The sequence below is a fragment of the Yoonia sp. genome, assembly GCF_036007805.1.
In the GTDB taxonomy this organism is placed as follows: Bacteria; Pseudomonadota; Alphaproteobacteria; order Rhodobacterales; family Rhodobacteraceae; genus Yoonia.
Window position 1 is genome coordinate 1 of record NZ_DASYOK010000058.1, and the last position, 56,464, is coordinate 56,464.

A 56,464-nucleotide genomic window follows, 5' to 3' on the forward strand; every position below is an offset into this window, starting at 1 on the left:
GTCGCATCGGTCTTTTGGTGTTCTGCGCCGAACAGGGCTTTGCCGGGGCCTTCAGTGAACGCGTTCTGGACAGCATCGAGGACGACTTGTCGGCCACCAGCTTGTTTCTGATCGGCACCCGTGGCCTATCGATTGCTGCGGCGCGGGATCTCGCTCCGGACTGGTCCGCACCCATGTCTTCGCACACGCCAGCCATTCCGAAATTGGCCGACAAGATTACCAAAGCGATCTACCGCGCCCTCGGCGAGGGTCGTTTTGGGCGTATGGATATGATCCATGCCGGATGGGCGTCCGGGCGACCTCAAGTCCTCCGGCAGGTTCTGTTGCCGGTCGACCTGTCGGCCCTGCCGCCGCCCGGGGCGACACGTCCGCTGACCCAGCTTCCAACGGACGCCCTGATCAATAGTCTCAGCGGTGACTATCTCCATGCCCTGGTGTGCAAGGCGGCGCTTCATGCCTTTGCCGCAGAGAACGAGGCGCGGATGGAGGCCATGTCCGCCGCGGGCAGCCAGATCACGCGCGAGCTGGGCGAATTCGAGGCGACTCTGCGTCAGGTACGACAGGAAGCGATCACAGCCGAAATCATCGAACTGGGGACCGGCACAGCGTCCGCGCGCGGCGCAAGGTGAGCGCTACGGGGCTATCGCAGGCTCCTATTGATCTGCGTCAGCACAAGATGGCGCGGTTTGGGTCATGTTGGTCGTGACCAAAGGTGTGGCACCCGCCCGCTTTGGGTCTACCGGCGCCATGACATCGACCAATCCGGCTCATGCAAACGGCGCCAGCAAGGATCCCGCAATGGCATACGCCCCGACACAACTCGGACAAGACCCGCAATTTGAACCGTTTCTGTACGCGCCCTTGGGTGAAGATCGACGCGGCAGCAGCGTCACCGTTCTGTCGATGCTCGCCCGGCTCGGCGTCGATCCTTGGGGCGAGGCATCAGATCTCGCCAAGTTGCCCGAGGGCGCGGCGCGGCAAAGGTTGGAGGCGCTGATGACACGTTTCCATGACGTACCGACCCCTGTTCCGGATCTGAGCAGGATCGTCTCGGGTCTTCTTGCCCTGCTGCCGAGGCGGCCGACAACGGCAAGTTCACCACAGGACGGCGCTTCGGCCAAGCTTGTGCTGCCGCCGCAGGGATCCGCATTCTACTGGATCATCGCAGCAGGCCTGTTTCTTGGCTGGCTCGCGATGTTGGCACAAGGCCAGTGAGATGCGCCCCTGCGCGAAACAGCCATGACCCAGCACAACCCCCAATCCTTAAAGGAGCCCTGAATGACTGCAGATAACACCCTTTGGGACTTGGAAGAACGCTTCTGGACACAAGGCGCCGACAGTGCACGTCACGCCACGGCAAAAGGCGCCGTTTTCGTTTTGCCCTTTCCAGCAGGTATTATTCAGGGCGATGCGCTCTGGAGAGAAAAAGACGTCGCCCAACGATGGCGTTCGGTGGTGATGAGCGAGCGTTACCTCTCACACCAGAAAGACATTGCGGTGTTGGCCTATCGCGTCTCTGCCGAACGTAGAGGCGAGCCGATCTATCAGGCGCTGTGCACCTCGACCTACCTGAACGACGACGGCAAGTGGCAGAGACTGGCGCACCAGCAGACGCCGCTGGGTTGATCGCAAGAGTTACCAGGCGCGGGATCTTATGGGCGGCAATGTTCAGGCGAAGCATCGAGGGCACGGTTCGCGTTCTGATCCATAAGCCTCTGTGATGCGCACAGCCTAACCTCAGTCAGTCCGCCATCTGCGATTCTGGATCATGATGAGGGTGGCCGCCAGTTCTTTTTCATTACTGGACGGTGAAAGGATCCATCATGCCCGCTACCAAAACGACATCTGCCGAACGCAGCCCCCGTTTCCACTTCCCCTCTGCCTATACCATTCTTTTCGCGCTGATCATCATCATCGCTGGACTGACATGGGTGATCCCAGCCGGCCAGTACGAGCGCGCGGCGTCCGAGGCGCTTGGCAAGGACGTTCCGGTCGCCGGAACCTACGCGCCCACCGACGCCAATCCGCAAGGTTTGTTCGACGTCATCCTCGCGCCCATCGCGGGCTTCTACGATCCGGGCAGCTACAGCGCCAATGCCATCGACGTCGCGCTCTTCGTCCTGATGATCGGCGGGTTCATCGGTGTTGTGACGGCCACGGGGGCCATCGATGCGGGCATCAAGCGGGCGATGGCACGGCTCGAAGGGCGGGAAAAGTGGATGATACCGATCCTGATGGCACTCTTTGCGGCGGGCGGCTCGACCTATGGCATGGCCGAAGAGACGTTGGCCTTTTACGTCATCCTGACGCCGGTGATGATCGCGGCCGGCTATGACGCGCTGACGGCTGTTGCGGTGATCCTGCTGGGTGCGGGGGTCGGTGTGCTCGGCTCGACGGTAAACGCCTTTTCGACCGTGATCGCGTCGGACGCCGCCGGCGTGCCCTTCACCGAAGGGCTGATGCTGCGGCTGGTCCTGCTTGCGCTGACCTTTGCAGTGACAGTGGCCTATGTCATGCGCTACGCCGCACGGGTCAAAGCCGATCCGTCACGGTCTCTGGTCTTTGACAGAAAGGTCGAGAACGAAACGCATTTCCTGAGCGCGTCCGAGGCCGAGACAGGCGATTTCACAGGTCTGCACAAGATCGTCCTGATGCTTTTCGGCGCGACCTTTGCGGTGATGATCTGGGGCGTGTCCTTGGGCGGGTGGTGGATGGCCGAAATGAGCGGGCTGTTTTTGTTCGCTGGTATCGCCATAGGGATCATAGGACGGTTAGGAGAGAAGGGACTGGTCGACGCCTTCGTCGGCGGTGCGCGCGACCTGCTTGGCGTGGCGCTGATCATCGGGCTTGCGCGCGGCATTGTCGTGATCATGGACGCGGGGCACATCACCGACACGATCCTGCACTGGGCCGAAGGCACCGTCGCGGGCCTCAATGAGGTCGTCTTCATCAACGTGATGTACTGGATTCAGGTCGTCCTGTCGTTCTTCGTGCCTTCGACCTCGGGCCTTGCCGTCCTGTCCATGCCGATCCTTGCCCCCGTCGGCGACTTTGCCGGGGTATCGCGCAGCCTCGTGGTGACCGCGTTCCAGTCGGCAGAAGGCGTGGTCAATCTGGTCACCCCCACCTCTGCCGTTGTCATGGGCGGGCTCGCCATAGGGCGGGTGCCCTATGAACGCTGGCTGCGCTTTGTCTGGCCAGTTCTCCTGGGTCTCACGATCATTGTCATGGCCACCCTCAGCCTTGGCGTAGTTTTGCAAGGAACACCGACATGACCATCACATACGGCGTCCATTCCGAGGCGGGCAAGCTGCGCCGCGTTCTGGTTCACAAACCCGGGGCTGCTATGGCACGGCTGACGCCTGCCAACTGTGCCGAGCTGCTGTTCGATGACGTGATGTGGGTCAAGCAAGCGCGGATTGACCACATGACCTTTACCGATGCCATGCGCAATCGCGGGGTCGAGGTGGTGTTCCTGCGCCAGTTGTTGATGGAAACGCTCAAAGACCCGGAGGCGCGGCGCTGGTTGCTTGCGGCCCGGATCAGTGACAACACGGTGGGCGTGGGGCTGGCCAATGACCTTATGGCCCACCTGATGGAGATCGACGCCGATCTGCTGTCGACGATCCTGATCGGCGGCATGAGCAAGGCCGAATTACCGATTACGGACCGCGGTGTGCTGGCCCCCATGCTGGAGCCCGCTGATTTCATCCTGCCGCCCCTGCCAAACCACATCTTCACCCGCGACACGACGGCATGGGTCTATGGCGGTGTCACGCTGAACCCGATGCACTGGCCCGCAAGGCGGCTTGAGACGCTGAACCTTGCCGCGATTTACCGCTTTCATCCTGATTTCAAAGACGCGGGCTTTCCCGTCTGGTGGGGCGACCCGATGCAGGATCACGGACCTGCGACGATCGAAGGCGGGGACGTCATGCCCATTGGAAACGGCACTGTGCTGATCGGCATGGGTGAACGCACCACCCCACAGGCGGTCGGACAGGTCGCGCGCGGCCTGTTCGCAGGGGGTGGCGCGACCCGTGTCATCGCCTGCCAGTTTCCCCGTGCGCGCGGCTCCATGCACCTTGATACGGTCTTCACCTTCTGCGACCGCGATCTGGTCACGGTCTTTGCCGAGGTGACCGATGCTATCCGTTGCTACAGCCTGCGCCCCGGCAAGGGCGAGGACGTCGTCGTGGAGGCCGAAACAAAACCGTTTCTGGAGGTGGTAGCCGACGCCCTTAGCCTCAAGAAACTGCGCACCGTGCCCACGGGCGGCGATGCCTACGAATCCGCCCGTGAACAATGGGACGATGCCAACAACCTGCTGTGCTTGGAACCCGGTGTCGTCGTTGGATACGAACGCAACGTCTACTCCAACACCCTTTTGCGCAAGGCGGGTGTCGAGGTCATCACAATCCCCGGATCAGAACTTGGACGCGGGCGTGGTGGATCACACTGCATGACCTGCCCCCTGGTTCGCGACCCCATTTAAGGAATATCCCATGCCACAGAACCTGCGCGGACGCAGTTTTATCAAACTGCTTGATTTTACACCGGAAGAAATCCGGCACCTGTTGCAACTCGCTGCCAGCCTCAAGTTGGCGAAAGCAGGCGGATATGAACAGCAAATGCTTCAAGGCAAGAACATCGCCCTGATCTTTGAAAAGGACAGCACACGCACCCGCAGCGGGTTCGAGGTCGCAGCCTACGATCAAGGCGCGCATGTCACTTATCTGGGGCCATCGGGAAGCCATATCGGCCACAAGGAAACCATGAAGGACACCGCCCGCGTGTTGGGCCGGTTCTACGATGGTATCGAATACCGTGGCTTTGGCCAAAAGGATGCCGAGGTGTTGGCCGAATTTTCAGGCGTGCCCGTGTTCAACGGGCTGACGGATGATTTCCACCCGACACAAATCCTCGCCGATCTGATGACCATGCGCGAGTTCACCCACAAACACCTGTCTGATATCGCCTTTTGCTTCATGGGGGATGCCGGCAACAACATGGGCTCAAGCCTGATGGTTGGTGCCGCCCTGATCGGCATGGATATCCGCCTGTGTGGTCCCCAAAGCTGCTGGCCCGACGATGACCTTGTCGCTCAATGTCGCACCATCACCGAGACCACGGGTGCCCGCATCACCTTGACCGAGAAGCACGCCGAAGGCCTTGAAGGGGCGGATTTCGTCTATACGGATGTCTGGGTCTCGATGGGTGAACCTGATGAGGTCTGGGAAGAGCGGATCGCCCTTTTGTCACCCTATCGCGTCACCACGCAAGTGATGGAAAAGACCAAGAACCCTTACGCCAAATTCCTGCACTGTTTGCCCGCTTTCCACAACCGCGACACCGAAGTAGGCGAGGCGACGTTCCAGAAATTCGGGATCGACTGCATGGAGGTGACAGAAGAGGTATTCGAAAGCGCAGCCTCGGTCGTGTTCGATCAGGCCGAGAACCGGATGCACACGATCAAGGCGGTTCTTGTCGCCACGATGGGGGCCTGAAATGCGGGTGGTGGTGGCCCTTGGCGGCAATGCGCTTTTGCAGCGAGGCGAGCCGATGACGGCCGAGGCGCAACACACGAACGTGCGGATCGCGGCAACTGCTCTGGCGGACCTGGCCCGCGATCATCAGATCGTGGTGGCGCATGGCAACGGGCCACAGGTCGGCCTGCTCGCCTTGCAGGGTGCGGCGTACGATCCGGCAAAGCCCTGGCCGCTGGATGTGCTGGGCGCCGAAACCGAGGGCATGATCGGATATCTGATCGAGCAGGAGCTCATGAACGCGCTGCCCGAGGGCGCGCAATGCGCCACCCTGCTGAGCCGGGTAGAAGTGAACCCAAAGGACCCTGCCTTTGAGACCCCAAGCAAGCCCATTGGACCCGTGTACACCGAGGCCGAGGCAGAGCAGGCGGCGAAAGATCATGGCTGGGCCATGGTGACCGAGGCGTCGGGCGGCCAGCGCCGTGTCGTTGCCTCGCCCCTACCCATCAGGATCGTGGGGCTGGACGCCATCAAGGTCCTTCTGGGCGCGGGGCACACTGTCATCTGCGCCGGGGGCGGTGGCATTCCCGTCATGCGGAACGCGAATGGAGAGATGATGGGCGCGGAAGCGGTTATCGACAAGGACCGAACGTCAGCCCTTCTCGCCCTTGGCCTCGGCGCAGACGCGCTTCTGCTTCTGACTGACGTGCCAGCCGTCTACCGGGATTTTGGCGCTCCAAATCAGAGCGCTATAAGCACAACAACACCGTCTGAACTTGGGAAACTTGACCTTCCACCCGGATCGATGGGTCCCAAAGTCGCCGCTGCGGTGGCCTTTGCCACCGCCAGTGGCAAACTCGCTGGAATAGGACAGCTGACGGATGCCCGTGCCATTTTGGAGGGTCGTGCCGGAACGCGCGTGCTTACAGACCATCCCAATGCTGGGCAACGCGCGACAGATGAGACCTCAGCACAACAACCGGCCAAATTTGCCATTCGAGGCACGCGGTGAAACTCACCCCCTTTTCAACAACCCTCAAAAACGGCGTATCCGCTCTCGTAAGAGAAGTGACACCGACAGATCGCCATCTGTTGGAGATTGGTTTCGCGCATTTGTCCGGTCGTGCAAGATATTTCCGGTTTCTGGGGACGCGCAAAAACCTCACCGAGAAAGAACTGGACAGTTTCACAGCCACAAACAGCCCAGACCACGTCGCGGTCGGCGCTTTGCTCAGGGGTGGACCAACACCAGAACCGATTGGTATCGCGCGATTTATACGTCTGCCGGGTCAAAAGCATGTCGCTGAGATCGCCATCACCATTGCCGATCAATATCAGCATCAAAGGTTGGGCAGTGTTCTCCTTGGCGTTCTGGCGAAGTTCGCGAAGCGCAGCGGAATTACCGAGTTCATTGCTCTGGTCCACAGCGAGAATACAGCAATGCTGGGGCTTCTGCATAAATTCGGCGGCGTCCAAACAGTACTTAGCGGTGAAGAAATTGAGGTTACATTTCCCGTTTCTGCCATTTCTGCGCAAATTCCCAAGTCAACGGCAGACAAATGCGAAACACGGTTGCAGCCGCCCGGGCAATCATCAACCGGACGTCAGCTAGACTCCGCCGGTTTGTGAACTTCCATCCGGAACTACCGAAAATAGCGGTTCCAGACCAACCTACATCAGTGTGGGAGAACGAGGGCTGCGCGATAGTCCCTGAGGTTCACCGAACTTAGGTGAACGTGTAACCAGTCCGAGTGAGCCTGAGACACGTGGGGCAATCTGTCCCCTCGTCCCCATGTCCCGCGTGTTTCACGTTTCCGGACCGTCCACGAAAGGACAATCCAATGACACCCGATACCAATAAATCGACGAAAGTTGCCGACAAGATGAAAACCGTGAAGGCTGCGTGGGACAAGGCGCCCTCCGGCCCGAAGAAGGACGCGGCGCTAAAGCATTACCAAGCTGCGGAAAAGGCCCACACGGCCAAGAACGACGCCGACACGAACAAGGAACTGGACGCCGCGACCCACGCTCTGGCGTAACGTGACGGTACGTCTGCCCGGCAATTGCAGCGGGGCAGACGCACACGGGGCATCAATTCAGGATTTCCCGCTCGAATTTTTTGCAGTCATTTCATAAAGACCTGAATTTCAACGTCACGGGTGGCCAGTCATTACTGTGCCACCCGTCATTCTATTGGGCGGCTCTCATGGGCAGTCGGGGTCACCAAGCACCATTTTACCGCAGCCACGCATTGCACAGCGGCGTAATTTTCTCGAATGGGTTCGGCTATGCAACAACATTTTTTTCCATAGGCTGATCAGGGTTAGTGCGGCTTTTGGGACAACAGGCGAAAAAGACTCAATCGCCGATTTCGGAACATGGCACTGCGTCATCTTCTGGAAAGGCTCGCTCCAAAAGGACAAGTCCCATGAACAAGATGACTGGAATTCTCTCTGCCGCAACCATTATTGCCCTGACCGGCTGCACCTACAACGCTGGTACGCCAAGCAAACCTGCGACGGGTGCAGTTATCGGCGGTGTAACAGGGGCGGCGATCGGCAATGCGATTGGGGATGACACACGATCCACCATCATTGGCGGAGTGATCGGCGCTGCCGTGGGCGGTGCCATCGGCACCGATATGGCCCGACAGGAGCGCGAATTGAACCAGCAGCTCGCTGGCACTGGCGCAGTCATCACCAACACCGGCAGTCAGCTACGTGTCATCCTGCCTGAAGGCGTGACCTTCCCGACAGGGTCCTCCACGGTCGCGTCCAGTTTCCTGCCCGCCCTGAGCGAGGTCGCTCGCTCGCTGAACATGCATCCGAATTCGACTGTCCGTGTTGTAGGTCATACCGACACCGTGGGCTCTGCTGACTATAACCAACAGCTGAGCCGAGATCGGGCATTGGCCGTTGCGCGTATCCTGATCATGGAGGGCGTGTCCTCTTCGCGGATTACCTATTCCGGACGGGGCTTTGACGAGCCGATCACGACGAACGCCACTGCTTCAGGCCGGGCACAGAACCGCCGCGTCGAAATCGTGATCACGCCGACGCGCTGACCGGCATCAGCGCGAAAGCGTCGCACAGCCAGCAGTATAAATCGTGGTCGCAACGGATGAGGCGACCACCTACCTTCGGAAAGGAAAGCGCAATGGACAAGGATCGGATGATCGGCTCTGCCAAGGTGGTCAAGGGCAAGGCCAAAGTAGCCGTCGGCAAAGCGGTTGGCGACGCAAAGCTCGAGGCAAAAGGCCAGGCCGACAAGGTCGAGGGCAAGGTCCAGAATGCTGTTGGCCACATCAAGGATACCATCCGTGACGTCTAGAACCCCCGTGTTTCGCGCCCTCGCCCATTCGCAGGCAATGGCCCGGGCAGCGTGGTCTCCTGACGGCCACGGTTGCGGCATGCGAGAGAGTGCTACCTGCCCGCGAGGACATGTCCGATGAGCCGCAATTCTCTTCTCGTCTTGATCGGGGTCCTCGCCGTTTGCGCGGTGGTGGCAGGCTATCTCTACTATCAGGAACGCCAAAGCGGGATTGATATCGAGATCAACGAGCATGGCGTGACTATCGACGGAAACTGAATTGGCCCGCCAAGCGCCAACAATCTGAAATCCGGGATCGTCCTTTAACGCGGGGCGGCCCGTCAAAGGAGCATTCACCATGTCAATCGGCACGATCCTCGTCATTATTCTTATCGTCTTCCTGCTCGGCGGATTCAGCGGGCGCTTCGGTGGCTATGGCTACGGCTTCGGTCATGCCGGGACCGGTGTTCTTGGCACGATCCTGATCATCGTGGTCATCCTGATGCTGCTAGGTCGCATCTGACGGCAGGCCAACGCGGCACAACCTCAACGGAGTAGTGGCTCTTTATGATCCATGTAAGACGCATCAAACTGCGCGAACCTGGCCAGTTGATCATAGTCATCGAACGCGACGAACCCGTCCCGAAACGTGACCATTCCTGCTTCGCGCAGCTGCCTCAGCACCCGGTTGACGTGGACGGCGCTTAGCCCGAGAGCATCGGCCAGAAGGTACTGCGTCAGCGGACAGGCATAGCCGTCCTTGCTCCCCAGTCCGACCAAGGCAAGCCTGGCACCAAGCTCCAGCAGGAAATGCGCCATGCGTGCGGCCGCATCGCGGCGTCCCAAATCGACTAGATGTTCGACCACCATCGCCTCGTCGCGGGACGCGGCCCACAGAACCGCGGTGGCCAGCCGGGGCGTTTGCGCAAATGCATCCAGAAGGTCGGCGACATGAACTTCCGTCACCTCGATATCCGTCACAGGCTCGATGCTGTGATCCGATACGTTCAATAGAACGCTGCGAAGCCCCAGGAAATCGCCGGGGATCTGGAAATCAACGATCTGCCGCTGACCATCCTCAAGAAGCTTGTAAGAACAGGCCCAGCCAGAGGCGAGGATATAGGCAGACTGATCCGATTGCCCCTGTTGCACAAGATCACGCCCCGCCATGAAGGCGCGGCGGCGCTTGTGCAAGGATGCAAGCACCGACAATTCGGGGTCCGACAGGGCGACGAATGCGCCAAGCTTGCGGACGAGCGGTGTGTTTTCGATCATTTGTCCCTCATCGGTATTCAGCGAAGTCATAGCAAAAGAAATCGCACCTGGGACTGATGTCCATCAGCACAGCATAGCAGATTCCTTGCAAGTCTGCTCCGTAAGTAGCAGGCGCGTCCCCCGCGTCGCACTTGTCGGAGAGGTGAATACCCCATGACGGACGACCAAATGCATTCAGGAATGGCCGCGCTAACCATCTGCGAAGCCCTGCTTCTTGCGTTGAATGACGCGCAAATTTTACCTGAGAAAGAAATCATGGGTGTTCTCACGGATGCAGCTGCAACCCATGAGAACGCTGTCGCATCCGAGGCTGATACCGTAAAGCACCGTGCCGCTGCAGCACTGATCCGGCGGATCATCGCCGGAGGGAATTCAGTCCGCAGACCCTGACTATGCGCATGCCCTCATTCTGTTGCCCTCCGTGTCAGAAGCACGGCCCTGCACGATAGGAGAAAGACATGAAACTTAATGCAAATTCGGCCACTTCATCTTCGCCCAAATCGCAAAAAGTGACAGAAGATTTCAACAAGCAGACCACGAAAGATCCCGCACAAGACGTCCCCCAAGCAGTAGACGACAGCAGGAAAAAGATCGACCGTCCCGGCTTTGATCTGGGCGGATCTTCTGGCGATACACATGCCGGGACAGGCTTGGGCCTTGGCAATGATTCATCCGACACGCCGGGTGACAGACGGCTTCCGGGGCGCCGGCTTGACAACAAACTGACAATCCCCCGCTGGGGTGGGCCCGAGCCAGATGGCAGGACCAAACCTGACAGGAAATCGACGGACAGCAAAACCTAGGTCCCGATGGACGCTCTCCAAATTGGCACGCTGCTGACCGTCTTCTCGATCATCGTGCAAGGGCGCACCATCACGCCTCTGGCCACGCGGCTTCGGTGAGGAAGCGGACCCACACCAGATCTCCGCTGTCATGCAGGGGCCGGTTGAGTGGCCTTCGTTGCGTCTCCAAACTTCAAACCAGAGCCTTCCACCATGAACGCATCATGGAGGCGCATGATGCTCTCGCGATCCGAAAGGGGCGCGCCGCGACTGCATCTTTCCATGACATCCAGCAATCGTGCGACAAGATCGTCATCGCTGATCCCGTACCGGGCAATCGCCGCGAACGCCGAACAGGCCAATTCCTCAAAGGTGACCGGTTCGAAGATGACCCGCAGTTTCATGTGTTCATCCATGATACGGCCCGAAGGAAACTGCCGACCTGCCAAAAGCCCTAGCACCTCGCCCAGACGATCCAGGCAATAAAGCGCGGTTGTCGGGTCGTTGACGCCCGGCGACAAGGCACGTTGCGCAATTTCCACAATCCGCCTGAGCGAGAACTCGATATCGTGATCGGGCGTGCGCTCGGCGCCAATCGAGAAGGCATTGGACAGGTCGTCGGCAACCGCATCGGAGACCCGGCCATAGGGCGATGCAATGACAAGTGACCCGGTCTTGGGAACAAAATTACCAATCCAGCGCTCTACCCGGACAACAAGATCGTTGTCGCTGGCGATCTGCCAAAGCCTGTCCAGATCAATCGACTGTATGTAGCCGCTGTCCGTCGCGACTACAGATCGGCTGTCATTTTCATAACCCTGCGGCAGAGCCTCCGCCATCAGTTTCCCGGGAAAAGGCGCTGACTTATGGTCGTGGGCCGGGAATACGCGCTCGACAGTCTTGCAGGCCTCGACCGAAAGACTGGCCAGTATGTTCTCGATGCGGATTGACGTCGCGATGTGGTGGATGAAGTAGATAAGCGTCGCGAGGCTTGCGACGGCTAGGATCATACCAAAGGACACGGCGATCACCGGCACAAAGTAGGAGGCGCCGCTTCCCCGAACGGAGGCAAGGACCAACAGGCAATAGACGAAGGTAGACAGGAATGTGCCCAGCACGATCTGGTTGCCGCGGTCGCGCATAAAATTGCGCAGCATTCGGGGGCCAAACTGTGAAGATGCAAGTTGCAGGGTCAACATTGTCATCGAAAATGTGACGCCGGCAACCGTGATCATGGATCCAGCGATAGCTGACAGGATCGCGCGAGCGCTCTCCGGGCCGAAGGCATAGGCCCATTCGTCGACCCATGCGAGCCATGCAGCCTCCAAGGAGCCCAGCAGAATCAGCAAAATGGCCGTTACCATGGCACAAATTGCCATGAGCGACGGCATAAACCAGAAACTGCTGTGCAGTCGGTCCCATATCCTTGGAATGAACTTGAAATAGCTGCGCATCATCTCCCGCACCCCAGCCAAGATCCTCTCATGGGCCCATTTGACCTTCTCGTGGGCACGACATGCCAGCTCAAAACGCGGTGATTAGACGCTCCGTGAGGGCTCAAGGGTATCCCAGCTATTTGTCTTTTTCATCGGATTTGGTGACCCGGGTTTTGCCAGCGGGGCGTTCGTTGGCCCGCTTCAGTTCATCCTGCGTGCCGATGTCACGCGGCAAACGCCCACCTGAGCGCCCTGCCTGAGATATGGTGCCTTTGGCACCAAGGCCGTGGTCGGCGCCGTCGGACTTTGGGGTTTTATCGCGGGTCATGGTTTAACCTCCAGTTGTTTGGGTACGGGAATGTCTGCACTTACCGAAAACCGAAAAAGCCGAGAATGAACACGACAATGACCACGAGGCCGACGATGTATATGATCCGATTCATTATATCCCTATCCGTTCTGAGAATGGCCAATAGCGACCTGCATCGCCAAGCTTGGCACATCGGAGTTCCTGCCAGATTGACATGCGTCAGTCCGCCAGCAATTTCTTGCGCTCTCCAAACTCCTGCGTGTCGATTTCACCCTTTGCGTAGCGCTCCTTGAGCAACATCAGCGCCCGATCATGTGCAGGCCCGCCACTGCCAGCCACGCCGAACAATCGCAGGACGTAGATGGCACCAACAACGATCCCGACCAGGATCAGGATCATGAAGATCGGACCAAGGACCATTCCGAACCCTCCCCATTGATCACCACCCCACATCATATCATGCCCGTGATAGGAGGGTGCATCACGGTTGGGCATCTCACCGACTTGCGCCAAGGCCATGTTCGCCGTCAGTGCGGCTGTCGTAGCCAAGGTCGCCGAACGTGCTGCAATCCTGTGTCTCATATGACATCTCCATGAATATAGAGCCAAAAGACGCTCTGCCTTCATCAAATCGGAAATGACCGGAACGCACACTGATCTGCATCACCCTGTGTGCTGCAATCAGGGATAACATGGCGGCGATGCAAAGAACTCCGAAGCGTGGGGCTTGTGCCCGATACGGCTGCCCGGACACGCGCCTCGGTAGGGGCGAGACCATGCGGCCCAAAATCTCTGAGGAAAGGATGGCGCAATGAGCTATACGATCAACCGCACCTTCAAGGGGGTATCCTTCAAAGACATTGATGCCCGAACACGCACAGCGCTGGCCGACAATGGCTTTGGCGTTCTGACCGAGATCGACGTGCAAGCGACGATGAAGAAGAAGCTCGATGTCGAGATGCGGCCCTACCGGATCCTCGGTGCCTGCAACCCGAAGATGGCCTATGAAGCCATTGGGATCGAGCCGCGCGTCGGTGCCATGTTGCCCTGCAATGTGATCCTGCGCGAGGTAGATGGCGGGGTCGAGGTCAGCGCGATCGACCCGGTGGCCTCGATGCAGGCGATCGAAAACGCTGAACTGACGGCCGTGGCGGGCCAGGTGCGCAATCTGCTAGCCAAGGCCGTCGCTGCGATCTGAACTGCTTATGAACGGCGTCACATAGCCCTGCCCCCTCAAACAAAGGGAGGGTGCGGGCGAGTCGTGACACCGCATCACGCTGCTATTGCCGGCTCAATCCAACTCGAGGAGCGTTTCATGTCTCTTACCCGTAAAGAAACTGACCACCCAAACACGGGCGATGACCATCCTTCGGGGTCACGGGGCGAGCCGCGGGCCGGGTCTACGGACATTGACCCTGTCTGCGGCATGACCGTGACCTTGACGCCCGACACAAGGACCGAGAAGCTTGATGGTAATGTTATCCATTTCTGCTCAGAGAAATGTCGAACGAAATTCAAGGCCGATCCGTCATCATATGCTTCTGGTGACCGTGGAGGTCTGCACAAGGCAGCCCAAGGCAACGCGCAATACACCTGCCCGATGCACCCCGAGATCATCCGCGATGCGCCGGGCGCCCGCCCGATCTGTGGCATGGCGCTGGAACCGATGGAGCCAACGGACGGGCCAAACCACGAGCTGGTGGACTTCACCCGCCGCATGTGGATCTCGGTGGCGGCGGCTGTCCCGCTGATCGTGCTGACTATGGGGCCGATGGTGGGGTTGCCCGTGCGCGACTGGCTCGGACATCAGGTGGCTGGCTATCTTGAGTTCGCGCTGGCGACGCCAGTCGTCCTTTGGGCCGCACTGCCGTTTTTCCAACGTGGATGGGCGTCAATCATCAACCGGTCGTCGAACATGTGGACGCTGATCTCGCTCGGCGTGGCGGCGGCCTATATTTACTCGCTGTTCGCGGTTTTCCTGCCGGGCCTGTTCCCCGAACAATACCGGACGGGCGATGCCGTCGGCACCTATTTCGAGGCATCGGTCGTCATCGTGGCGCTGGTCTTTTTCGGCCAGGTGCTTGAACTGCAGGCGCGCGAACGCACAGGCGACGCCATCCGCGCGCTTCTTGATCTCGCGCCAAAGACCGCGCGGCGCATCGCGGCGGACGGCACCGAAAGCGACGTTCCGTTGGACTCTATCGTGGAGGGCGACCGGTTGCGTGTGCGGCCCGGCGATGCGGTCCCGGTCGATGGCGTGGTGATCGAGGGTCGGTCCAGCTTGGATGAAAGTATGCTGACCGGCGAGGCGATGCCGGTGGAAAAAGGTCCGGGCGATGCTGTAACGGGCGCCACGATCAACAAGAACGGCAGTCTTGTGATCGAGGCGGGCAAGGTCGGCGCCGATACCGTGCTGGCGCAGATTGTGGAAATGGTGTCGAATGCAAAGCGGTCACGTGCGCCGATTCAGGGGCTTGCAGACCGGGTATCAGCAGTTTTCGTGCCGACCGTGGTCGGTGTATCGATCCTTGCCTTCATCTCATGGATGATCTTCGGCCCCGAACCCGTGCTGGTCTTTGCCATGGCCGCTGCCGTGTCGGTGCTGATCGTCGCCTGCCCCTGCGCGCTTGGGCTGGCAACGCCGATCTCGATCACCACGGCGGCGGGGCGCGGGGCGCAGGCTGGCGTGCTGATCAAGGATGCCGAAGCACTGGAACGGATGGCGGGCGTCGATACGTTGATCGTCGACAAAACCGGCACGCTGACCATGGGCAAGCCGAAACTGACCGATCTTGTGGTGCTAGGGGATGTGGCAGAAGCCGAGCTGCTGTCATTGGCTGCGGCGCTGGAGCGCGGCTCGGAACACCCGCTTGCCGAAGCCATCGTAGAGAGCGCCGAAGCCGCAGATGCCAAGCGGCAGGAGGTAACGGATTTTGAGGCTTTCACCGGCAAAGGTGTACAGGGAACCATCGACGGACGCGCCGTTGCGCTTGGCAACACGGCGATGATGCAGAAGATGGGACTGGATACTGGCACGGCGGAGGAAAAGGCCGATGCGCTTCGCACCGAGGGCAAGACGGCGATGTTCATCGCGGTCGACGGGGCCATCGTTGGGATCGTGGCCGTGGCCGATCCGATCAAAGACAGCACCGCGCAGGCGATCAAGGAACTTCATGCTCTGGGCCTGCGCGTCATCATGGCGACCGGTGATAATGAACGCACGGCGCAGGCCGTGGCAGGCGAACTGGGCATCGATGAGGTGCGCGCAGGTGTCCTGCCGGAAGACAAAAAGACGCTGATCGACCAGTTGCGCCGCGAAGGTCACAAGATCGCAATGGCGGGCGACGGGGTGAACGACGCCCCTGCCCTGGCTGCGGCAGATGTCGGCATCGCCATGGGCACCGGGGCCGATGTGGCGATGGAAAGCGCAGGCATCACCCTGCTCGGCGGCGATCTGATGGGCATCGTGCGGGCACGCAAACTGGCCCGCGCCACCTTGCGCAACATCAAGCAGAACCTGTTCTTCGCCTTCGCCTATAATGCGCTTGGCGTGCCGATTGCTGCAGGTGTGTTGTACCCTGTCACCGGCCTGTTGCTCTCCCCGATGATTGCGGCGGCAGCGATGAGTCTGTCCTCCGTCTCGGTCATCACCAACGCGCTGAGGTTGCGGCGGGTTGGGCTCTAGCGGCTAAGGGAACAGACGGCAGAACAGTCGATCAAGCAGATTTCGCTTTCGCGGCCGCCGGTTCGTTCGCGCGCAAGACCATGCGCCAGAGCGGCTTGAGCGCTTCCAGCGCCAGCAAAACCCCGATCCCGGCCACAGGTGGCACGGCCAGCCATACGCCTTCCAGTACACCAAAACGAAACAGGTCACGCGCCGGTGCCCAGAAGAGTGTCACAGCGAGAAGCGCCGCGACAATCGGTAACACAACCGCCAGCGCCTTGTTCGGCGGCAGCAGCGCCGACAGGATAGAGTTGGAGTTCGATCGGTCGATCAGGATCAAGGCGACAACGCCCAGAACCAGCGTGGCAAAGGCAAGTCCGCGCACCTGATCGGGGTCAAGGCCATAGCCGGGCGCAAACCACGCGGGAGAGCCCGCCATACCAAGAACCATGCCGCCCTGCGACAGGCGCGACAGACGGTCTTCAAACCGCGCGTCGGACATGATCCGTTACCCTCTTCAATCGGTCGCTAGCTGCTGCCGTCTACGCGGAAACCGTGACCATCTCTGGCCCGAACCGTGGCACGTCACGTCCCTTCCTCACCCGCACGGGCCGGATTTTTTTTGTTGCACGAGGGCGGCAACCTGCGCTTCAATTGTTTGTGCAGTGCCGTGCCGACAAGGGCGCGGGTGATCTGCGGCTCAAGAAAAACTGTGTGTCCGGGGCGGAGGGTGCGAGGTGACCGAGCATATCTGGTATATCGAAGCGCTGCTTCTCGGCCAGTACAATCGCGGCTACGCGCCGGCGGACGATCCGGCGCTTTCGGAGCGGGAAAACAGGAACATCCGACTGAAAATCCTCTATCGAATGCGGCAGGGCGAACCGGTCGCGCCGGAGGAACTGCCCGAAACCTATGTGTACAACAAAGGCCATCCGGGGACGCGACTCGACATTCCGTTCTGGTGGTCCGCGTTCCTGCAGGTGCGCGAGGATATGGCGGAGGTGATGCGCCGCTTCGACCTGGGCCGGACGCTGCTGCACCCGATCACGGTGGAACTCGCCGGGGGCAAGGGCGAAGACAGGCGCTATCTCACCCTGGCAACAAGCAACATCCGGTCGACGATCGACCCCGACCACTCCGAAGGGATCCACTACGGGCAGAAGCGCCGCTCGGCCCTGATGTGCGAAGGCAAGGTTCATCCGAGGGTCCGGGCGTTCCGCACCGCCGTTGAGGGACCTGCCATCTGGACCGATCCGGGGGTTGCGGACACGCTTTTCGTGAACGACGCCCTGGCGCAGGCGCTTCTGGCCGAACCCTACGGGCGCGATCTGCGTCTCAAGCAAGTCCGGCTGGTTGATGAAAGGCGCGGCCTGCCGCACCCTGCGGGGCCCTAAAGCCGATCCGCTGCCCCGCCACAACCTACCAGGATGGATTGCGGCGGAAGTCAGACCTTGCCGCCCCTAGCCCGCTCATGGTTGCGCGCCGCTCGGAAGAGGCTCAACGCCGTGTCCCACGCGCACAGGTGCGAGACGGGTTGCGCCCCCGTCGGCAGCGGGTCGGGGACCTTCCAATCCATGAGCAGATGCGCCGCGCAGGACTGGAACGGATAGATCTGCTCGGCCAGAATCGTCCCCGTCCCCGCTCGGGGGCTTTCGGGATCTTCGCCGGCGCCGGCCTCTGCCATAAGTTCGATGCTGCCGAGCTCGTTCAGGCCCGACAGGATCGTGCGGTGCATCCATGACAGCGCAGCGCGCGCCTCGTCATCGAGCGCGGCGAAAGGCGGCGGCGTGTCGATCAGGATGCCGCGATCGCGCGCGACGGCGTAGGGCAGGAAGAACCAGAGGCGCTCGCCCGACCGCCACGCCCCGCTCCGCAAGTCGTCAGCGCCTGTGTCGTAGGCCGCCGCAAGGCCCGGGTCGGGGTGAAGGCGCGCGAGGGCCTGGCTGACGTCCTCGCGCGGGTTCACGCGTGGCTTCGGCCGCGCCAGCGCTGCCTTCCAGGCCGCGTGATCCCGCGCGATCCAACCCAGATTTTCGGGGTTCCTGGCGAGGAGTTCCGCGATCTTCTCGGGCGGCAAGACATAGGGCGAGGCGATGCTGACGAGGATGCGCTTGCCGTCATGGTCGAGGTCACCGGGATCGGCCACGCCCTTTTCGTCCAGCAGTTGCAGGATCTGGTGATGCACGCGGACCCGTATCCGGTCGGCATCCGAAAGGGAAGGAAAGATGCGGCGCGTGGCGTGGCGAGGGATCGGGCTATCCATCCCGGGCGGATGCGCCACGCGCCTGCAATCAGCCGCGAAGGCGCGCGCCTCGTCCCACCAAGGGGGATTTTCGGGCCGCCCCCCGCCGCGGCGGCCGTTTCTCCAGAACATGCCCATACTGTCGGAACCTTTTGCAACACGTCTGCACAGCACAAAAAACATACGAAATTCGTCATCGGTGCGGCCTCACGATGGCGAATTCAAGACACGCTACCCGCTATCGGTAACAGGGTACCATGGCGAGGACAGGCTTGCGCCTCCCCACGGGTCGCATTCCCTGAACCAGCCCGCAATGAACGCGCCGCCACACGATATCACGCGATCGAAACGTGAACATGTACTGCACACAACGCCCGACAACCCATTGAAATCCCATCCAGATCGCCACCTTCCATCATCGGGGCAATAGATAATCGCGCGGCCTGAGTGGCTGAGGTGTTGGGCATTCAGCGTTCTCCTACGGCCCGCGATCCGGTTTCCGCGTCCATATTGTAAACATAATGCAGGTGAACTGGGGCAGTCCAACCCCGAGAGAGTAAAGACGTGCGAACGGCAGAGATTGGGTGGTCCTGTGATTGAGACCGCCTACCCTACCGCTAAAATCCCTCGCAAGGGAATGCTGGGGAGAACTCCAACAAGTCGTTCAATCCCGTGTGCTCTACACGCGTACAAGAACCCCCGACTTATTGCTGCAAGATCGGTTTCGCCCCGATCCCCCATGGGTCCAGAACAAAAAGGCAGCCTCAGTGGATGCGTTGTCAAGCATCCTTAGGCGTTTCCGAAATCGAACTGGGCTGGCGTATCGTTGGTCCGAAAACCGCAAAAGCGCGGCATAGTTGTTGGCGAGGGTCGCTAGGCCTGCCATCTCGGTGGCGGCAAAGGTCTTGGTCCTTGTCATGCGAGGGGCTTGAGCTCATGGAGCGTTTAGTAAGCCGACGCATGCTCGTTGGAACAGGATTTGCAACCTTCGTTGTTGGCGGTGTAGCAGCGCAGCCTGTCTTTCGCCTAGATCCAACACCGGTGTTTCTCGACAACGATGCTGCGGTTATTGACGGCCTGCGCCGCGCTTCGTGGCGCGACTTGCGCAGGGCCGACGAGAGCGCCCGCCACGATGGCGACAGCCGTGCTGGCCTCGGCGGCTTGCGGCAGCTCCGGCAAATGGGCGGCCATGGCGGTACAGTCGAACAAGGTCACCGCGAATACGAAGGCGAGCAACCAGAGCGCCAGGCGCGACGGCGGTGGTCCGTCCTTCACTGGTATGCTCGACACTGCAACCGTCTTGGTGCCCTTCGGCAGCCAGCCGTTCAGCGGCGGGGCCACTGCAAAATGGATCCATGCCCAGCCAAGGCACGCCTCGCGCCAGTCCCACGTCGCCAGCAGCACCCCGCGCCAACCAATCCGGTCGATCCGCGACCCGGACCATGGGCCGCGCATCGCCGAGACCACCAACGCCATGGAGAACGCACCGAAAACCCCGACCGGCGACATGCCGAGGTCTTCGGCCATAGGCACTGCCGGAACTGCCGGGATGGCGTAGCTGGAAGCCCAACTGACAGTGAGGGACGAGCCGAGCGCGGCGACTACAGGTGCGCGCCGCGCCGGAGACAGTCTGGGGATCAAGGTGGGGGCTTCGATCAAGGAGAGGCGGCGAAACAAGGCGTCTCGCCGCTGGTGTTCATGCCATCTGCGTCCAGAGCTGGAATAGCAGCCCAGACGCAAAGGCCCCGGTCAGTGACAGGCCGATGTACAGCGCAAAGACCTGCGGTTTCGCCAGCGCCCAGACCGCCATGGCTGCCGGGATCGAAGTCACCCCACCCGCAACAAGGAAGGCCATGCCGGCCCCTGGCGCCATGCCCTGCTCGATCAGCCCGCCCACCAGCGGCAGCGCCGCGTAGCCGTTCAGATAGGCGGGCACGCCCACAAGCGTCGCGGTCATGATGGGCAGCAGCCCTTCGCCGCCAAGCGCCGCAGTCACCGTCTCCGCAGGAATCCAGGCCAGCATCAGGCTTTCGAGGATGAAGGCCAGCGTTAGCCACTTTGCGAGGAACAGCGTCGTGCTCAGCGCCGTCTTGCCAAACTTCGCGCGGCGGTCAGGCTCGGTCCAGAAGCGCCATGCCACCGGCTTGGGTGCGCGGATCTTGGCCCCACCGCAACCGCCATTGCCGATGCCGTCGCGCAGCGGATCAGCGAAGGCGCCACCCTTCATCATCAGATGCACCACCGTCCCGCCAAAGACTCCCAGCCCGAGTGCGGCCAGCGTCTTGGACACCGCGAACTCGAGGTCCAGAACCCCCGCCGTCAACACGAACATAGAGGGGTCCATAATCGGCGATGCGAGCCAGAATGCCATGACGGCAGACAGCGGTACGCCCATCGCAAGCAGCGCCGCGATCAGAGGGATCACCCCGCAGGAGCAGAAAGGCGAAATGCCTCCCGCCAGCGCGCCCAGCCCGATCATCAAGAGCGGTGCTCCGGTGAAGGCCTTGGCGATAAGGTTGTCGGCGCCAGTCGCATTAGCCCAGGCGGCGATCGCGATTGACAGGATCAGGAAGGGCGCCGTGTTCAGGAGTGCGGCGCCCGCGAAGAGCGCAGAGTCCGCGGCCTGGGGAGTGTCGAACAGCGCCAGCGCCGCAAGGATCAGCACTGAGGCCAGCCAGACCCGCTGGTCTTGCCACACATGGCGCAGCGTGGACCGGAGGCCCGGTGCCGGAAGGGTTGAATCAGTCATCACCAAATCTCCAGAATTACAGTTGTTTCAAGGCGAAAAAAAGACGGCGCAAACATCATGCTGCATCCTCCGAGGGTCGAACCGTGACGCCAGAACAGCATTCGGACGTCAGAAAACCCACTACGCGATTCATCGCCGGAAAGTCGACGCGGTTGAACACCTCGCGGCCCTGCTTGTCCTGCAGCACCAGACCAGCATCGACGAGCACCGAAAGATGATGCGCCAGCGTCGAAGGTGCGAGGCCCAGATGCTCACCGATGTCGCCCACCCGCAGCCCGTCATCGCCAGCCTTCACCAAAAGGCGAAAGATCGACAGGCGGGCATCGTGGCCGAGGGCGGCAAGGGCGCGAGCATTGGGGCTTGTTGTCGTCATGACACAAAAATAACTATATTACTAGTTTTGTAAAGTATATTTTTCGGCGGACCTGAAAATGCATGTCGCAGGGATGCCCCGCGCTGTTGAATGTCACCGAGAACTGACCCGGTATTGTCACCGAGATTTGACCAGCTCAGTCGTTATGCTTTGTTCGTCATGATGTGGTCAATGCCGGTGTCTCCTTTCGTTTCTGTTTTGCAATCTCGAAGCTGGCTTTGAAGCGATAGCTGTCGTTGCCAGTCTCCAGGATGTGGCAGCGGTGGGTAAGCCGCCCGAGGTGCTGAACGGCAGGTATCCAAGTTCATCAAGGAACACGAGGTCAGTCTTGACCAGCGTCTCAGCGATTTTTCCAACCTTGCCTATGGATTTTCCCTGCTCCAACGCATTGACCAACTCGACTGTTGAGAAGAAGCGCACGCGTTTGCGGTGATGTTCGATGGCCTGAACGCCGAAGGCGGTCGCAACATGCGATTTCCCAGTGCCGGGCCCGCGGATCAAGACCACGTTCTCAGCTGCGTCCATGAACTCACATCGGTGCAGTTGGCACACGAGGGCTTCGTTGATCTCGCTGGCAACGAAGTCAAAACCAGAGAGATCCTTGTAAGCCGGGAAGCGCGCCGCCTTCATGTGGTAAGCTATTGAACGCACCTCTCGTTCAGCCATTTCCGCCTTGAGCAATTTTGAGAGCATCGGGACGGCTGCATCGAATGCAGGTGCCCCCTGTTCGATCAGATCGCCGACAGCTTCCGCCATGCCCGCACAAAGGCTGCCACGCGTTCATCTGATCCATCAAAACCAAGTTGCACCAGATCCGAATGCATCTGCTTGGCCGTGCGTCGCTCCTTGCGCGACTTTCACTGATCGGTCAGAAGCCAGCCCGACAGTTTCTCGGCAAATGGATCCAGCTTGCTTGGCTGCGTGGGCGTTCGGAAATTGGGCTCAAAGATGTCAGCCCGCAGGTACTTCCTGATGGTGTTGCGAGACAGCCCAGTCCGCCGTGAAATCTCGCGAATGGGCATCTTGTCCCTCAAAGTCCATCGTCGGATTACGCGCAAAAATCACATGTCGATCACTTCAATAACCCCCGCCAAATCCCGTCAGGGGCACGGTTGCACATGGGTGGGTTCTCAGTGACATTCAACAGCCGAGGCCCTTGGTCAACGCCCGCGTGGTTCGCAACATTCTGATGGTGGACCGGCTCTTTGCCGCCCTCATCTCAGGCATTCGCTCTGACCTTCCCGGCCAAGTCGTCGCTCAAGTGACCCAAGACATCTATGACAGCCGGTCAGGCCGATATCTCCTGCTACTGCAAGGTGCCCAGCTTATCGGCGAATAGGACAATGGCGGCGGCGGCTGACAACGCCGGATCCTGCTTGTATGGACGCGGATCATCTTGTCCAATGGTGATTGCATCGTCTTGGAGCGGCACCCCGGAGCGGATAGCACAGGTTATTCAGGGCTCGAGGACGGTATCGGCAACCATTGGGGAGGTGTATTGAGGGCGGCCGTCCTCTCGACCCTGCGATACATCGGCGCCGAGCCGGTGGCAGACGATGACGACCCTGTCGCCCGTGCAATCCGCGACGGCGCCCGGGACACAATCGGCGCTGCTGGCCGCAAGATTGTCGGCCGTCAGATAGATGTGCCACCCACCCTGACGATCCGTTCAGGATTTCCGGTGCGCGTGATCGGGACCTGCGACCTGATCCTCGATCTGCAATGAGGCCTCTGATGACGAAATTGAAACTGGGTGCGTTGTCAGACGATGAACCGGTGAAGGTGACAGTAGAACTGCCAGCGCCCGTAGATCGCGAACTGATTGCCTATGCAAAGACGCTAGAGCGAGAAACCGGCCAAACCATCCAGGACCCCGCAAAATTGATTGCACAGATGGTCGATGGCTTCATGGCAACGGGTCGCGGTTTTGCAAAGCTGAGGCGTCCATATTCAGGACCTTGCCGAATACCTGGACAAAAGGAGGGCCATCGCTGTGTCTGAAGCCAACCCTCTTGGAGGACGCTACAACTGCTGAGTTCCACAATTTATGTACCGCTTGGCGACCCACAGAGTGGTCTGAAAACCTGCAGAAAACGAAAGACAGACCTGCTGCGTTTCTGTCGAAATTACACGTTCCGCATCATTCTTCAAAACCAGCAACTGGACTGCGCGACGTGCTTGAAAGCCTGAGCTGGTTGATCACGAGGTTGTAATAAATTCACTAATCGACAGTATCTCCCATTGTTGTCCGTCCCATGAGACGCCCCGATTTTTGCGTCAATCACACCATCATCACCCACAACGACATAACTTAATGAATTCATAACGATAAATTAAACGACCTGTCTAATCCATCATAGAGGCAACGGAAAGTGGCGCTGCCGCAGTGGCTGCGTTGTTGGGCATTCTACGCTTTCCCCGGGCGTGCCCTCTACCGGAGCGGACCCGTTGTGCATAGATTAATCATACAGCGACTGGCCTACCGTCGCGACTTGTGCGACGAAAGGCATACGGCGGCGTATGGGCAATGTCAGATGCATACCAGCGTTCAGACCTTTCTATCTCGGTAGAGCAGCACCGTCTCGAGACGCGGCAAGGATCGCGCGGCCAATGCCCATAAGATAGTCCCAATCGTTGATCTCGGCGCTGGCGACCTTGTGCTTCATGTCGATGGTCAGGAACGAATGACCGTGGACAAAGGACCAAAGCATATACGCGCGGCGCTGAACATCTGGATCGCCGGGAGGCAAGCCAAGGCAAGCGGCAACAGCCTGCACGACCACGCCAAAGCAGCCTTCACCCTTGGCCAACAGGTCAGGGGCGTTCTCGTGCCCTTCCGTCAGACCAAAGACCAGCCGGAATACCCCCGGTTCTGTCTTGGCGAAAGCGACATAGGCCAGCCCGACTGCCGCAACGGCTTCGAGCGAACCATATGGATGATGTGCGGCACCCTCTTCCATGGCAGCGCGCAAACGATCCATGGCTTCACTGACGACGCCGCGCAAAATCTCGTGCCGATCCTTGAAGTGCTTGTAGGGCGCGGCGGAACTGACACCTGCGCGGCGTGCGGCCTCTGCGACGGAAAAACCATCTGGGCCGTGCGTCTCGACCAGTTCCCGCACAGCCGCGATCAGTTGGGCGCGCAGGTCACCGTGATGATAGGCGGCTTTGGGCGTCACGGCTGCCGTGGCCAGTGGTGCGGACGGATCGTTCGACATAATGATTGGGCCTTCCGGTAAAGTGAATGACGTTCACTTTTTGCGTGACGGAAGTTGGCACCTCTCACCTGTTTTTACAAGTGCAGGCTCCACACGAATGCCACTTGCCAAAGTGAGTGCTTATAACATATGTAAGAGCATCTAACTTTATCGGAGCATTCCATCGATGACGCAAGCTGCAACATCAGGTTTTCGAAAGGCACTTAATCGGGTTCTGACCGTGACGGTGACGCTTCTGGTCTGCGGCGCTGCCACCGCAGCCGTTATCGGAGGTTTTTCCCTGATCACAGCGGAGGGCGATACCGCCCTCGGTATCGCGGCCCCACGGACTTCGGTCGGTGTCATATCGGTTGAACTGACCTCGGGCTATACCGTCACCCGCCGGTTCACCGGCCAGGTGGAGGCTGCGGCGCGGACCGATCTGGGGTTCGAACTTGGCGGACGCATCACTGAAGTACTGGTAGAAGAAGGTGATGTCATCGCCGCGGGTACTGTCATGGCGCGGCTGGACACCAGCGCCCTGATCCCGGAACGTGCAGCGCTGGAGGCGGAACTTGCAGCCTTCGCTGCTGATGCCGAGCTGGCCCGCTTGACACTGGCGCGAAGCGACGCGCTAACCGAACGAGGCTTTCGGTCGGTCGCAGCGCAAGACAATGCGCGGCTGACGCTGGCGCGCGCCGAGGCAGGGATGGCGGCCGTCCGCGCACGTATTGCGGGCGTTGACGTGCGGTTGGAAAAATCCGTGCTGACGGCACCCTATCCCGCCCGCATCGGCGCGCGGATGGCCGATCCCGGACAGACGGTTGCCGCGGGCCAGACCGTTTTGGTCCTGTTTGACACAGAGCCCGCCCGCGCCCGGGTTGGTCTACCACCGGAATTGGCCGCTGGGCTGGCGCTGGGGGACACTGTCACCCTCGCGTTAGGCGGCGCGGAACTGGCAGCCACACTCCGTCAGATCCGACCAGATCTTGACCCTAACACGCGCAGCCGGTCGGTCGTGGTGACTTTGCCCGAGGGTGCCGCACCCGTGCTGGGTGACACGGTCGCGCTGCTGCTCACACAGCCGGTTGATGACCCGGGGTTTTGGGCCCCGCTCAGCGCTCTGCGCGAAGGGGTGCGCGGATCGTGGTCGGTGATGGCGGTTGAGGCCACGGCCGCGGGCGACCGCACCCTGCCGGCAGCGGTCGAGGTCATCCACAGCGACGGCAATCGTGTGTTCCTGCGCGGCGACCTGCCCCCCGGCGCGCGAATTGTGGCCGAAGCGCCCGACCGCGTCGCACCCGGCCAGCTTGTGCTGGAACAGGTGCAGTGACGCAAATGGATACGCTGTTCTTCCGTCAACCACGCCTCGTGATACTGGCGCTACTGGTGATCCTGTCGGCGGGGATGTCGGCGCTAGTCTCAATCGGGCGGCAGGAAGACCCTACGATCACCAATATCTTCGCGACGATCACCACGGTATTCCCCGGCGCGGACCCCGCGCGCGTCGAGGCGCTGGTGACCGCCAAGATCGAGACTGAACTTCGTACAATCCCGGAGATTGCCGAGGTGTCATCGACATCCGCAACCGGCATCTCGGTCATCTCCGTCGAACTGATCGAGACGGTACCCCCCGAGACCATCGAGCAGCTTTGGGCGCAGGTGCGCGATGCGGTGACCGATGCGCAGCGGGAGTTTCCTGCGGGCGTGCAACCGCCCGATTTCGACAGTGATGGCGCGGGCGGCTACGCGGCAATCTTTGCCCTGACCATGCCCGAGGGCTTTAGCCCGACCCGTGCCGCCCGCGAGGCCGAGGCGCTGGCCGACCGGCTGCGCCGCGTGCCGGGCACCAGTCTGGTCGACCTGCACGGATTGCCCGAGGAAGAGGTGCTGGTCACGCTTGACCCGGACCGCACCGCCGCGCTTGGTCTGACCGCCGACGAGGTTTCCGCGGCCATCCGCGCCGCCGACGCCAAGGTGCAGGCGGGCCGGTTGCGCGGCGAGGAGACCGACCTGGTTCTGGGCATCGCAGGCGAGATCACCTCGCTTGACCGGCTGCGCGCGGTGGTGTTGCGCGAGGATACGGATGGCCGCGTGACGCTCTTGGGCGATATGGCCCAGATCACCCGCGGCCCGCGTTTGCCACTGGCCGAGGCCGCGTTGTATCAGGGGCAACCCGCGATCCTTGTCTCGGCCAAGCTGGGCGAAGGTTTGCAGGTCGATCGCTGGATGACTGGCATCCGCGCAGCCACCCTCGCGCAGGCCGAGGCCCTGCCCTGGAGCCTGTCGATCGAGACCGTGTTCGACCAGAGCCGCTACACCACCGCGCGGCTGACCGAAGTGGGGCTGAACATGTCCCTGGGGGTCGCGCTGGTCGTGGCGGTTCTGTTCATCACCCTCGGCTGGCGATCGGCGCTGATCGTGGCAATGGTGCTGCCGGTTGTCACCCTCGCCTCCGTCGCCACACTGAACGCGCTGGCCGTGCCGATCCACCAGATGAGCGTGACCGGCCTGATCGTGGCGCTTGGCCTCTTGGTTGACGCGGCCATCGTGATGACGGACGAGGTAGGCAAGCGACTTTGCGCGGGTCTCACGCGCCTCAATGCGGTTGCGGGGGCGGTGCGGCGGCTGACGATGCCGCTTGCAGCCGCGACCGTTACCACGATCCTGTCCTTCCTGCCGCTTCTGCTGCTCCCGGGCCCGGCGGGGGATTTCGTCGGCTCCATCGCGATTTCCGTGATCGTGATGCTGTCTTGGTCCTTTATTGTGGCGGTCACGATCACCCCTGCCATCGCCGGGCACTGGCTGCGCATGGGCGATGGCCAGCCCAAACGTGACGGCCTGCTGATGCGCGGCTTTCGCGCGGTGCTGGCGTGGTCGATGGCCAACCCCTTGCGCACCGTGGCGCTGTCGCTGGTCCTGCCGGTGATCGGCTTTCTGTCGCTTCCGACCCTGACGCCGCAGTTCTTTCCGGGCGTGGACCGTGACCAGTTCCATATCGAAGTGGAGCTGCCCCCCGGCACCGGCATTGCAGAGACCATGCGCGTGGTGCGCGAAATCGACGCGAGGCTGACTTCCGAGGCGGATATCCTCAACGTCGCTTGGGTTGTGGGCCGTTCGGCGCCTGCCTTCTATTACAACATGGTAGGCGGCCGCGATCAGGCACCGGCTTTCGCACAGGCGTTGATCCGCACAGCATCGCCTGCCGCGACCGAGCAACTGCTGATCAACTTGCAAGCCCATCTGCCGCCCGCATTCCTGCAAGCGCGCTTTGTCATCCGCAGCCTGACCCAGGGCCCGCCCGTCAATGCGCCGGTGGAGCTGCGCCTTGTGGGTCAGGACATCGACGCGTTGCGCCGCGCGGGCGACGATTTGCGCGGGCGGCTGGCGCAGGTGTCCACGGTGGCCATGGTGCGCACCGGGATCGCGGGCGGCTCGCCCAAGCTGACGCTGGAAGTCGACGAGGCGCGGGCGCGTCTTTTGGGCCTAGATCTGGGCCAGGTCGCCCGGCAGATGGAGGCAGGTCTGGAAGGCGTCACCGGCGGGTCGCTGCTGGAAGGGACCGAGGAACTGCCGGTGCGCGTGCGCCTGGGCGCGGGGCTGCGCGGCGATCCGATCGCCATCGGCGACATGCCGATCCTGCCACCGCGTTCGGCGCAGGTCGCGGGTGCAGGCAAGTTCCCCGCAGTGCCGCTGTCCACGCTGGGCGCGCTGCGGCTGGAGCCATCGGAAAGCACGATCACCCGGCGCAATGGCGAGCGGGTGAATACCGTGCAGGCCTTCCTGATGCCCGGCATTCTGCCCGCTGTGGCGCTCGCCGAGGCCATGGCGGTTCTTGAGGCAGATGGCTACGCTCCGCCGCAAGGCATCCGGCTCGAGACCGGGGGCGACTCTGATGCGCGCAACAGCACGGTCGATGCGTTGATCGCCCCCTTGGGCCTGATCATCACCCTGTCGATTGCCGTCGTGGTGATGACTTTCAATTCCTTCCGCCTGACGCTGATTGCCTTCACGGTTGCGGGATTGTCGGCGGGGCTCTCGATGCTGGCGCTGGCGATCTTTGACTATCCGTTCGGGATCAATGCGATCATCGGTGTTATCGGGTCCGTCGGGGTGTCGATCAACGCCGCCCTGATCGTGCTGTCAGGCTTGCGGGAAGACCCGCGCGCCAGCGCAGGCGACCGCGCAGCGATGGTCGATGTGGTAGCAGGATCGGCGCGGCATATCACTTCGACCACAATCACCACCTTTGGCGGCTTCCTGCCGCTGATCCTCGGCGGCGGTGGCTTCTGGCCGCCTTTTGCGATGTCGGTTGCGGGCGGTGTCGCACTGTCGGTGACGCTGGCCTTCGCTTTCACGCCGCAGATGTTCGCAATGACCCTGCCCTCGCAAGTGCGCAAAGCAGGCCGCGATACCACCCACCAATCCAATGAACCCTCGCTCCGCCTTGCAGGTGCATGACACCACCGCCACAGACCTCAACCCACCCGGAAAGCGCGCCCCATGACGAATACTCCAAACTACCAAAGCGCCCTGATGCGCCGTTTCGGCCCCGCCGCCCTGATCACGGGGGCCAGCGACGGCATCGGTCGCGCCTTTGCCGTCCAACTGGCGGAACACGGCTTCGATCTGATCCTCGTCGCACGGCGTGGGGATGTCTTGCAGGACATGGCATTGGACCTGGGCACCCGTTTCCGCGTGGAGGTGCGCGTGCTGGCGATGGACCTGTCCGATCCTGCGGCCGTGCCGGACCTTCTATCGCTCACGAAAAACACGCCCGTGGGCCTTGTCGTGGCCGCTGCAGGCTTTGGCTCCATCGGGCCTTTCCTTAATCAGGACGTGGCCTCTGAGACCAACATGGTTGACCTGAACTGCCGGTCTGTTGTCGCACTGTCCTACGGTTTCGGTCACCGCATGGCCGCGCGAAGGCGCGGTGGGATCGTGCTCTTCAGCTCGCTCGTGGGGTTCAATGGCGCCCCCCTGTCGGCTACCTATGCGGCAACGAAAGGCTTCGTGCAGAGTTTCGCGGAAGGCATCGCGGCCGAGATGCGTACCCATGGCGTGAACGTCCTGTCGGTCGCGCCCGGCCCCGTCGGCACCGGCTTTGCCGCCCGTGCGGGGATGCATATGGGTAAGGCCGCAACACCTGAATTGGTCGCGCGCAGCGCGCTTGCAGCTCTGGGGCGCCGGACCACGGTCAGGCCCGGATTCCTGGCCAAGTTCCTCGGCTGGTCGCTCACCATGCTGCCCCGCTGGGGCCGCGTGTTGGTGATGGGCGGCATCATGAAGGGCATGATCGGCAAGGACACCTCTGGCGAAACGGCACAGGACCCCAGAAGGTTTTGACATTTCTGACTGATTTTATCAGAAGTACGGTATGCTTGTATGACACGCTTCATCTTACAGGCCGCTGATCTTTTTCGTAAAGAAGGGTTAAAAAGCTCAAGGACATGACAGAAGCGATCGAAGGCTACCTTTTCTACGAAATTGCCGCCTTGCTTGTGCTGGCGGCAGGAGCGGGTTTTGTCGGGCTGATGCTCCGCCAACCGTTGATCGTCAGCTTTATTGCCGTGGGTATTCTGGCTGGCCCATCCATGCTGGGCATTGCGCAATCGGACGCACAAATTGATCTGTTGGCTGAACTTGGCATCGCGCTCTTGCTGTTTCTGGTCGGGCTGAAACTGGACTTCAACCTTGTGCGCACATTAGGGCCTGTCGCCTTGGTCACCGGGCTTGGGCAGGTGCTCTTCACCACCGTTTTCGGCTTCTTGATTGGGCTTGGCCTAGGGCTGGATGCGCGCACAGCAATCTATGTCGCCATCGCTCTGACGTTTTCATCGACGATCATCATCGTCAAACTGTTGTCTGACAAGAGAGAGATTGACGCGCTGCACGGGCGGATCGCGCTTGGCTTCCTGATCGTGCAGGATGTGGTGGTGGTGATAGCGATGATCGCACTGTCGGCCATCGGTGTCGGCGGTGGCTCAGAGGGCGACGGGGCGTTGAGGGACGTCCTGCAGGTGCTGGGCTACGGGGTGGCGATGCTCGCTTTTGTTGTGGCCTTCATTCGTTACATCGCCAATCCACTGGTCGAGCGGCTATCGCGCGCGCCCGAACTTTTGGTGTCATTCGCGATCGGCTGGGCGGCGCTTTTGGCCGCTGTGGGCCACTATCTGGGGTTCGGCAAGGAACTGGGTGGGTTGCTGGCAGGCGTTTCTCTGGCATCTACCCCGTTTCGCGAAGCGATTGCCGCGCGTCTGGCGTCCTTGCGTGACTTCCTGTTGTTGTTCTTCTTCATAGCCCTGGGTGCGTCTCTTGATCTGTCCGTGCTGGGCGCAAGTGTCGGACCTGCAATCGTGCTGTCTCTCTTTGTTCTGATCGGCAATCCTTTGATCGTGCTCGCGATCATGGGCGCGATGGGATATCGCAAGCGGACAGGTTTCCTCGCCGGCTTGACCGTTGCACAGATTAGCGAGTTTTCCCTGATTTTCATGGCGATGGGCGTGACGATCGGTCATGTGAATGAGCAAGCGCTTGGGCTTGTCACACTGGTCGGCCTCGTCACAATCGCCGCTTCAACATATATGATCACCTTTTCGCATCAGCTCTATGCCGTATTCGAGCCAGTGTTGGGCATTTTTGAACGTCGCAACACCGAGGCGGAGCCGGCGACCGATGCACATGCCAAACAGCCGCATGATGTCATCTTGTTTGGTCTTGGCCGCTATGGGCTTGGCATTGCTGCAGCATTGCAAGAACGCGGTCTGCGCATTCTGGGCGTCGATTTCAGCCCCGAAGCAGTGCGTTACGCGCGTACGCAGGGGTATGACGTGATTTTCGGGGATGTCTCTGACCCCGAGTTTTTGGCCCATCTGCCACTGCGACATGTGCGCTGGTTGGTGTTGGCTGTGCCCGAACATGATACAGGGCTGACACACGATGATCCGCGCAACGCGCTTCTATCGGCGGCGCGCGACCTCGGCTTTGAAGGCAAGGTCGCAGTTGCCGCACATCATGACACTGCTGCAGCGGCGCTGACGGCTGCACAGGCTGACCTTGTGTTGATGCCGTACAGGGATGCCGCTTTTGCGGCGGCACGGATGATAACGGAAGATACGCAACCCACGTATAGCATAGCCAACGATCCTGACGGGCAGAAAGAACTGCCAGTATGACGAATGCCTTTGCCCCGCCCCGAAAAATCCTTGCGGTGATTGATGAGAGTGCTGCACAGACGGCGCTATTGATTGCCGCTTGTAAGGCGGCTGATACGGGGTACACCTTAGACCGTCATTCATGACCAAAGCCGAGAAATTGCCGCGGATCTTGTCGTGATGGGAACGATCGCAAGACCGGGTTTGTGGGGTGTGTTCATTGGCAACACGGCCGAAAACATCATCAATACACTTGAATGTCCTGTCCTAGCGGTAAGCCGGATGGCTTTATCAGCCCGTTGGACACACGGTTTGCAAGGACGCCTAAATCCTAGAAACCGCCGAATGCCATGCCAAGCGCGATGATCAACGCACAGGCAAAACTCGGGACGACAACCGCGACAACGAAGATATCGCCGTAAGCCTGCCTATGCGTCATTCCACAAATACCAAGCAGGGTCACCACCGCACCATTGTGTGGCAGCGTATCCAGTCCACCTGTCGCAACAGCAATAACACGATGCAACAGCGCGGGATCTACCCCCTGCAGCGCCGCCTGCCCCAACATTGACGGCCCCAGCACATCGAGCGCGATCGACATACCGCCCGACGCAGATCCCGTTATCCCGGCGAGTGCCGCCGAGGACAGGGCCGCCGAGATCAAGACATTATCGCCCGCCAGCCCATCGAGGTTCTGCCGAACGATGTCAAACCCCGGCAAGGCGGCGATGACAGCACCGAACCCCACAAGGCTAGCTGTGTTGAACAATGGGAGCAGCGCAGATTCAGCACCCGCATTCAAGGTCTGCACCAGTTTCGGCGGACGGCTGAGGATAAGGGCCAATACCAACGCGACAGTAAGCGCTGTGATCACCGACCAAAGCCCCCGCACCTTGGATAAATCTGTTGCCCCAAAAGCTGGATCAGCCAGATATCCTGTGTCCAGCGACGGTAGAATAACGCTGCCCATGACCAGCGTGACGACACCCACTGACAGAATCGGTGCGACCGCTCTCCAAAGAGGCATTGATCCAGCAGATATGGACGTATCAAGCACCCCTGCAACCCCTTCAGTTGCCAGTTTGTGCACCCTCCATTTTAGCCAGGCCAGCCCCAAGACCAGCATGACCAGACTGGCGATCAGCCCCAATACCGGCGCTGCAAAGGCTGTCGTGCCAAACGTCGCCATGGGGATTGCGTTCTGGATTGACGGAGTGCCGGGCAATGCCGTCATGGTGAATGTGAATGCCCCCAAGGCGATCGTGGCCGGGATCAAGCGCAGTGACAGACCGGACTGCACGAAAAGGGCGCGCGCGAGCGGCCAGGCCACAAAGGCCACAACAAACAACGACACACCGCCATAAGTGAGCAAGGCGCAGGCCAAAACAACTGCCAGCACCGCATTTTGTGGCCCAAGAACCGAACCGATGGCACTGGCCAAACGCGCTGCAGCACCCGATGTCTCCATGACCTTCCCAAAGAGCGCGCCCAACAGAAATAGCGGAAAGAAGGCAACGACAAAGCCGCCCGCTGCCTGCATGAAAACTTGCGTGTATCCCGCGAGCACCGGTTGGCCTGATGCAAGTGCAGCCAACATTGCAAGCACCGGCGCAAGCACGAGGACGGACATGCCACGCCATGCGCCCACAATCAGCATAGCCAGCGCCAAAAGAATTAGAATGACACTCATGCGACAGCCCTTTCTGCAGTGCAGCATAGCCAAAGAAATGGCGGTCGTGAAGACATGGAAAGTCCTGTGGCGCGTTCTGTTTTATGAAGGCTTGGCCCTCAAATCAGATATTTCCCCAAAGACACAATCGCCGTGCTGTCCAACTGCTGCTCGGTCACACGATAGTCGATCACAGTTTTCGCTCTATGCGCGTTGGGCTTGAAGTTGCGCCGGGCATCGCCGAACGTATCCACATGTGGACCGAGCTGTCGGCCGGCACTTGCCGTTCGCCAAACAAGAACAGACCTAGGTGCGCTCTCCAATGGATGGCGGCTAAACGATCTTGCTCCCTCCGTCGATGTATTTCAGGTGAAGCCTTCTGCCTGTACGTGACCAGAGGTCATGCAGAAATGCGAAGGCGCAACTGTTTTTCCATCTCAACAATCGCAAAGAACGCGGCGCCAACGCCGATCAGGACCATACCATCAGCGAACGAGACGGCCCGCGTGTCGAACAGGTTTTGCATGAAAGGGGCGAAGGTGAAAAGCAATTGTCCAACGACGACGATCATAAGGCAGATCCAAACCGCCCGTGTGCCGCGCACCGCCTCCCAGGTTAGCGACGTCGTGTGGATGTTCCTGATATAGAAAAGATGGAAGATCTCAAGAATGATCAGCATATTCACGGTAAGCGTGCGCGCGAGTTCAATGCTGTAGCCGCGCTCCATTGCGTAGTTGAAAATCCCGTAAATTGCCGCGAGGAACAGAAGAGTGACAAAGACGATATGCCAGATCAGAACACGATCCAGTATCGGCGCATCGACGGGAAGTGGAGGCTTGCGCATGATTGCTTCTTCCGACCGTTCAAACGCAAGCGCCACGCCAAGCGACCCTGCGGTAATAAGATTGACCCAGAGGATATGCAGCGGAGTCAAGGGGATAACCAAACCCAGAACCAATGCAAGCATGATAATACCGGCTTCGCCTGCGTTGGTTGGCAGGGTCCAACTGATCACCTTGCGAATATTGTCGTAGACTGTACGCCCCTCGCGAACGGCTGCCGCGATCGAGACGAAATTGTCATCTGTCAAGACCAGATCGGCCACCTCCTTGGCCGCGTCCGAGCCGGTGATACCCATGGCAACCCCGGCATCGGCGCGCTTGAGCGCCGGTGTGTCGTTGACCCCGTCGCCGGTCATTGCAACGATATGGCCGCGCGCCTGCAACGCCGTGACAAGACGCAGCTTGTGTTCCGGCGTCGTGCGGGCAAACACGTTGGTACTTTCGACTTCCTGCATCAGCATCGCGTCGTCCATGTCGTCGATGTCCCGCCCCGTCAGCACGCAGTCCGGGTTGGCCAATCCGATCTCAGCGGCAATTGCCCCGGCAGTCGCGGCATGATCGCCCGTGATCATCTTGACGGCAATTCCAGCGCCTTGGCAGTCGGCCACTGCGGCGATGGCCTCAGCGCGCGGCGGGTCGATCAGTCCGACCAGCCCCAACAGGACCAGCCCCTCGGTGAGGTCCGCATGCTCCAGACGCGCAGACGCCTTCGGAACGGACTTCGTCGCAAGTGCGATCACCCGCTGGCCAAGTGCGGCGATGCGCACCGTCTCGGCCTCCCAATAGGCCCGGTCCAGCGGTATCTCGCCGGTATCCTCCGCCTGGTTGATGCACAAATCCAACAGCGCTTCCGGCGCGCCTTTGACGTGGATCCAAGCATAGTCCGCACTTCGGTCCAAGGTCGCTTGCGTCGCCATGTAGCGGTGGGCCGCATCGAATGGCAGCACTGCGTCTCGTGTCCATTCGGCGCGCAGGATGTCATGAGGTGTCCCTGACTTGTCAGCGAGCACCAGCAGCGCCGCCTCCATCGGATCGCCACTGGCTATTGGAACGCCTTCCGGTCCATCGGCAAGCGCGGCATCGTTACAGAGTGCCGCCGTCGTGACCAACGGGTGCAACGCTTTGATGTTCCCTTCATCTTCGGCCAAGATCCGGCCGTTGGGCAAGTACCCCTCTCCCTCAACCAAGAAGCGCCGACCATTGGCAGAAATCGACGCCACCATCATTTCGTTCCGGGTCAGAGTACCGGTCTTGTCGGTACAGATGACGGTCAGCGCGCCCAGTGTCTCAATGGCTGGTAAACGGCGCACGATCGCGTGGCGCGCCGACATCTTGCGCACACCAATTGCCAAGGTGATCGTCAGGACTGCCGGTAACCCTTCCGGGATCGCGGCCACTGACAGACTGACAACGATCATGAAAAGCGTCTCGAACGGCATGTTCTGTACAAAAAAGCCGTAGATTAACAAGAGTGCCGCGCCGCTCAGAATAAGCGCAGTGATCCAACGGGCAAATGCGTCCATCTTCTTCAAAAGTGGAGTGGTCAGTTCTTCGACGCCAGCGAGAAGATCACTGATCCGACCAATTTCGGCTTGGGGTCCCGTCGCGGTGACAACAGCGCGCCCTTGCCCCGAGACAACCAATGTCCCGCTGTAGATCATTGACGCCCTGTCGCCGAGGTCGGCATCAAGGGCAACCGGCGCGACCGACTTCTCGACTGGCACGGACTCGCCCGAAAGAATCGCTTCTTGCACCTTCAACACGGCCGCTTCGATCAGACGGGCATCCGCCGGAACCCTATCGCCAGCTTCGAGCAAGATGATATCACCCGGAACGAGATCCGCGGCATTGACCTTGCAGCGGCGATTGTCGCGCAGAACCGAGGCCATCGGTGCCAGCATACGGTGAAGCGCCGCGATCGCCGCTTCAGCGCGACCCTCTTGGACGAAGCCAATTCCTGCATTCACGAGGACAACCGCAAGGATGACGAGCGTATCCTTGGTATACCCCAAAACACCGGTGATCACGGCGGCGGCGATGAGGACATAAATTAACAGGTTATGGAACTGGGCGAGAAACCGCTTTAGTGGCCCCGACTGCCGCTCACTTGGCAGTTCATTGTGGCCATAGCGCGCTATGCGCGCCTTGGCTTCGGTGTCAGTGAGCCCCCCCGCCTGTGCATCCACCCCTTCCATTACATCCGCAACTGCCTTGGCATGCCAGCCATTGTCTACAGCGGTCATGCTTGCGGGTCTGATAGATACCATCGGTTGCTCCTTTGGTTGCCAAACTATCCACACACAACGCATTGTTTGTTGATTTAGCGCAAAATGAATCGAAGTGACGCAAGCTGTTTGCGGGTTCAAAACAATTGTCGCGTTCCAACACAGCTATAGAACCCAAGCCACCCCAGGGTCAGGACCCTCACGCTTGCTCGGACTGCGCGTTTTTTCTTGGCAGTCGTTCGCACTGCATCCCTTGCCGCCACACGATGCGCACCCCAATTGACTGCCCCGATTTTCAGGGGTGCTGCGGGGTAATGAAGCCATGGCAAGTTTTTGGAGATGAGAAATTCGGCTTGTTAAGGAAGGCTCCGCTAAGCTGGCGAAATATGTGATACAGACCGATCAGCGGGACTTTTGTTCTGACGATCCGAGCGTTCCGACTCCGGTTCCGAACAGATGCTGATCCAGGGCCCGGAACCTAGGTGCGTGGCAATATGGTCGTGCTGCGCAAGATATTGATCGCACATTGCGTGCCGTCAATGAGTGGGACAGGACAACTGGCTCCAATCTTCGCCGCAAGGCCCGCTAATGGCCCACCACCCATGACGATGCTGGTGGCCCCGCGCTGCTGCATTTCTATGCATAGTTGGCTTAGTTCCAGCGCGTGACGGCTTTGCACTGTCCCGGGATCGCCAAAACAATCTGTCGCAAGCGCTTCAACGCCAATCAGCTGGCCCCCGACACCTGCCTCTTTCGCTTTGTCCGTCAACCCCGGGACAAGGCTTCGGCCAAAAGTCACGATACCGAATGGCCCTCCGAGTGCGCCAACGATTGCAAAGGCGGCCGTGGCGATCCCGATGACGGGAATATCCGGCCGCAGAGCGCGTACCCCCTCCGCACCAGTGTTCCCGAACGATGCCAGAACAATCCCGTCACAGGGGGCATCATAGGCTTTGACAGTCTCGACTACAGCGCGGCTGGCCAGTTCGGCGTCCTGCGGCGTGACAATCAGTTCAGGGCCGAATGACGGGCAAACCGTCGTGAAATGGTCGCCCGGTCGGGTTGCGTAATTTGCGGCTTCTCTGATCCGGTCGGTCACGCCTTTGGACGTGTTTGGATTGACAATAAGCAAGCGCATCACAGGATAACCGATGGCAGCCAGAGAGAGAGTGCTGGAAACACGTTGACCAGCAGCAAGGCGATCAGCATGGCCCCGATGAACATCAGCATCGACGGAATGATCTTGGCGATCGAAATCTTGGCGATGGCACAGGTGATCAAGACAACCGAAGCAACAGGCGGGGTCTGCTGCCCGATGCCAAGGTTGATCGTCAGGATCAAACCGAAATGCACGCGGTCAATGCCGAGTTGATCTGCGAGTGGCAGGAAAATGGGCACCAACATCAAGATCGCAGGTGTGCCGTGAATAATTGTGCCCGCCAACAGAAAGAAGATGTTGATGACAAGCAGAACAACCCAATAGTTGTCGGAAAGGCCAAGGATGGCCTCTGCGATGTCCTGCGGAATACGCTGGTTGGTCAGATACCAGCCCAAGAGCGTGGAGGTCGCGACGATAAACATCAGCATCGCGGAGCGTTTGCCGGCAATGCGCAGCGTATCGACCACAGTGCCCATGCGCACCGTCCGGTAAACACCCATCGCCAGAACGATCGACCAGAAGGCAGCAATGGCACCGGCTTCTGTCGCTGTGAAAACACCGCCAAGGATACCAGCCAGCACAAGTATTGGCAGGGTCAGCGGAAGGGCGGCATCCTTACCTGTTTCAAGCACGCGCGCGAAAGAAAACGCACCTTCGGTCGGGTAACCGCGTTTTACGGAAATTGCGTAGGCCGTGCCCATCAAGAGCGCGCAGACCAGAAGGCCGGGTACAATACCTGCGGCAAACAGTTCGGCAATCGACGCATTGGCAACATAGGCATAGAGGATCAGGTTCAGGCTGGGTGGCACGATGATCGCCATCGTGGCCGAAGTCGATGTGACAGCTGCCGCAAATGCGACCGGGTAACCGCGCTTTTTCATCTGCGGGATCATGACTGATCCGATCGCGGCCGCGTCCGATGTCGCGGTGCCCGAAATCTCGGAAAAGAACAGCGATGTCAGAATGTTCACATGCGCCAGACCACCCCGGATATGCCCGACGAGCGACGAGGCAAAGGCGATCAGTTTTTCCGCGATCTTGCCTTGGTTCATGATCTCGCCTGCGATCATGAACAAAAGAGCGGCCACAAGCAGATAGTTGTTCGCACCGCCAAAGGGGATCAGGCCGATGATCTGCGGCATCACTGCGGGATCAAGGATGATCATTGTTGCAGCCGTGACACCCAATACAAAGGCGATCGGCAGGCCCGCTATCAGCAGCGTGACAAGCAGAATGAGGATCATCCATCCGGGATCAAGGAACATCAGGCGTCACTTTCAGGCAAAAGGTCCAAAGGATCGATACGGCCAGACACAATGCCGACAAGCCTTACCGCACAAAACAGCGCAATCAGTGCGCCACCAAAGGGCATTGCCCCACGGAAAAGGGCCATGGGAGCGTCAATAGAAATCAAGGAGCGCGCGCCAAAGCTGGCTGCGGCAATCCCGCCATACCAGGCCAAAAGCAGCCCGAAGAACCCCATCAGGATCAGGTTCAAAGCGGTGACGACGCGCATCATCTTTGGTGGCATGACACGCAAGACCGCATCAAACCCCAAATGTTCATTGGTCCGCGTCAGGTAAGCCGCGCCAATGAATGTCAGCATTGCCAGGAGATGGGCTGGCAATTCCTCACCCCAAGACACGCTGTCGTTCAGAACGAACCGGGCGAAGACCGCCCAGTTCAATAAAAGGAGCAGCAGACCCGCAAGACCGATAACAACCACATCCAGCACGGCGCCCAGCCAGCGGTCCAATTGTGAGAATAAGGCGTCAAAACGGTCCATGCGCGCTCTCCCGACCCTGTTTACTCGATGCCGAGTGCAGTTTTGGTTGCGGCAATCATATCCGCACCGATGACGTCAACGAAGGTTGGACTGTCATAGAGAGGTAGCGCAGCACTTTGGAACGCGGCAAAGTCAATTTCGTTGATCGCGATCCGGTCGGAGAGGGCCGCAATAGTCTCAGCATCGGTCGTCTCGCCCCATGCAAAAGACCAAGGAGCCACCTCTTGAGCCACAGAAATCACTGTGGCGCGCAGATCGTCGTCCAGAGAAGCGAGGAAGGGTTCGCCGATCATCAGGAACGTAGGCAGATAGACGTGGTTTGAGAGCGACATATAGTCCTGCACTTCAAAAAGCTTGGCCGTATCGACAACGTTTGCGGGGTTTTCCTGCCCGTCGATCGTGCCCTGATCCAGAGCGGAATAGACCTCTCCAAATGACAGTGGTGTCGCGTTGGCACCCAATGTATTGAACATCTCGACACGCTGGCGGTTGGTAGGCGTGCGGATTTTGAGGCCGGCAAGATCCTCAGGCGTTACGATCGGGCGCACATCGTTCGTGATCTGGCGAAAGCCGTTGTCCCACATCGCGGCCAATACCATACCGGTGCCATTGAACCCGTCAGCCAGCATTTCACCCGCAGGGCTGTCGATGAAGGTTTGCACCGCTGCGCGGTCCTCGAACAGATAGGGCAGATCGAAAATGGACGTGCGCGTGTTGATTTGCGCAACGGCAGAAGCCGACAAAGAGGCCTGATGCGTGCCAAAGCCAAGCCCTTGAAGAACGTCTTCCTCTTTGCCCAATGTGTTGGACATAAAAATCTGGACGTCAATTTCGCCAGGTGCGGCGGCCTCAAGCCGCTGCTCGTATTCCAGCAGGAAGACATGCGCGAAAGAGCCTTCGGGCAATGATGAGTTGATCTGCATAACAGCTTCTGCGCTGGCAGCGGCAGGGAAAAACGCGGCGCTTGCCACGGCGATTATTTGGGTACGTGAGAAAGTCATGCTTTTTCCTTTGTGACGGGTTGGGATCGAAGAGAATCGGGAATTGCGTCTGGAAAAATATTTTCTTTATAAATCTGATGTGAAAACAATTTTTCTAATACTTGGATTGAGTTTTTATGCGCTGCCTCATTTTTCGGCAGCAATATCGTTATTTTATTTGGAAATAGTCAGAATCTGCACAGCAGGCGCTGCAACACCGCAGCCTTTTCAGCGATGTGCCTTAAAGCTCGTCAAACCGTCTGTGGCCGTCTTCGATTGCGGCCATACGGCTCCGACCGGAGGCCCCCGAAAGCGCAATGGTGCGCGCAGCGACCAGATTGCAAATGGCCATTGTGCCCACATGGTTCATCAACGGACCGTTGGCTGAAGTGACGCATGTCAATTGCCAGCGCGCATCGGCTGTTTCCGCAGTTGGTCGATCCTCAATCACCGCAAGGGCGGCGCCAACATGATTGGCGGCCTCGACAACGGCCGTCAGGATTTGTGGTCTGCGGCGCAAAGCGACGAGCACGACAACATCCTTGGACGACAAGGATGCGAGGCTTTCCGCCAGTGTTTCGCCCGCTCTTGGTAAAACGCTTACATTTCCCAAGACCTGCAACGTCTGCCAGCCGAGATATTGCGCGAAGGGCTGCCCCGCACGAAACCCTATAAACCAGACCCGTGGCGCGGCAATAAGCGCCTCGGCAAGGTTGTCGATCAGTGCATCATCCAAGGCACCATAGGTCAGCTCAAGATTCTGCTGCGTTGTCTCGAAATGCGCAGCAACCGCTCCACCGCGCTGTGGCGTTTCCGAAGAAAATCGCAACAAAGCTGTACCAGCGCGTTGTTCATCCCTGACGGCGCGGCGCGCTTCGTCAAACGAACCGTACCCGATCCGCCGCACAAATCGCGACACGGTGGCATTGGACACATTCGCAAGCTCGGCAATTTCAGTCGCGGTATAACCCGCCATCTCGCCCGGGAAATCCAGAACAAGCTCTGCAAGCTTGTGCTCACTCGGGTTAAGGTCCGGCAAAGCATCGCGCACGCGCAACAGAAATGGCTTGGTCACGTCTTTGGTCATTCGCTCAAAATGATTGGTGTTGAGATCGAGGTAAACAGATTTATGCAATCGGTCAGGAATTAGTGCCCTCTATCAGGTGAGGCTTGGAATTCACAACGCAGCAATGCTGAACTGCCCCAGATACCACGACAAGAAACCCACACACGCGTTTTGAACATGAAAGGCCACAAGCCGACCGCCAAAGAAACGGCTGAGACCATGACACACAGCATAACGAGGATCGAAAACACAGCCGTCAAACCAAATGAAGCGCGATATCACTAGTCGGGCAGCCGGAACTCAAAACTCCCAAAACCTAGGAATTTTAACTGGCGAACAAATCATCAGGTGCAATTCCGCGTTTTTCCGCGCTTGCGCGGACCGCATCTTGTAAAGTCGCACTGCGACGTAACAGGCGGCGGAACCTTGCTTCGTCAAGTTCCAGCAAAGTCGACGGGGTGATAACGCGCACTTCGGTCCGACGTGCTTTGCGCATCAGGATGGCCATCTGCCCGACCATTTCACCACGGCCAAGACGCCAGGTCTGGCCCGCTGTTTCGACCTCTGCTGCGCCAGAAGCGATGAAAAATACACTTTTGGCGATGCTGTCCTTGCCGATAATGATATCCCCTGCATTCACATAGCGTGTCTTGAGCACACGCGTCAGTCGCTTCAAGTCCGGCTCATCCAAAGCCGCAAAAAGTGGAAACTGACGCACCAGTTCGGAGCGTTGAAGCGCAATATCAAGCTGAGGGCGTTCCTCGGCCGCTGCGCGGCGCAAGTCGAGGTCTTCGACAAGCTTGGTGTAAACTTCAGCGCCGATCAATCCATCCTCGCGCATGGTCGCGTATTCGCGTTCTTCCAGCCGCAGTGCTGTCCGGCGGATAAAGCGCCGCTCAAGTTCTTCGGCATAGCCGGGATACTGCAACCTAAGACCGTCCAGGGCAGTTTCGACCGCGTCGATCCGGCGCGACAATGACTCACGTAATAGGTCTGCCACGCGCCGTCCGTGAATGCGCCGGATGCGCCCATCTATGAAGGCGCCCAGATCCCGCAGGATCAGCCTTTGCGACAAAAGTAATTCGAACCGGTCGGCCGTGATCCGTGCCAGTGGGAATGACAGGTGCAACCGGCTATGCAACAGCCCCGCCGCACGGAATGCGCGCCCATAGGTGACACTGCGCTTTGCGGCGCGATTGTATCCACTGCGCCCGTCAGAACGCGCGCCTTCGATCAGGCGGTCCGCATCCGAGAGCACTTGTTCCGCCATGCGGGCCGAGATTGTGCGCTCGCGCAATCGGGCAAGGATTGTGTCACGTTCGTAACCCGCAAGCGCGATAAGACCCAGCGTGATCCGGTCGCGATCCAGAATGTCTGCGCTGTCCTCTGCCGTCTTCACGGCTTCTTCAAGTCGTTCTCCAAAACCCTTTGCTTCGGACCTGACGATATCATGGCTGAGCTCATAATTCTCTGTCGTGCGCGCGAGGTCCTCGCGCACCGTCTGCAACGCAACGGCGACCACCTGCCGAGAGAGCGCCTCGTCGATCGGTGACAGCCGGTCGAGCCCCAACCGCGCGATAACCCAGCGCAGCGTCGTGCCCTGAACGATCAGTGTGAAAAGAGTGAAACCGGTCGCAAGGATGCCCACCACACGCTGTATCCCGTCCGGCACACGGAAGCTTTCGGTGACCGCAAGCGCGAGAGCCAAAGTGACCGCGCCCCGCAAGCCACCCCAGAGGATTGCAACACGGTAAGGCCGTTCGACCGCGGGTGAGAGCTTTAACGCGGACAGTAATGGCAAAAGACCAAAAAGGATCGCAACACGCGCTGCAATAGCGGCAATGATCACCACACCGACCAACAAGAAGTCTGAGACGCGCACCTCTTCCAGAAGTCGCGGGATCAGCAATGCTGCAAGGATAAAGATGAGCGCACCAGCCCAATGCGCCAGAATATCCCATAACTCGCGCAATTTTGCCCAAGCTTGCGGTTGCAGACGACTGGGACCGGTCAAGTTGAGCGTCAGCCCCGCGGCGACTACAGCAATCACGCCAGAAGCCCCGATGCTTTGCTCTGCGCCAATATAGGCAAGGTAAGGCAGTGCAACCGAGATCGAGATCTGCGCAAGCGCGTGTCGCCGGAACATGGCCATGAACCACAAAGCGATCCGCGCAGCCAACCACCCCGTGAACGCTCCTCCGGCAATCAAAAGCGGAAAGCGGGCAAGCGCGTCTGCAAGGCTTGGGTCAGGCACACCCAGCATCACGAACCCCATAAACAAACCAAATAACGCGATAGCCGCGGCGTCGTTCAGCAAACTTTCGCCCTCAATGATCCGGGCAAGCCGACGCGGCGCCGAGATCGACCGGAAGATCGAAACCACCGCCGAAGGGTCCGTTGTCGATACGATTGCGCCGATCAACAGGCAGGCCGCCAGCGGCAGGGCGCTGGCCCACGACAGGGCGTAGCCAACGGTGAGTGTCGCGACAACGACGGCCACGACAGCAAGCACCAGAATAGGCACCCAGTCTTCAAGCATCCGGCGCAGGTTCATCCCGAGCGTTGCCTGAAACAGCAGTGTCGGCAGGAAGATGTAAAGAAAGACATTGGACCGGATCGGCAGACCGAGGATCGCCTCGGCCACCGGGTTGAGCGCGTCGGTTATTTCTGTCCGCAAGAAAAATATCGCACCGACACCAATCAGAATGCCGATAGCCGCCAGGATCACACTATAGGGCAGGCGCAGCTTGGCCGCCAACGGCTCTGCCACCCCTATCACAAGGAACAATGAGGCGATGACAGTCGTGATCAGAACAATGTCCATGCTATTGAAATAACATACTGATCGTTAACCGCATCGCAAAAAAAACACGCTTTAACCACACAAGACAGATATCGTGATCACGCAGGGATAAAAACGCGAAGCGCTCAACCGCATTACCTAAGGAGCCGCGCTATCAACCATGGGACGGACCCCTAAGGGACCAAGCGCTTCCCGCTGCACCAGCGGCATCGCTGGCCGGGCTGCCCACCGGCTGTGAATGCGTTGCAGAAACGACATAGGCCAGATCAGATCGGTGGCGCAGCGCGCTCGGTGATCAGTTGACGCGCAGTGACCCTTTCGCGGTGGATCATATACAATCCCGCACTGATGATGATGGCGATGCCCGTAAGCGTAAGCGCATTGGGGAAATCATTGAAAACCAGATAACCCAGCAATGTTGCCACCGGCAGTTCCAGATACTGCAGTGGCGCCAGTGTGGCCGAAGGCGCCAGCGAGAGCGCATAGGTCATCATCATATGGCTCAGCGTGGCGAAAAATCCGACCCCCAGGAGCCAGAGCCATACCACGCCTTCGGGCCAAACCGGATCAAGAAAAGCTATCCCCCTGCCCTCGGCCAATATCAAAACCGGCAGGCACAGGAAGCTGGCAACAAGACCTGTGTGAAATTGCAAGATCACGGGATGCATTCTGCGCGACAGCCCGCGCGTCACGAGTATATAGAACGCGAAACCCACAGCCGTGCCCAGCGGAAAGAGTGCCACTGCGCCAAAGGTTGCAAAACTGGGTTGGATCACAAACAAGACACCCACAAAGCCCACAATGGCGGCAACAACGCGCCGCGAACCTACATCTTCGTACAGGTAGAACTTCCCCACCAACAGCACGATGAACGGGGCCACAAACACGATCGCCAGAGCGTCAGCAAGCGGCATAACGCGTATTGCGGCAATAAAGCAAAAAGTTGAGGCTAACAAAAGTATCGCGCGAAACAAGAGCGGAAACCATTGCCGCCGCTCCACCCGCAACGACAGACCCATCATCCAGACAAAAGGCGCCATCAGCACGCATTGAACGACAAAGCGCGCGGCCGTGATCTGCCCCACTGGCACGCTGGCCGATGCCAGCTTGGCCGCAACATCCAGTAACGGGGCGGTCACGCAAAATCCTAGCATCAAGACGACACCGGTGAGGATGCGGTCCGTAGAGTGATTGAGAGAGGAAGACTGGGTCATAGGGCCCAAGTAAGGGTCTCAGCAAAGATGCGTCTGTTCCTTTTACGACGCTTGGTCGTGCTCTATGACCCATTTGAGCGGTGACGTCACGCGCAGCGCACGTTTCGAACGGCCCCTCTTCAACACTGCCGCAGTATCCTTGAACGTCAGCCATCGCGGGGGCGTTCAAAGCCTTCGCAAACTTGTTTTGAGAAGGCGATGTGGTCGCCAAACCCCGAAAACCTTTCGAACACTCCAAAACGGAGCGATTTCAGGGGGCATATAGTACGTTTGAGAAACGAGGGGCCGGACACGCGTCCGACCCCTCCATCTTGGTTAGTTTGCCGAGAATGGCAAGGAGGAGTGGTGCAAGACGATTTTCGGTTCCCCGTTCTCCATCTGCGCATAGCCGAAGGTATATTCGACCTTTACTTCTGACCCATCAGCCGTTGTGAAGAAGTAGTTGCCCATCGACATGGCTTTTTTGCCGCTGATGATAGTGCCTTCGTTTTCCCAACGGACATTGGAGTAAGGCGCAATTGCAAAGCCGCTGTCCTCGGCAATGTCACCGCCGACAAAGTAGGACAGCGCCTCGTCGAATGTGCCGCGGAACTGATCCTCTGCGGCAAGCGTCGGCTTGAACAGCACTTCACCTTCCTCATAGGCGTAGAAAGTATTGATATGGTTCGCTGCTTCAGTTCGGTAATCACCTCCGTCGGTATAGACGCGGCCAATATTCACAATGCCCTCGCCCCACGCAGTTTGAACGGCGGTGATCTGCTCGGGCGTTAAACCTGAATGGCCGTCGGCAAGAGCGACACTGTGGGTGGCTGCGAAAGCAAGAGCGGCCGCGGCGGCGATAGTTTTTGGTCCAGTCATATCAGAGTTCCTTTTCACAGGTTTGGGTTTGTCCGTGATTGTCAGATAGGAAATCAGTATCCATATAACCAATTGAATGTTTTTCTACTTTCAATAGCCCAAGAGAATGGATCGGAGGCCAAGACGATGCGCCCAACGCTAAGACAAATCGAATATTTCGTGGCCGTTGCTGAATACGGTGCCTTCGGTGCCGCGGCGGATGCCCTTGCCGTTAGTCAGCCAAGTCTGTCCAAGCAACTCAGCACCATGGAACAGGAATTAGGTATCCGCCTGTTCGAGCGCACGTCGCGGCGCGTGTCGCTCACACCAACCGGCCGTGCAGTATTGGCGCGGGGAAGATCAATCTTACGTGATGTGCGCGACTTCAAAGCCATCGCGCGAGGGACCACGAGCCTGTTTGCGGCCAAGCTGTCGATCGGGGTACTGCCCTCGATAGGAGCGTATTTCATGCCGATAGCGAACCGGCGGCTACATAATCTTTATCCCGATCTTCGCCTCGTCATACAGGAAGGGGCGACGCGGCCACTTCTTCAACTGCTCAAGGACGGTACTATAGATGCTGTTATTGGAACCCCAACAAATGAACCCGAATTTGACAGCGCCCCCCTCTTTGAAGAAGCCCTCTGGGTTTGTGCCGCAAGCGACGATCCAATCTCCTTGGGTAGCGGTCCGGTCACATTATCGGACCTCGCAAATAGTCCACTGCTATCCTTGAGCGCAGAATTCCGGCTGAACGACATAGTCGAACAGCTCGCAAGGAAGGCAGGCACCTATCTGAGCCGTGATTACGAAGGCGGCAGCCTCGACGCGGTGCGACAGATGGCAGTGATGGGCGCGGGTGTCGCGATCTTGCCCTCCCTCTACGCCCTTGCAGAAGCGGTGCGGGATCCCGAGTTCAAGGTGCGCAGGCTGGATCACCCGGATGCAGTTCACCCCGTTGCTTTGCACTGGCGGCGGACCTCCCCCGCCGCAGAGGATTTCATCAGCCTTGCCAAAGACCTGATTATCGTAAAACAAGAAATTCGCGCCTTGCGCGTCCAACGTTTCGGAAGCCATCCCTGAGCCTTGATGCCTATTCAAATCGTGATCGGAAAAACCCGCGCAATCCTGTCAGCAAATCAACACCCCAGCGCGCTCTGCAGTCTGCAAAGTTTGAAATGCTGACAGGATGGCCCTTACCCGTCTTGTCGCGCTCAGAAGGTTTGCGTGAACGATAAGTTGAACGATCTGCCCGGCGCTTTCCTGCTGGGCGAAGACAGATGCCCCACGTAATCAGCATCGAGTGCGTTTTCGACACCGAAGCGCACTTCACTTCCATCAAGCCATCCTTGGCCTTGTGGCGTCCATGTTGCACGCAGGTTGTGCACAGTGCTGTCCGGCAGATCATCGCCAAGGGCATCGCGGCGATCAACTGCGTGGATGATTTCCCAGCTCAGATCGAGGCGGTCTTCCCATTTTCTGCCCAGTGTCAGCTGTGCCCGATCCGCCGGCGTGTTGCGCCAAGTTGCATCGGTACCATCAGGGTTGAATTCGGTACCCTCGCCGATATGTCCGGCGAAATCGGCGTATAAGCCGCTTGTCATGCCATAAGAGGCTTCCAGTTCAATCCCGCTGGACTCCACACGGTCCAGTTCCGTCGCCATCGAACCTGCCACCGTGTAACTTGTAATGTCGCGCAGTTCAGTCTGATAAAGGTTGCCGCGCATGGTGAAGGTGTCACCATTGGCAAAGACATCAGTGCTTGTGTATTCGGCACCAAGCTCGAATGTGTGGGATTTCTCTGACATGCCGATCCGCCGTTGTGCGGTGGCGCTGGTTCCAAGATCATCAATGATCGGCAGACCTTCGGTATAGGCGGCCGAGCCGAAGACAGACAGCCCCGTACCAAGATCATAGGCCAGTGCCAGACCGCCCATCAGAGCGTCCTTTTCATAGGTATCGGGAACACCTGCGAGGTCGTTTTCGCTTTCAATGCTGGAGCTTTCATAGCGCATGGCCGGTGTCACCGTGAATTGACCCATGGTCATTTCATCAACGACAAAAAGGGCGAAACGATCGTTTGTGCCACCCGGCGCACCGCCAGCCGCGTTATCGGCACGGATACGGCGCTGCGCTTCAACCCCTGCAAGCATGTCATGCGCGATTGCGCCTGTGTCAAACAAGGCGCGGTTTGTCACGGTCAGCTTGGCCGTTTCATAGCGTTGGTCGGCATTTACCGTTTCAAGAAGGAACGGAAAGCTGGGCGTCCCTTCGAGAGGCGAGGACCCGGGGATGTAGTCGGATTCGATTGCCTGATCGGCATAAGACAGATTGGCGCGTAGATCGACGAGATCAGTGACCGGATTGAAACGATACTCGACAGCCGTCTGGGTCGTTTCAGTCAGACGGTCGACGCGACCAAAGGAATCAGCCGTGGTGACGAATTGGTCATAAGGAACGTCCTTGTCATCTGCGACCGTGCTTGAATGGCTGAACATCAGGGAATGTGCGTCGTCCTGACCGAAAGTGAATGTGCCCTTCGCGAGGAAGGAAGGCGTGCGGAACGCGCTGTTTCCAATCGTCGTCCCGTCACCTGCCGTCAGGTCGTCCTGATCGCGCAGGGTATAATTCAGCAGAAATTCGGCACCTTCCGTCGGCATCCAAGCAAGGTTGGTCGAACTGACCCACCCGCTGCCATTCGAGTTGAACGAAAGGGTCTGGGAGCCCCCAAAGCCAGGCACACCCCCTGTGAAATCTGAGGCATCCTTTGTTTCCAGCCTTACAACCCCCCCGACAATACCAGAACCATAGGCAAAGCTGCCGATGGTCCCGCGCAAGACCTCGACTTCGCGATAGAGCAGCGGATCGGTGAAAAGCTGTGTGCCGATGCGGTAGAGTTCTTCCGACCCGACCGAGGCGCCGTCGATCTGGATGGCGATTTTCTGGTCCGAGCCGAAGGTCGTGTTCGCGCCAAACCCACGGATATTGATCCCCGACCCTTGCGGCGTCGTGCCGTTCACCAAGGTCACCCCCGGCACGCTGTCGATCAGTTGCGCGACCGTGCTGGCCTGTCGGTCCATGATCTCTTCTTCACCGACAACTGTGCGCGACAGCGCGGTGCCAAAACTGAGATCGCGTTTGCCGCCGGTGAGGATAAGTGTCCCCAGAAAGCCGGGATCACTGTCTTGTGCCGTGGCTGGCATTGCCAGCGAAAAGCAGACGAGCGCGGTCGTGCCGCGCATCAAAGAGGTAAGCATTGCGCCATCCTTCGTGTGTTTCAGGCCGAAGCTTGCGAAGGCTGGCGCGGCAGTTTTCATGATTTTGCGCTACGACGTACCGCAATGGGTTGCAGCTTTAACCTTACCCAACTAAAACAGTCAAGTAATTAGAAAGCCACGCACCACGTCTTTCGGGCGCAGCCATCGGACCACACACAAACATCCGAGGACGCCCATGACACAGCAATCCGCTGGCAAACCATCCGATATTCGCGCCTTTCTTGCAGAAAACCCGAAACTGCGCGCCCGCGATGCGGCAAACGCACAAGGCATTGCCGAAGCGCAGCTCGTTGCTGCCGGCGTCGGGCATGGCACCACCCGAATCGCGGCTCACCCCGATCGGATTATTCCCGCAGCCGAAGCCTTGGGCGAAGTCATGGCGCTGACCCGCGTTGATGCCTGCGTCCATGAAAAGGTAGGCGCATATGGCAACTATCACCGTGGCGATCATGCCGCGATGACCCTGACCGAAAATGTGGACCTGCGCATCTTTCCGTCACATTGGGTGCATGCCTTCGCTGTCGAGACAGAGACCGCGCAGGGCTTGCGACGCTCTTTGCAGATTTTCGATGCAGCAGGCGACGCGGTGCACAAAATCCACCTGCGTGAAGGATCGCAGCACAACGCATGGGCCGCAATTGTTGCTGATCTGGCGGTCGCGGATCAGTTCGACAGCCAGCCTGTCGAGGCCCGCAAGCCGGTCGAGGGGCCGAAATCGCGCGCTGACAAAGCCGACATCCTACGGACAGAATGGGCAAAGCTGACGGATACACACCAATTCCTGCGCCTGTGTGCCAAACTCAAGATGAACCGGCTCGGGGCCTACCGGATCGCCGGTGCGCCCTGGGTGCGCCAGCTTGCCCCCAAGGCCGCTGATACAATGCTTCATGCTGTACGCGATGCCGGGATCGAGGTGATGATCTTTGTCGGAAACCGTGGCTGCATCCAGATCCACACCGGTAAGATCCATAGCCTGAAACCGATAGGGCCTTGGCAGAACGTCATGGATCCCGGGTTCAACCTGCATCTGCGTCTCGACAAGGTGGCCGAGGTCTGGGCCGTGCATAAACCCACGCAACGCGGACCTGCCGTATCGGTCGAAGCCTTCGATGCAGAAGGCGGTATGATTTTTCAGGTGTTCGGCGTCGGCAAGGAGGGGCGCGATTCACGCGCCGAATGGGGCCAGATCGTGGATTGTCTTTCAACGCTTGTGGAGGTGCCCGCATGAGACACTACGCCAGTAAAGCCGCCTTTCGGACGGGGCTCTGCGCAGCTTTGTGCAGCACGTTTCTTGCCATAGCCGTCAACGCCGAACAAAGCGCAGATGCGCCGCAAACACAGGCCGATGTGCTGTCAATCGGCGGGTCAGTCACGGAAATCGTAGCAGCCCTCGGTCAGGAACACCGCCTCAAGGCGCGCGACACAACGTCCAGTTATCCGCCCAGTGTCGCCGACCTGCCCGATGTGGGTTACATGCGCGCCCTTTCTCCCGAAGGTGTGCTCTCGATTGGGCCATCACTGATACTGACCGAGGAAGGTGCGGGACCTCCCGAGGCGCTCGATGTGATACGCGCGGCAAACATAGATCTTGTCGAGGTGCCCGACGCCCTGAGCGTTGCAGGCATCCTGCGCAAGATCGAGATCGTGGGCCAGACACTTGGTGTGCCTGAACGCGCCGCCGGATTGATGGCGGAAGTCGAGGCCGATCTCGTGGCCGCGCTTACGGACGCCGAACACCCCGAGGACGGCAAGAGGCGCGTGCTTTTTGTGCTGTCCACGCAGGGCGGCAAGATCAATGCCTCTGGCACAGGCACGGCAGCGGACGCGCTGATCCGCATGGCAGGGGGTGTGAATGCGGTCTCCGATTACGAAGGCTACAAACAGATCACCGACGAAGCGGTCGGGCTGGCCGCGCCCGATGTGATCCTGATGATGGACAGGGGCGGCGATCATGGGGTGGCAGATGACGAATTGTTCGCCATGCCGGCGGTCCGGTTGACACCTGCCGCGCAAACGCGTTCGATCGTGCGGATGGATGGCCTGTTGATGCTCGGTTTCGGGCCGCGCACGGCGCAGGCCGTGCAGATGCTGAACGACGCGCTTTATGCAAAAGGAACCTGACCGGTGACTGTCGTATCGGATATCGCGGTCGCCCCGCGCGACCGGTTGAACCACGCCCGCGCCTTGCACTGGGTTCTTGCGGCAGCCCTTGGGCTGGCCTGTCTTGTGAACCTGCAGGTTGGCGCAACAGATGTCACCCTGTCATCCGTGCTGGCAAAACTGGCGCAGGGTGAGACGCTGAGCCAGATCGAGCGCGTGGTGCTGTTTGACATCCGCCTGCCCCGGCTTGCCATGGGAATACTGGTCGGTGCGGCCTTGGCCGTATCAGGGGCTGCGATGCAAGGTCTGTTCCGCAACCCGCTGGCCGACCCGGGCATCGTTGGCGTGGGGGCCGGTGCGGGACTGGGTGCGATCCTTGCCATCGTGCTGGGCGCACTCTTGCCCGTCTGGATGATCGACCGCGCAGGCAACCACCTTGTGCCCTTTGCCGCCTTTCTGGGCGGCTGGATCTCGACCATTCTGCTCTATCGCGTCTCCACACGGCACGGGCGCACATCTGTGGCGACGATGCTACTGGCGGGCATCGCGCTCGGCGCATTGGCGGGGGCCTTGTCGGGTATCCTCGTCTATATCGCCGATGACAGACAATTGCGCGATCTAACCTTCTGGGGTCTGGGCTCGCTTGCGGGTGCGAGCTGGGCCAAGGTGCTGTCCGCCGCTCCGTTGATCCTTCTCTCCATCGGTACGGCAGTGATGCTGGGGCGCGGGCTTAACGGGCTGGCGCTGGGTGAGGCGACCGCCGCCCATATCGGCATCAATGTGCAGCGCATGAAATCTGTGGCGATCCTTGCCGTCGCCGGTGCCACCGGTGCGGCGGTCGCTGTGTCGGGCGGGATCGGGTTTATCGGGATCGTGGTGCCGCATCTGCTGCGTCTTGCCTCCGGTCCGGATCACCGGACGCTGCTGCTCAATTCAGCACTACTTGGCGCGACCCTGCTGATCCTCGCAGATGTCATCGCACGCGTGGTTATTGCCCCCGCAGAACTGCCCATCGGGATCGTGACGGCCGTCCTTGGCGCACCGGTCTTTTTGTGGATACTACTCAAACGTCGTGGATTGGTGGAACTATGAGCCTGATTGCCGAAGATATCCGCGTTTCTTACGGCAAGCACGCGGCGCTGCGCGGCGTGAGCCTGACAGCCCTGCCCGGAGAGGTGACCGCCATCGTTGGCCCCAACGGCTCCGGAAAATCCACCTTGCTCGGGGCGATTACGGCCTCACTGCCCTATCGCGGTGCGGTCAGCCTGAACGGACAGGACATCAGCGGCATGAAACCATGGCAGCTTGCGGCACAGCGCGCGGTCTTGCCCCAAGCGTCGCGCCTCGCGTTTCCGTTTACCGTCATGGAGGTGGTCCGGCTGGGCCTGCAATCCGGCACGGCCGGAGACAGACCCGAGGTGCCTATGCAGGCGCTCGCCCGCGTCGGCCTCGCGCATTACGCTGACCGGACCTTTCAGGAATTGTCCGGCGGCGAGGCGCAAAGGGTCATGCTTGCCCGCGTTCTGGCGCAGGTCTGGGCCCCTGTCGAGAACGGTCAACCGCGCTGGCTCTTGCTGGATGAGCCGGTCTCGAGCCTCGATATCGCACACCAGCTCCAGGTGATGGACATCGCACGCGGATTTGCCCGCGCAGGTGGCGGGGTCATTGCCGTGATGCATGATCTGAACCTGACTGCACTTTATGCCGACCGCGTCGCGCTGCTTGCGACAGGCAAACGCATGGCCTTCGGGCAGCCGCAGGAGGTACTGACAGACGAGATATTGTCGGACGCCTACGGCTGCGCCCTGCGCGTCTCGGCCCCACCGCCCGCCGGCATACCCTTTATTTTGCCGCACGCAGCATCGGCCTGAAAGGAGCCCACATGCGATTGACCGCTCTGTTTTTTGTGCTCGCCCTGCCTGCGATGGCCAAACCTGTTGCCGATATCGTCGTTCTTGGCGAGGTCCATGACAACCCTGATGCACATCTGGGGCAAGCCGCCGCCTTGCAGGACCTGCGGCCCACCGCGGTCGTGTTCGAGATGCTCACCGCAGAACAGGCCGCGCGCGCTGACGCCGACCGGACCCAGATCGCCGCCGCATGGGAGGCAAGCGGTTGGGGTGATTTCCCGATCTATGCGCCGGTCTTTGAGGCCATGGGCGATGCGCGCATCGTCGGTGCTGCAGCCCCGCGCGACGCGATCCAGCGTGTCTACAGTGATGGTGCAGCTGCCCTTTTCGGTGAAGACGCCGCGCGTTTCGGTCTGGACGAGCCTTTGCCGGACAGCCAGCAAGAGACACGCATGCAACTACAATTCGAGGCGCATTGCGAAGCCATGCCGTTTGCGATGATGGCGGGTATGGTCAGCGTGCAGCGCTACCGCGATGCGGTTTTTGCCCGCGCCGCACTTGAGGCGCTCGAAACCTACGGACCACCCGTCGCCGTGATCGCCGGAAACGGCCACGCCCGCACCGATTGGGGTGTACCCGCCAAGATCGCCAGAGCGGCCCCTGACGTGACAACCTATGCGATCGGCTTTGTCGAAGAAGACGCAGGACTTCCTTTCAACGAGGTCCGCATCGTCCCACCCGCTGAACGCGACGATCCCTGCAAATCCCTGACATCCAACTAAGGAGAAAAAGATGTACCTCGCGATGAACCGTTTCACTGTACCCTTGGAAAATGCCGCTGAATTCGAAGAGCTTTGGCTGACCCGGGAAAGCAAATTGCAGGACATGGACGGTTTCGTGTCCTTCCACATGCTGAAGGGCCCCGAGGACGACGGCAAAATCCTCTATGCCTCGCACACCCTGTGGCAGTCAGAGGCGCATTTCCGCGCATGGACAACCAGCGCGGAATTCCGCGCCTCACACGCCCGCGCGGGTCAAAGCCGCAAGCTGCACGAGGGCACGCCGCGTTTTGAGGGGTTCACCACAATCCAGCAGATCGACACTTTGCAAAGCGTATGACGTCTGAAACCGCCATGCGATTTGGCAAATCTATGTTCTTGACTAAAACTGTCGGGTTATTGTAGGCATAGCGCATAACCTGACTTATTTTGTCAGAATACCGCAAGGCATCGTGCGATGCCCGTCCAAGCCACCACGAACGGCAGCCCGGATGTCAACTATAAGGATGAAATCGCAATGACACCCGTCTCTCGGGCAACCAGCCAGAAGCCTGAAACTGCCAGCTCTACATGGCGTGAAATCGTGCAATCCGGTGCCGATAGCGCGCAGATAGAAGGGTTTGCGCTTGAGCATCTAATCGACTTGCAACGCAATCGTATGCGCACGACAGGAGAGGGTCGATGAGCCTGATGCAAAATCTGCCCCGCCCCGGGTCCGTCGACAGGACCGCTGACACGGACACCTACGACGCACGCGATCTGATCCGCAACGGTCTTAAGGCCGACATCGTGCTGGATGGCCAGACCTACACCCTGCGCATCACACGCGCGGGCAAGCTGATCCTGACCAAATGACAGGTACCGCACACACCAAAGGCGCCAGCGTGGTCGGTCAACTGACTGACATCGCACCTTGGGAAGCCGAGCTGATTATGTCCGTCCGGTTCTGGATGGCGGGTCCTGACAGTCAGGCCGAAGTCTGGAACGGTTTTGCGCATAGTTTTGGGGCCACCGAGGGCCTTGCAGAGTTGCGCAATTTCGAATGCCTGCTGTCCGATCTGTGCAGGTTTGCCCGCAGGCCGCTTGTCCGGCACGGGCTTGGGTGCACCTGTATCGGTTCGGACGAAGCGATCCTGCAAACCCTTGTCCGCGAAGCCGCGCGCGGTGATCTGGCCGAGGCGGCGATGATCGCATCCCTGCTTGTGCCCGCACGCCATGCTGAACCGGTTGCCCTGATGGCAGCACGGGTTGGCCTTGCGATGCAGCGCCTGGTCCAAACAGGGCCGGCCACATCCCTGCCCCGCCACAAACCCGAAGACCGCACCCTGCATTGAACAATACACAACAGCCAGAACGGGCACCGTGCCCAAACATCCAGCGAGCCTATCATGTCCAAAATCCCCAGCCCCTGCATCAGCGTCTGCAAATTCAAACGCGAAGGCCACTGTATCGGATGCTCCATGACCAAAGCGCAGAAGTCGACCTTCAAGGCTTTGAAAAAGAACAAACACCGCGAGGCCTTTGTCGCGCTTGTCGTCGCGCAACAGGCCGTGATGGGGCGCTACAAACATTGGGAACAGGCTTATGAAAAGCGGTGCCGCAAGAAAAAGGTGACCCTCACGATGCTGGATGGCGGGAAGGCCGCATGAACAGATTGCGCCATGAAAGACCCAAGAACAAGGACCGAGACGCCTTGACCGCATCCCTTTGCCGGACCCTAGACGACCGCGCATTGACGCCGGACGTTACGTGCTCTTCGGACGGCTTGCTCGACCATTTGCGCGATGTCGCGCGCACCAACCGATGCAAGGCGCATATCGAGCTTTTCGGTGCCTGTGCCGCTCTGTCCACAAACCGCAATGTCGCGCGGCACGCGGCGGCAGAAGTGCTGGTGCGCTG

The 56,464-nt window shown here is 59.7% G+C and carries 58 protein-coding genes and 3 pseudogenes (1 of these 61 cut by a window edge); 37 read left to right on the plus strand and 24 right to left on the minus strand.

Annotated elements, in window-relative coordinates:
• The 13 genes from VGP75_RS03340 to VGP75_RS03400 form a co-directional block, all read left to right on the plus strand.
• Positions 1 to 629, plus strand: a 629-nt coding sequence (locus VGP75_RS03340; protein WP_327542303.1) for a F0F1 ATP synthase subunit gamma, incomplete at its 5' end; no start/stop codon positions are given.
• Between the two features lie 169 nt (positions 630 to 798).
• On the plus strand, positions 799 to 1,215 hold the full coding sequence (locus VGP75_RS03345) for a hypothetical protein (protein ID WP_327542304.1): 417 nt from the start codon (positions 799 to 801) through the stop codon (positions 1,213 to 1,215).
• Positions 1,216 to 1,278: 63 nt separating this feature from the next.
• The gene (locus tag VGP75_RS03350; RefSeq protein ID WP_327542305.1) at positions 1,279 to 1,626 is read left to right on the plus strand and encodes a hypothetical protein; all 348 of its coding nucleotides are present in this window, start codon (positions 1,279 to 1,281) and stop codon (positions 1,624 to 1,626) included.
• A gap of 197 nt (positions 1,627 to 1,823) precedes the next feature.
• Positions 1,824 to 3,275, plus strand: a complete 1,452-nt coding sequence (locus VGP75_RS03355; RefSeq protein WP_327542306.1) for a YfcC family protein — start codon at positions 1,824 to 1,826, stop codon at positions 3,273 to 3,275.
• Positions 3,272 to 4,495 carry an arginine deiminase gene (arcA, locus tag VGP75_RS03360; protein ID WP_327542307.1) on the plus strand — a complete coding sequence of 408 codons (1,224 nt, stop codon included), beginning with the start codon at positions 3,272 to 3,274 and terminating at the stop codon, positions 4,493 to 4,495. Before VGP75_RS03355 ends, arcA begins: the two co-directional genes overlap by 4 nt.
• A 10-nt stretch (positions 4,496 to 4,505) precedes the next feature.
• Positions 4,506 to 5,507 carry an ornithine carbamoyltransferase gene (gene argF, locus VGP75_RS03365; protein ID WP_327542308.1) on the plus strand — a complete coding sequence of 334 codons (1,002 nt, stop codon included), beginning with the start codon at positions 4,506 to 4,508 and terminating at the stop codon, positions 5,505 to 5,507.
• Entirely contained in the window at positions 5,485 to 6,498 is a 1,014-nt protein-coding gene (gene arcC / locus VGP75_RS03370; protein WP_526025499.1) for a carbamate kinase, read from the plus strand. Before argF ends, arcC begins: the two co-directional genes overlap by 23 nt.
• On the plus strand, positions 6,495 to 7,115 hold the full coding sequence (locus VGP75_RS03375; protein ID WP_327542309.1) for a GNAT family N-acetyltransferase: 621 nt from the start codon (positions 6,495 to 6,497) through the stop codon (positions 7,113 to 7,115). The genes arcC and VGP75_RS03375 overlap by 4 nt, the downstream gene beginning before the upstream one ends.
• Positions 7,116 to 7,327: 212 nt before the next feature.
• A complete protein-coding gene (locus VGP75_RS03380) occupies positions 7,328 to 7,525 on the plus strand; it encodes a hypothetical protein (protein ID WP_327542310.1) in 198 nt (65 codons plus the stop codon).
• A 389-nt stretch (positions 7,526 to 7,914) separates the two neighbouring features.
• Complete coding sequence (locus tag VGP75_RS03385) at positions 7,915 to 8,550, plus strand: YiaD family glycine zipper/OmpA-like lipoprotein (protein ID WP_327542311.1); 636 nt, start codon at positions 7,915 to 7,917, stop codon at positions 8,548 to 8,550.
• Positions 8,551 to 8,642: 92 nt separating this feature from the next.
• On the plus strand, positions 8,643 to 8,816 hold the full coding sequence (locus VGP75_RS03390) for a CsbD family protein (RefSeq protein WP_327542312.1): 174 nt from the start codon (positions 8,643 to 8,645) through the stop codon (positions 8,814 to 8,816).
• Between the two features lie 117 nt (positions 8,817 to 8,933).
• Entirely contained in the window at positions 8,934 to 9,074 is a 141-nt protein-coding gene (locus tag VGP75_RS03395; protein WP_327542313.1) for a hypothetical protein, read from the plus strand.
• Between the two features lie 79 nt (positions 9,075 to 9,153).
• Entirely contained in the window at positions 9,154 to 9,318 is a 165-nt protein-coding gene (locus VGP75_RS03400; RefSeq protein ID WP_327542314.1) for a DUF3309 family protein, read from the plus strand.
• A 23-nt stretch (positions 9,319 to 9,341) separates the two neighbouring features.
• Here VGP75_RS03400 and VGP75_RS03405 read toward each other — a convergent pair whose 3' ends face one another.
• The gene (locus tag VGP75_RS03405) at positions 9,342 to 10,070 is read right to left on the minus strand and encodes a Crp/Fnr family transcriptional regulator (RefSeq protein WP_327542315.1); all 729 of its coding nucleotides are present in this window, start codon (positions 10,068 to 10,070) and stop codon (positions 9,342 to 9,344) included.
• Between the two features lie 153 nt (positions 10,071 to 10,223).
• On the opposite strand from VGP75_RS03405, the gene VGP75_RS03410 reads away from it, so the two are divergent.
• Both VGP75_RS03410 and VGP75_RS03415 read left to right on the plus strand, forming a co-directional pair.
• Complete coding sequence (locus tag VGP75_RS03410) at positions 10,224 to 10,460, plus strand: hypothetical protein (RefSeq protein WP_327542316.1); 237 nt, start codon at positions 10,224 to 10,226, stop codon at positions 10,458 to 10,460.
• A gap of 68 nt (positions 10,461 to 10,528) precedes the next feature.
• Entirely contained in the window at positions 10,529 to 10,873 is a 345-nt protein-coding gene (locus VGP75_RS03415) for a hypothetical protein (RefSeq protein WP_327542317.1), read from the plus strand.
• 128 nt (positions 10,874 to 11,001) lie between these two features.
• Here the strand turns inward: VGP75_RS03415 and VGP75_RS03420 are convergent, their stop codons facing one another.
• From VGP75_RS03420 to VGP75_RS03430, 3 genes are all read right to left on the minus strand, one after another.
• Positions 11,002 to 12,309 carry a DUF2254 domain-containing protein gene (locus VGP75_RS03420; protein WP_327542318.1) on the minus strand — a complete coding sequence of 436 codons (1,308 nt, stop codon included), beginning with the start codon at positions 12,307 to 12,309 and terminating at the stop codon, positions 11,002 to 11,004.
• Between the two features lie 115 nt (positions 12,310 to 12,424).
• Positions 12,425 to 12,616 (minus strand): hypothetical protein, encoded by a 192-nt coding sequence (locus VGP75_RS03425; protein WP_327542319.1) that lies wholly within the window; start codon positions 12,614 to 12,616, stop codon positions 12,425 to 12,427.
• Between the two features lie 201 nt (positions 12,617 to 12,817).
• On the minus strand, positions 12,818 to 13,180 hold the full coding sequence (locus VGP75_RS03430; protein ID WP_327542320.1) for an SHOCT domain-containing protein: 363 nt from the start codon (positions 13,178 to 13,180) through the stop codon (positions 12,818 to 12,820).
• A 229-nt stretch (positions 13,181 to 13,409) separates the two neighbouring features.
• Here VGP75_RS03430 and VGP75_RS03435 point away from each other — a divergent pair, with 229 nt between their 5' ends.
• Together VGP75_RS03435 and VGP75_RS03440 are read left to right on the plus strand one after the other, a co-directional pair.
• A complete protein-coding gene (locus VGP75_RS03435; protein ID WP_327542321.1) occupies positions 13,410 to 13,796 on the plus strand; it encodes a DUF302 domain-containing protein in 387 nt (128 codons plus the stop codon).
• Between the two features lie 117 nt (positions 13,797 to 13,913).
• Entirely contained in the window at positions 13,914 to 16,283 is a 2,370-nt protein-coding gene (locus tag VGP75_RS03440; protein ID WP_327542322.1) for a heavy metal translocating P-type ATPase, read from the plus strand.
• A gap of 31 nt (positions 16,284 to 16,314) precedes the next feature.
• Here VGP75_RS03440 and VGP75_RS03445 read toward each other — a convergent pair whose 3' ends face one another.
• Complete coding sequence (locus tag VGP75_RS03445; RefSeq protein WP_327542323.1) at positions 16,315 to 16,764, minus strand: cation transporting ATPase C-terminal domain-containing protein; 450 nt, start codon at positions 16,762 to 16,764, stop codon at positions 16,315 to 16,317.
• Positions 16,765 to 16,999: 235 nt separating this feature from the next.
• On the opposite strand from VGP75_RS03445, the gene VGP75_RS03450 reads away from it, so the two are divergent.
• Positions 17,000 to 17,656, plus strand: coding sequence for a hypothetical protein (locus tag VGP75_RS03450; protein ID WP_327542324.1), 657 nt, complete (start codon positions 17,000 to 17,002; stop codon positions 17,654 to 17,656).
• A gap of 50 nt (positions 17,657 to 17,706) precedes the next feature.
• On the opposite strand, the gene VGP75_RS03455 is transcribed toward VGP75_RS03450, so the two are convergent.
• The 6 genes and pseudogenes from VGP75_RS03455 to VGP75_RS03480 all read right to left on the minus strand — a co-directional run.
• Positions 17,707 to 18,642, minus strand: coding sequence for a hypothetical protein (locus VGP75_RS03455; protein WP_327542325.1), 936 nt, complete (start codon positions 18,640 to 18,642; stop codon positions 17,707 to 17,709).
• 888 nt (positions 18,643 to 19,530) lie between these two features.
• Positions 19,531 to 20,031: an MFS transporter gene (locus tag VGP75_RS03460; protein ID WP_327542326.1), complete on the minus strand. Its 501-nt coding sequence runs from the start codon at positions 20,029 to 20,031 to the stop codon at positions 19,531 to 19,533.
• Between the two features lie 169 nt (positions 20,032 to 20,200).
• Entirely contained in the window at positions 20,201 to 21,253 is a 1,053-nt protein-coding gene (locus VGP75_RS03465; protein ID WP_327542327.1) for a permease, read from the minus strand.
• Between the two features lie 55 nt (positions 21,254 to 21,308).
• Positions 21,309 to 21,626 (minus strand): ArsR/SmtB family transcription factor, encoded by a 318-nt coding sequence (locus tag VGP75_RS03470; protein WP_327542328.1) that lies wholly within the window; start codon positions 21,624 to 21,626, stop codon positions 21,309 to 21,311.
• A gap of 157 nt (positions 21,627 to 21,783) precedes the next feature.
• Positions 21,784 to 22,382: pseudogene (locus VGP75_RS03475) on the minus strand (ATP-binding protein).
• A pseudogene (locus VGP75_RS03480) lies at positions 22,376 to 22,648 on the minus strand (IS21 family transposase); the annotation flags it as partial. The pseudogenes VGP75_RS03475 and VGP75_RS03480, both read right to left, overlap by 7 nt.
• Before the next feature lie 167 nt (positions 22,649 to 22,815).
• Between VGP75_RS03480 and VGP75_RS03485 the strand changes: the two are divergent.
• Positions 22,816 to 23,352 (plus strand): annotated as a pseudogene (locus VGP75_RS03485) (TraB/TrbI/VirB10 family type IV secretion system protein).
• A gap of 8 nt (positions 23,353 to 23,360) precedes the next feature.
• Complete coding sequence (locus tag VGP75_RS03490; protein WP_327542329.1) at positions 23,361 to 23,627, plus strand: DUF2274 domain-containing protein; 267 nt, start codon at positions 23,361 to 23,363, stop codon at positions 23,625 to 23,627.
• 557 nt (positions 23,628 to 24,184) lie between these two features.
• Here VGP75_RS03490 and VGP75_RS03495 read toward each other — a convergent pair.
• Complete coding sequence (locus VGP75_RS03495) at positions 24,185 to 24,844, minus strand: TetR/AcrR family transcriptional regulator (protein WP_327542330.1); 660 nt, start codon at positions 24,842 to 24,844, stop codon at positions 24,185 to 24,187.
• A 166-nt stretch (positions 24,845 to 25,010) separates the two neighbouring features.
• Between VGP75_RS03495 and VGP75_RS03500 the strand changes: the two genes are divergently transcribed.
• From VGP75_RS03500 to VGP75_RS20580, 5 genes are all read left to right on the plus strand, one after another.
• Positions 25,011 to 26,156 carry an efflux RND transporter periplasmic adaptor subunit gene (locus VGP75_RS03500; RefSeq protein WP_327542331.1) on the plus strand — a complete coding sequence of 382 codons (1,146 nt, stop codon included), beginning with the start codon at positions 25,011 to 25,013 and terminating at the stop codon, positions 26,154 to 26,156.
• A 5-nt stretch (positions 26,157 to 26,161) separates the two neighbouring features.
• The gene (locus tag VGP75_RS03505; RefSeq protein WP_327542332.1) at positions 26,162 to 29,284 is read left to right on the plus strand and encodes an efflux RND transporter permease subunit; all 3,123 of its coding nucleotides are present in this window, start codon (positions 26,162 to 26,164) and stop codon (positions 29,282 to 29,284) included.
• 42 nt (positions 29,285 to 29,326) lie between these two features.
• Positions 29,327 to 30,169 carry an SDR family NAD(P)-dependent oxidoreductase gene (locus VGP75_RS03510; protein WP_327542333.1) on the plus strand — a complete coding sequence of 281 codons (843 nt, stop codon included), beginning with the start codon at positions 29,327 to 29,329 and terminating at the stop codon, positions 30,167 to 30,169.
• Positions 30,170 to 30,273: 104 nt separating this feature from the next.
• Positions 30,274 to 31,998 (plus strand): cation:proton antiporter, encoded by a 1,725-nt coding sequence (locus VGP75_RS03515; protein ID WP_327542334.1) that lies wholly within the window; start codon positions 30,274 to 30,276, stop codon positions 31,996 to 31,998.
• A gap of 159 nt (positions 31,999 to 32,157) precedes the next feature.
• The gene (locus tag VGP75_RS20580) at positions 32,158 to 32,343 is read left to right on the plus strand and encodes an adenine nucleotide alpha hydrolase family protein (RefSeq protein WP_414727764.1); all 186 of its coding nucleotides are present in this window, start codon (positions 32,158 to 32,160) and stop codon (positions 32,341 to 32,343) included.
• Here VGP75_RS20580 and VGP75_RS03520 read toward each other — a convergent pair.
• From VGP75_RS03520 to VGP75_RS03570, 11 genes are all read right to left on the minus strand, one after another.
• A complete protein-coding gene (locus tag VGP75_RS03520; RefSeq protein WP_327542335.1) occupies positions 32,309 to 33,667 on the minus strand; it encodes a GntP family permease in 1,359 nt (452 codons plus the stop codon). The two genes, VGP75_RS20580 and VGP75_RS03520, sit on opposite strands and share 35 nt — an antisense overlap.
• A gap of 98 nt (positions 33,668 to 33,765) precedes the next feature.
• A complete protein-coding gene (locus VGP75_RS03525) occupies positions 33,766 to 33,900 on the minus strand; it encodes a hypothetical protein (protein WP_327542336.1) in 135 nt (44 codons plus the stop codon).
• A 146-nt stretch (positions 33,901 to 34,046) separates the two neighbouring features.
• Positions 34,047 to 36,755 (minus strand): HAD-IC family P-type ATPase, encoded by a 2,709-nt coding sequence (locus tag VGP75_RS03530; RefSeq protein ID WP_327542337.1) that lies wholly within the window; start codon positions 36,753 to 36,755, stop codon positions 34,047 to 34,049.
• A 436-nt stretch (positions 36,756 to 37,191) separates the two neighbouring features.
• On the minus strand, positions 37,192 to 37,851 hold the full coding sequence (locus tag VGP75_RS03535; protein ID WP_327542338.1) for an aspartate/glutamate racemase family protein: 660 nt from the start codon (positions 37,849 to 37,851) through the stop codon (positions 37,192 to 37,194).
• Positions 37,851 to 39,137 (minus strand): TRAP transporter large permease, encoded by a 1,287-nt coding sequence (locus tag VGP75_RS03540; RefSeq protein WP_327542339.1) that lies wholly within the window; start codon positions 39,135 to 39,137, stop codon positions 37,851 to 37,853. Before VGP75_RS03540 ends, VGP75_RS03535 begins: the two co-directional genes overlap by 1 nt.
• A complete protein-coding gene (locus VGP75_RS03545; protein WP_327542340.1) occupies positions 39,137 to 39,658 on the minus strand; it encodes a TRAP transporter small permease in 522 nt (173 codons plus the stop codon). The genes VGP75_RS03540 and VGP75_RS03545 overlap by 1 nt, the downstream gene beginning before the upstream one ends.
• 20 nt (positions 39,659 to 39,678) lie before the next feature.
• Entirely contained in the window at positions 39,679 to 40,659 is a 981-nt protein-coding gene (locus VGP75_RS03550; RefSeq protein ID WP_327542341.1) for a TRAP transporter substrate-binding protein, read from the minus strand.
• Between the two features lie 220 nt (positions 40,660 to 40,879).
• Positions 40,880 to 41,713 (minus strand): MurR/RpiR family transcriptional regulator, encoded by an 834-nt coding sequence (locus VGP75_RS03555; RefSeq protein ID WP_327542342.1) that lies wholly within the window; start codon positions 41,711 to 41,713, stop codon positions 40,880 to 40,882.
• A gap of 316 nt (positions 41,714 to 42,029) precedes the next feature.
• On the minus strand, positions 42,030 to 44,528 hold the full coding sequence (locus tag VGP75_RS03560) for a cation:proton antiporter (RefSeq protein ID WP_327542343.1): 2,499 nt from the start codon (positions 44,526 to 44,528) through the stop codon (positions 42,030 to 42,032).
• Between the two features lie 245 nt (positions 44,529 to 44,773).
• Positions 44,774 to 45,721: a DMT family transporter gene (locus VGP75_RS03565; protein ID WP_327542344.1), complete on the minus strand. Its 948-nt coding sequence runs from the start codon at positions 45,719 to 45,721 to the stop codon at positions 44,774 to 44,776.
• A gap of 315 nt (positions 45,722 to 46,036) precedes the next feature.
• Entirely contained in the window at positions 46,037 to 46,579 is a 543-nt protein-coding gene (locus tag VGP75_RS03570) for a metal-independent carbonic anhydrase family protein (protein WP_327542345.1), read from the minus strand.
• A 126-nt stretch (positions 46,580 to 46,705) separates the two neighbouring features.
• On the opposite strand from VGP75_RS03570, the gene VGP75_RS03575 reads away from it, so the two are divergent.
• Entirely contained in the window at positions 46,706 to 47,641 is a 936-nt protein-coding gene (locus tag VGP75_RS03575; protein WP_327542346.1) for a hydrogen peroxide-inducible genes activator, read from the plus strand.
• 131 nt (positions 47,642 to 47,772) lie between these two features.
• Here the strand turns inward: VGP75_RS03575 and VGP75_RS03580 are convergent, their stop codons facing one another.
• The gene (locus tag VGP75_RS03580) at positions 47,773 to 49,815 is read right to left on the minus strand and encodes a TonB-dependent receptor domain-containing protein (RefSeq protein WP_327542347.1); all 2,043 of its coding nucleotides are present in this window, start codon (positions 49,813 to 49,815) and stop codon (positions 47,773 to 47,775) included.
• Positions 49,816 to 50,011: 196 nt separating this feature from the next.
• On the opposite strand from VGP75_RS03580, the gene VGP75_RS03585 reads away from it, so the two are divergent.
• The 11 genes from VGP75_RS03585 to VGP75_RS03635 all read left to right on the plus strand — a co-directional run.
• The gene (locus VGP75_RS03585) at positions 50,012 to 51,064 is read left to right on the plus strand and encodes a hemin-degrading factor (protein WP_327542348.1); all 1,053 of its coding nucleotides are present in this window, start codon (positions 50,012 to 50,014) and stop codon (positions 51,062 to 51,064) included.
• Entirely contained in the window at positions 51,061 to 51,957 is an 897-nt protein-coding gene (locus VGP75_RS03590; protein WP_327542349.1) for a heme/hemin ABC transporter substrate-binding protein, read from the plus strand. Before VGP75_RS03585 ends, VGP75_RS03590 begins: the two co-directional genes overlap by 4 nt.
• 3 nt (positions 51,958 to 51,960) lie before the next feature.
• The gene (locus VGP75_RS03595) at positions 51,961 to 53,028 is read left to right on the plus strand and encodes a FecCD family ABC transporter permease (RefSeq protein WP_327542350.1); all 1,068 of its coding nucleotides are present in this window, start codon (positions 51,961 to 51,963) and stop codon (positions 53,026 to 53,028) included.
• Positions 53,025 to 53,807, plus strand: a complete 783-nt coding sequence (locus tag VGP75_RS03600; protein ID WP_327542351.1) for a heme ABC transporter ATP-binding protein — start codon at positions 53,025 to 53,027, stop codon at positions 53,805 to 53,807. Before VGP75_RS03595 ends, VGP75_RS03600 begins: the two co-directional genes overlap by 4 nt.
• A gap of 11 nt (positions 53,808 to 53,818) precedes the next feature.
• The gene (locus tag VGP75_RS03605; RefSeq protein ID WP_327542352.1) at positions 53,819 to 54,568 is read left to right on the plus strand and encodes a ChaN family lipoprotein; all 750 of its coding nucleotides are present in this window, start codon (positions 53,819 to 53,821) and stop codon (positions 54,566 to 54,568) included.
• A gap of 10 nt (positions 54,569 to 54,578) precedes the next feature.
• Positions 54,579 to 54,905 (plus strand): heme-degrading protein HmuQ, encoded by a 327-nt coding sequence (gene hmuQ, locus VGP75_RS03610; RefSeq protein WP_327542353.1) that lies wholly within the window; start codon positions 54,579 to 54,581, stop codon positions 54,903 to 54,905.
• Between the two features lie 117 nt (positions 54,906 to 55,022).
• The gene (locus tag VGP75_RS03615; RefSeq protein WP_327542354.1) at positions 55,023 to 55,250 is read left to right on the plus strand and encodes a hypothetical protein; all 228 of its coding nucleotides are present in this window, start codon (positions 55,023 to 55,025) and stop codon (positions 55,248 to 55,250) included.
• Positions 55,251 to 55,255: 5 nt separating this feature from the next.
• Positions 55,256 to 55,420 carry a hemin uptake protein HemP gene (hemP, locus tag VGP75_RS03620; protein ID WP_327542368.1) on the plus strand — a complete coding sequence of 55 codons (165 nt, stop codon included), beginning with the start codon at positions 55,256 to 55,258 and terminating at the stop codon, positions 55,418 to 55,420.
• Positions 55,417 to 55,899 carry a hypothetical protein gene (locus tag VGP75_RS03625; protein WP_327542355.1) on the plus strand — a complete coding sequence of 161 codons (483 nt, stop codon included), beginning with the start codon at positions 55,417 to 55,419 and terminating at the stop codon, positions 55,897 to 55,899. The genes hemP and VGP75_RS03625 overlap by 4 nt, the downstream gene beginning before the upstream one ends.
• 54 nt (positions 55,900 to 55,953) lie before the next feature.
• Positions 55,954 to 56,214: a DUF1289 domain-containing protein gene (locus VGP75_RS03630; RefSeq protein ID WP_327542356.1), complete on the plus strand. Its 261-nt coding sequence runs from the start codon at positions 55,954 to 55,956 to the stop codon at positions 56,212 to 56,214.
• 44 nt (positions 56,215 to 56,258) lie between these two features.
• Positions 56,259 to 56,464, plus strand: partial view of a hypothetical protein gene (locus tag VGP75_RS03635; RefSeq protein WP_327542357.1) — the beginning only. The gene runs 217 nt beyond the window's last position; 206 of the gene's 423 nt are visible here — the first part of the coding sequence; the start codon lies at positions 56,259 to 56,261; the stop codon falls past the right edge of the window.

Coding starts and splice junctions, on each gene's coding strand:
- VGP75_RS03345 (WP_327542304.1), top strand. CDS start 799: ATGGCATACGCCCCGACACAACTCGGACAAGACCCGCAATTTGAACCG.
- VGP75_RS03350 (WP_327542305.1), top strand. CDS start 1,279: ATGACTGCAGATAACACCCTTTGGGACTTGGAAGAACGCTTCTGGACA.
- VGP75_RS03355 (WP_327542306.1), top strand. CDS start 1,824: ATGCCCGCTACCAAAACGACATCTGCCGAACGCAGCCCCCGTTTCCAC.
- arcA (WP_327542307.1), top strand. CDS start 3,272: ATGACCATCACATACGGCGTCCATTCCGAGGCGGGCAAGCTGCGCCGC.
- argF (WP_327542308.1), top strand. CDS start 4,506: ATGCCACAGAACCTGCGCGGACGCAGTTTTATCAAACTGCTTGATTTT.
- VGP75_RS03380 (WP_327542310.1), top strand. CDS start 7,328: ATGACACCCGATACCAATAAATCGACGAAAGTTGCCGACAAGATGAAA.
- VGP75_RS03385 (WP_327542311.1), top strand. CDS start 7,915: ATGAACAAGATGACTGGAATTCTCTCTGCCGCAACCATTATTGCCCTG.
- VGP75_RS03390 (WP_327542312.1), top strand. CDS start 8,643: ATGGACAAGGATCGGATGATCGGCTCTGCCAAGGTGGTCAAGGGCAAG.
- VGP75_RS03395 (WP_327542313.1), top strand. CDS start 8,934: ATGAGCCGCAATTCTCTTCTCGTCTTGATCGGGGTCCTCGCCGTTTGC.
- VGP75_RS03400 (WP_327542314.1), top strand. CDS start 9,154: ATGTCAATCGGCACGATCCTCGTCATTATTCTTATCGTCTTCCTGCTC.
- VGP75_RS03405 (WP_327542315.1), bottom strand. CDS start 10,070: ATGATCGAAAACACACCGCTCGTCCGCAAGCTTGGCGCATTCGTCGCC.
- VGP75_RS03410 (WP_327542316.1), top strand. CDS start 10,224: ATGACGGACGACCAAATGCATTCAGGAATGGCCGCGCTAACCATCTGC.
- VGP75_RS03415 (WP_327542317.1), top strand. CDS start 10,529: ATGAAACTTAATGCAAATTCGGCCACTTCATCTTCGCCCAAATCGCAA.
- VGP75_RS03420 (WP_327542318.1), bottom strand. CDS start 12,309: ATGATGCGCAGCTATTTCAAGTTCATTCCAAGGATATGGGACCGACTG.
- VGP75_RS03425 (WP_327542319.1), bottom strand. CDS start 12,616: ATGACCCGCGATAAAACCCCAAAGTCCGACGGCGCCGACCACGGCCTT.
- VGP75_RS03430 (WP_327542320.1), bottom strand. CDS start 13,180: ATGAGACACAGGATTGCAGCACGTTCGGCGACCTTGGCTACGACAGCC.
- VGP75_RS03435 (WP_327542321.1), top strand. CDS start 13,410: ATGAGCTATACGATCAACCGCACCTTCAAGGGGGTATCCTTCAAAGAC.
- VGP75_RS03440 (WP_327542322.1), top strand. CDS start 13,914: ATGTCTCTTACCCGTAAAGAAACTGACCACCCAAACACGGGCGATGAC.
- VGP75_RS03445 (WP_327542323.1), bottom strand. CDS start 16,764: ATGTCCGACGCGCGGTTTGAAGACCGTCTGTCGCGCCTGTCGCAGGGC.
- VGP75_RS03455 (WP_327542325.1), bottom strand. CDS start 18,642: ATGGGCATGTTCTGGAGAAACGGCCGCCGCGGCGGGGGGCGGCCCGAA.
- VGP75_RS03460 (WP_327542326.1), bottom strand. CDS start 20,031: ATGGCCGAAGACCTCGGCATGTCGCCGGTCGGGGTTTTCGGTGCGTTC.
- VGP75_RS03465 (WP_327542327.1), bottom strand. CDS start 21,253: ATGACTGATTCAACCCTTCCGGCACCGGGCCTCCGGTCCACGCTGCGC.
- VGP75_RS03470 (WP_327542328.1), bottom strand. CDS start 21,626: ATGACGACAACAAGCCCCAATGCTCGCGCCCTTGCCGCCCTCGGCCAC.
- VGP75_RS03490 (WP_327542329.1), top strand. CDS start 23,361: ATGACGAAATTGAAACTGGGTGCGTTGTCAGACGATGAACCGGTGAAG.
- VGP75_RS03495 (WP_327542330.1), bottom strand. CDS start 24,844: ATGTCGAACGATCCGTCCGCACCACTGGCCACGGCAGCCGTGACGCCC.
- VGP75_RS03500 (WP_327542331.1), top strand. CDS start 25,011: ATGACGCAAGCTGCAACATCAGGTTTTCGAAAGGCACTTAATCGGGTT.
- VGP75_RS03505 (WP_327542332.1), top strand. CDS start 26,162: ATGGATACGCTGTTCTTCCGTCAACCACGCCTCGTGATACTGGCGCTA.
- VGP75_RS03510 (WP_327542333.1), top strand. CDS start 29,327: ATGACGAATACTCCAAACTACCAAAGCGCCCTGATGCGCCGTTTCGGC.
- VGP75_RS03515 (WP_327542334.1), top strand. CDS start 30,274: ATGACAGAAGCGATCGAAGGCTACCTTTTCTACGAAATTGCCGCCTTG.
- VGP75_RS20580 (WP_414727764.1), top strand. CDS start 32,158: ATGGGAACGATCGCAAGACCGGGTTTGTGGGGTGTGTTCATTGGCAAC.
- VGP75_RS03520 (WP_327542335.1), bottom strand. CDS start 33,667: ATGAGTGTCATTCTAATTCTTTTGGCGCTGGCTATGCTGATTGTGGGC.
- VGP75_RS03530 (WP_327542337.1), bottom strand. CDS start 36,755: ATGGTATCTATCAGACCCGCAAGCATGACCGCTGTAGACAATGGCTGG.
- VGP75_RS03535 (WP_327542338.1), bottom strand. CDS start 37,851: ATGCGCTTGCTTATTGTCAATCCAAACACGTCCAAAGGCGTGACCGAC.
- VGP75_RS03540 (WP_327542339.1), bottom strand. CDS start 39,137: ATGTTCCTTGATCCCGGATGGATGATCCTCATTCTGCTTGTCACGCTG.
- VGP75_RS03545 (WP_327542340.1), bottom strand. CDS start 39,658: ATGGACCGTTTTGACGCCTTATTCTCACAATTGGACCGCTGGCTGGGC.
- VGP75_RS03550 (WP_327542341.1), bottom strand. CDS start 40,659: ATGACTTTCTCACGTACCCAAATAATCGCCGTGGCAAGCGCCGCGTTT.
- VGP75_RS03560 (WP_327542343.1), bottom strand. CDS start 44,528: ATGGACATTGTTCTGATCACGACTGTCATCGCCTCATTGTTCCTTGTG.
- VGP75_RS03565 (WP_327542344.1), bottom strand. CDS start 45,721: ATGACCCAGTCTTCCTCTCTCAATCACTCTACGGACCGCATCCTCACC.
- VGP75_RS03570 (WP_327542345.1), bottom strand. CDS start 46,579: ATGACTGGACCAAAAACTATCGCCGCCGCGGCCGCTCTTGCTTTCGCA.
- VGP75_RS03575 (WP_327542346.1), top strand. CDS start 46,706: ATGCGCCCAACGCTAAGACAAATCGAATATTTCGTGGCCGTTGCTGAA.
- VGP75_RS03580 (WP_327542347.1), bottom strand. CDS start 49,815: ATGCTTACCTCTTTGATGCGCGGCACGACCGCGCTCGTCTGCTTTTCG.
- VGP75_RS03585 (WP_327542348.1), top strand. CDS start 50,012: ATGACACAGCAATCCGCTGGCAAACCATCCGATATTCGCGCCTTTCTT.
- VGP75_RS03590 (WP_327542349.1), top strand. CDS start 51,061: ATGAGACACTACGCCAGTAAAGCCGCCTTTCGGACGGGGCTCTGCGCA.
- VGP75_RS03600 (WP_327542351.1), top strand. CDS start 53,025: ATGAGCCTGATTGCCGAAGATATCCGCGTTTCTTACGGCAAGCACGCG.
- VGP75_RS03605 (WP_327542352.1), top strand. CDS start 53,819: ATGCGATTGACCGCTCTGTTTTTTGTGCTCGCCCTGCCTGCGATGGCC.
- hmuQ (WP_327542353.1), top strand. CDS start 54,579: ATGTACCTCGCGATGAACCGTTTCACTGTACCCTTGGAAAATGCCGCT.
- VGP75_RS03615 (WP_327542354.1), top strand. CDS start 55,023: ATGCCCGTCCAAGCCACCACGAACGGCAGCCCGGATGTCAACTATAAG.
- hemP (WP_327542368.1), top strand. CDS start 55,256: ATGCAAAATCTGCCCCGCCCCGGGTCCGTCGACAGGACCGCTGACACG.
- VGP75_RS03625 (WP_327542355.1), top strand. CDS start 55,417: ATGACAGGTACCGCACACACCAAAGGCGCCAGCGTGGTCGGTCAACTG.
- VGP75_RS03630 (WP_327542356.1), top strand. CDS start 55,954: ATGTCCAAAATCCCCAGCCCCTGCATCAGCGTCTGCAAATTCAAACGC.